This window comes from Vibrio sp. 1159, from assembly GCF_033340395.1.
Taxonomy (GTDB): Bacteria; Pseudomonadota; Gammaproteobacteria; order Enterobacterales; family Vibrionaceae; genus Vibrio; species Vibrio alginolyticus.
The window spans coordinates 1-57,671 of sequence record NZ_JAWOWL010000030.1; the positions used below are offsets into that span (position 1 = coordinate 1).

52 protein-coding genes and 1 pseudogene (1 of these 53 running past the window's edge) are annotated in these 57,671 nt (G+C 44.4%); 34 read left to right on the top strand and 19 right to left on the bottom strand.

Annotation, left to right across the window (positions count from 1 at the left end):
• Window positions 1-144 precede the first annotated feature (144 nt).
• Window positions 145-804: an NADPH-dependent FMN reductase gene (locus tag R7127_RS19615; RefSeq protein ID WP_132936766.1), complete on the top strand. Its 660-nt coding sequence runs from the start codon at window positions 145-147 to the stop codon at window positions 802-804.
• Window positions 805-914: 110 nt separating this feature from the next.
• Here R7127_RS19615 and grcA read toward each other — a convergent pair whose 3' ends face one another.
• A complete protein-coding gene (gene grcA, locus R7127_RS19620) occupies window positions 915-1,292 on the bottom strand; it encodes an autonomous glycyl radical cofactor GrcA (protein WP_005381814.1) in 378 nt (125 codons plus the stop codon).
• Between the two features lie 326 nt (window positions 1,293-1,618).
• Here grcA and nfo point away from each other — a divergent pair, with 326 nt between their 5' ends.
• The 3 genes from nfo (at window position 1,619) to R7127_RS19635 (ending at window position 4,138) form a co-directional block, all read left to right on the top strand.
• Entirely contained in the window at window positions 1,619-2,503 is an 885-nt protein-coding gene (gene nfo, locus R7127_RS19625; RefSeq protein ID WP_017821508.1) for a deoxyribonuclease IV, read from the top strand.
• A gap of 289 nt (window positions 2,504-2,792) precedes the next feature.
• Window positions 2,793-3,473 carry a uracil-DNA glycosylase gene (gene ung / locus R7127_RS19630; RefSeq protein ID WP_005382846.1) on the top strand — a complete coding sequence of 227 codons (681 nt, stop codon included), beginning with the start codon at window positions 2,793-2,795 and terminating at the stop codon, window positions 3,471-3,473.
• A gap of 113 nt (window positions 3,474-3,586) precedes the next feature.
• Entirely contained in the window at window positions 3,587-4,138 is a 552-nt protein-coding gene (locus R7127_RS19635; protein WP_005381807.1) for a hemerythrin domain-containing protein, read from the top strand.
• Window positions 4,139-4,374: 236 nt separating this feature from the next.
• Here R7127_RS19635 and R7127_RS19640 read toward each other — a convergent pair whose 3' ends face one another.
• Window positions 4,375-4,560, bottom strand: coding sequence for a DUF3545 family protein (locus tag R7127_RS19640; RefSeq protein WP_005381805.1), 186 nt, complete (start codon window positions 4,558-4,560; stop codon window positions 4,375-4,377).
• Window positions 4,561-5,281: 721 nt separating this feature from the next.
• On the opposite strand from R7127_RS19640, the gene R7127_RS19645 reads away from it, so the two are divergent.
• Window positions 5,282-6,715, top strand: a complete 1,434-nt coding sequence (locus R7127_RS19645) for an alanine/glycine:cation symporter family protein (RefSeq protein WP_005381800.1) — start codon at window positions 5,282-5,284, stop codon at window positions 6,713-6,715.
• 110 nt (window positions 6,716-6,825) lie between these two features.
• Window positions 6,826-7,602, top strand: a complete 777-nt coding sequence (yaaA, locus tag R7127_RS19650) for a peroxide stress protein YaaA (protein ID WP_017821506.1) — start codon at window positions 6,826-6,828, stop codon at window positions 7,600-7,602.
• Between the two features lie 109 nt (window positions 7,603-7,711).
• On the opposite strand, the gene srmB is transcribed toward yaaA, so the two are convergent.
• Both srmB and R7127_RS19660 read right to left on the bottom strand, forming a co-directional pair.
• The gene (gene srmB, locus R7127_RS19655) at window positions 7,712-8,935 is read right to left on the bottom strand and encodes an ATP-dependent RNA helicase SrmB (RefSeq protein WP_172563371.1); all 1,224 of its coding nucleotides are present in this window, start codon (window positions 8,933-8,935) and stop codon (window positions 7,712-7,714) included.
• 107 nt (window positions 8,936-9,042) lie between these two features.
• Window positions 9,043-9,762: a tRNA1(Val) (adenine(37)-N6)-methyltransferase gene (locus R7127_RS19660; protein WP_053306891.1), complete on the bottom strand. Its 720-nt coding sequence runs from the start codon at window positions 9,760-9,762 to the stop codon at window positions 9,043-9,045.
• Window positions 9,763-10,092: 330 nt separating this feature from the next.
• Here R7127_RS19660 and brnQ point away from each other — a divergent pair, with 330 nt between their 5' ends.
• Complete coding sequence (gene brnQ / locus R7127_RS19665; RefSeq protein WP_005381792.1) at window positions 10,093-11,403, top strand: branched-chain amino acid transport system II carrier protein; 1,311 nt, start codon at window positions 10,093-10,095, stop codon at window positions 11,401-11,403.
• Window positions 11,404-11,488: 85 nt separating this feature from the next.
• Here brnQ and fldB read toward each other — a convergent pair whose 3' ends face one another.
• On the bottom strand, window positions 11,489-12,007 hold the full coding sequence (fldB, locus tag R7127_RS19670) for a flavodoxin FldB (protein WP_005381790.1): 519 nt from the start codon (window positions 12,005-12,007) through the stop codon (window positions 11,489-11,491).
• 157 nt (window positions 12,008-12,164) lie between these two features.
• On the opposite strand from fldB, the gene xerD reads away from it, so the two are divergent.
• From xerD to R7127_RS19705, 7 genes are all read left to right on the top strand, one after another.
• Complete coding sequence (gene xerD, locus R7127_RS19675; RefSeq protein ID WP_005381788.1) at window positions 12,165-13,082, top strand: site-specific tyrosine recombinase XerD; 918 nt, start codon at window positions 12,165-12,167, stop codon at window positions 13,080-13,082.
• A gap of 59 nt (window positions 13,083-13,141) precedes the next feature.
• Window positions 13,142-13,930 carry a bifunctional protein-disulfide isomerase/oxidoreductase DsbC gene (gene dsbC / locus R7127_RS19680; RefSeq protein ID WP_172563370.1) on the top strand — a complete coding sequence of 263 codons (789 nt, stop codon included), beginning with the start codon at window positions 13,142-13,144 and terminating at the stop codon, window positions 13,928-13,930.
• A gap of 43 nt (window positions 13,931-13,973) precedes the next feature.
• Window positions 13,974-15,713: a single-stranded-DNA-specific exonuclease RecJ gene (recJ, locus tag R7127_RS19685; RefSeq protein WP_017821504.1), complete on the top strand. Its 1,740-nt coding sequence runs from the start codon at window positions 13,974-13,976 to the stop codon at window positions 15,711-15,713.
• A gap of 173 nt (window positions 15,714-15,886) precedes the next feature.
• Window positions 15,887-16,985, top strand: a protein-coding gene (gene prfB, locus R7127_RS19690; RefSeq protein ID WP_100068604.1) for a peptide chain release factor 2 whose coding sequence is annotated in 2 segments (ribosomal slippage) — window positions 15,887-15,961 and window positions 15,963-16,985 — 1,098 coding nt in all. Because the reading frame shifts where the segments join, the coding sequence is not laid out codon by codon here.
• A 34-nt stretch (window positions 16,986-17,019) separates the two neighbouring features.
• Complete coding sequence (lysS, locus tag R7127_RS19695; RefSeq protein ID WP_005382861.1) at window positions 17,020-18,537, top strand: lysine--tRNA ligase; 1,518 nt, start codon at window positions 17,020-17,022, stop codon at window positions 18,535-18,537.
• A gap of 242 nt (window positions 18,538-18,779) precedes the next feature.
• On the top strand, window positions 18,780-20,114 hold the full coding sequence (vpsR, locus tag R7127_RS19700) for a cyclic-di-GMP-binding transcriptional regulator VpsR (protein WP_017635067.1): 1,335 nt from the start codon (window positions 18,780-18,782) through the stop codon (window positions 20,112-20,114).
• A 528-nt stretch (window positions 20,115-20,642) separates the two neighbouring features.
• Entirely contained in the window at window positions 20,643-20,894 is a 252-nt protein-coding gene (locus R7127_RS19705) for a hypothetical protein (protein ID WP_005381776.1), read from the top strand.
• 131 nt (window positions 20,895-21,025) lie between these two features.
• Here the strand turns inward: R7127_RS19705 and R7127_RS19710 are convergent, their stop codons facing one another.
• Window positions 21,026-22,060, bottom strand: coding sequence for an NADP(H)-dependent aldo-keto reductase (locus R7127_RS19710; RefSeq protein WP_005381774.1), 1,035 nt, complete (start codon window positions 22,058-22,060; stop codon window positions 21,026-21,028).
• Between the two features lie 154 nt (window positions 22,061-22,214).
• Between R7127_RS19710 and R7127_RS19715 the strand changes: the two genes are divergently transcribed.
• Window positions 22,215-22,526, top strand: a complete 312-nt coding sequence (locus R7127_RS19715; RefSeq protein ID WP_005381772.1) for a DUF6482 family protein — start codon at window positions 22,215-22,217, stop codon at window positions 22,524-22,526.
• A 15-nt stretch (window positions 22,527-22,541) separates the two neighbouring features.
• Here the strand turns inward: R7127_RS19715 and mutH are convergent, their stop codons facing one another.
• On the bottom strand, window positions 22,542-23,222 hold the full coding sequence (gene mutH / locus R7127_RS19720) for a DNA mismatch repair endonuclease MutH (protein ID WP_017821501.1): 681 nt from the start codon (window positions 23,220-23,222) through the stop codon (window positions 22,542-22,544).
• Between the two features lie 619 nt (window positions 23,223-23,841).
• Here mutH and rppH point away from each other — a divergent pair.
• The 5 genes from rppH (at window position 23,842) to R7127_RS19745 (ending at window position 29,180) form a co-directional block, all read left to right on the top strand.
• Window positions 23,842-24,363 (top strand): RNA pyrophosphohydrolase, encoded by a 522-nt coding sequence (gene rppH, locus R7127_RS19725; RefSeq protein ID WP_005381953.1) that lies wholly within the window; start codon window positions 23,842-23,844, stop codon window positions 24,361-24,363.
• Between the two features lie 2 nt (window positions 24,364-24,365).
• Window positions 24,366-26,612, top strand: coding sequence for a phosphoenolpyruvate--protein phosphotransferase (gene ptsP, locus R7127_RS19730; protein WP_005385966.1), 2,247 nt, complete (start codon window positions 24,366-24,368; stop codon window positions 26,610-26,612).
• Window positions 26,613-26,618: 6 nt separating this feature from the next.
• Entirely contained in the window at window positions 26,619-27,410 is a 792-nt protein-coding gene (locus R7127_RS19735; RefSeq protein ID WP_172563369.1) for a sulfite exporter TauE/SafE family protein, read from the top strand.
• Window positions 27,411-27,497: 87 nt separating this feature from the next.
• Window positions 27,498-28,319 (top strand): prolipoprotein diacylglyceryl transferase, encoded by an 822-nt coding sequence (lgt, locus tag R7127_RS19740; RefSeq protein ID WP_005381948.1) that lies wholly within the window; start codon window positions 27,498-27,500, stop codon window positions 28,317-28,319.
• 9 nt (window positions 28,320-28,328) lie between these two features.
• Complete coding sequence (locus tag R7127_RS19745; protein ID WP_017636170.1) at window positions 28,329-29,180, top strand: thymidylate synthase; 852 nt, start codon at window positions 28,329-28,331, stop codon at window positions 29,178-29,180.
• Window positions 29,181-29,250: 70 nt separating this feature from the next.
• Here R7127_RS19745 and R7127_RS19750 read toward each other — a convergent pair whose 3' ends face one another.
• Both R7127_RS19750 and R7127_RS19755 read right to left on the bottom strand, forming a co-directional pair.
• The gene (locus tag R7127_RS19750; RefSeq protein ID WP_017636169.1) at window positions 29,251-30,393 is read right to left on the bottom strand and encodes a flavohemoglobin expression-modulating QEGLA motif protein; all 1,143 of its coding nucleotides are present in this window, start codon (window positions 30,391-30,393) and stop codon (window positions 29,251-29,253) included.
• Between the two features lie 147 nt (window positions 30,394-30,540).
• Window positions 30,541-31,686, bottom strand: a complete 1,146-nt coding sequence (locus tag R7127_RS19755; protein WP_025768431.1) for a Na/Pi symporter — start codon at window positions 31,684-31,686, stop codon at window positions 30,541-30,543.
• A gap of 386 nt (window positions 31,687-32,072) precedes the next feature.
• On the opposite strand from R7127_RS19755, the gene nhaR reads away from it, so the two are divergent.
• Window positions 32,073-32,963: a transcriptional activator NhaR gene (gene nhaR, locus R7127_RS19760; RefSeq protein ID WP_005381942.1), complete on the top strand. Its 891-nt coding sequence runs from the start codon at window positions 32,073-32,075 to the stop codon at window positions 32,961-32,963.
• A 288-nt stretch (window positions 32,964-33,251) separates the two neighbouring features.
• Window positions 33,252-33,560: an ArsR/SmtB family transcription factor gene (locus tag R7127_RS19765; RefSeq protein ID WP_005381940.1), complete on the top strand. Its 309-nt coding sequence runs from the start codon at window positions 33,252-33,254 to the stop codon at window positions 33,558-33,560.
• A 304-nt stretch (window positions 33,561-33,864) separates the two neighbouring features.
• On the opposite strand, the gene rpsT is transcribed toward R7127_RS19765, so the two are convergent.
• Window positions 33,865-34,125 (bottom strand): 30S ribosomal protein S20, encoded by a 261-nt coding sequence (gene rpsT, locus R7127_RS19770; RefSeq protein ID WP_005381938.1) that lies wholly within the window; start codon window positions 34,123-34,125, stop codon window positions 33,865-33,867.
• A 305-nt stretch (window positions 34,126-34,430) separates the two neighbouring features.
• Here rpsT and murJ point away from each other — a divergent pair, with 305 nt between their 5' ends.
• The 6 genes from murJ (at window position 34,431) to ispH (ending at window position 42,037) form a co-directional block, all read left to right on the top strand.
• On the top strand, window positions 34,431-35,993 hold the full coding sequence (gene murJ, locus R7127_RS19775) for a murein biosynthesis integral membrane protein MurJ (protein ID WP_206971425.1): 1,563 nt from the start codon (window positions 34,431-34,433) through the stop codon (window positions 35,991-35,993).
• 69 nt (window positions 35,994-36,062) lie between these two features.
• Window positions 36,063-36,998 carry a bifunctional riboflavin kinase/FAD synthetase gene (gene ribF / locus R7127_RS19780; protein WP_005381933.1) on the top strand — a complete coding sequence of 312 codons (936 nt, stop codon included), beginning with the start codon at window positions 36,063-36,065 and terminating at the stop codon, window positions 36,996-36,998.
• Window positions 36,999-37,062: 64 nt separating this feature from the next.
• Window positions 37,063-39,891 (top strand): isoleucine--tRNA ligase, encoded by a 2,829-nt coding sequence (ileS, locus tag R7127_RS19785; RefSeq protein WP_017821497.1) that lies wholly within the window; start codon window positions 37,063-37,065, stop codon window positions 39,889-39,891.
• Between the two features lie 73 nt (window positions 39,892-39,964).
• On the top strand, window positions 39,965-40,471 hold the full coding sequence (gene lspA / locus R7127_RS19790; RefSeq protein ID WP_005385948.1) for a signal peptidase II: 507 nt from the start codon (window positions 39,965-39,967) through the stop codon (window positions 40,469-40,471).
• A gap of 144 nt (window positions 40,472-40,615) precedes the next feature.
• The gene (fkpB, locus tag R7127_RS19795; protein ID WP_005381922.1) at window positions 40,616-41,047 is read left to right on the top strand and encodes an FKBP-type peptidyl-prolyl cis-trans isomerase; all 432 of its coding nucleotides are present in this window, start codon (window positions 40,616-40,618) and stop codon (window positions 41,045-41,047) included.
• Window positions 41,048-41,071: 24 nt separating this feature from the next.
• Window positions 41,072-42,037, top strand: coding sequence for a 4-hydroxy-3-methylbut-2-enyl diphosphate reductase (ispH, locus tag R7127_RS19800; protein WP_017636164.1), 966 nt, complete (start codon window positions 41,072-41,074; stop codon window positions 42,035-42,037).
• 46 nt (window positions 42,038-42,083) lie between these two features.
• Here the strand turns inward: ispH and R7127_RS19805 are convergent, their stop codons facing one another.
• From R7127_RS19805 to R7127_RS19820, 4 genes are all read right to left on the bottom strand, one after another.
• Window positions 42,084-42,554: a low molecular weight phosphatase family protein gene (locus tag R7127_RS19805; RefSeq protein ID WP_017821496.1), complete on the bottom strand. Its 471-nt coding sequence runs from the start codon at window positions 42,552-42,554 to the stop codon at window positions 42,084-42,086.
• Window positions 42,555-42,628: 74 nt separating this feature from the next.
• Window positions 42,629-43,357, bottom strand: coding sequence for a two-component system response regulator BtsR (gene btsR, locus R7127_RS19810; RefSeq protein WP_005381917.1), 729 nt, complete (start codon window positions 43,355-43,357; stop codon window positions 42,629-42,631).
• Window positions 43,358-43,388: 31 nt separating this feature from the next.
• The gene (locus tag R7127_RS19815) at window positions 43,389-45,059 is read right to left on the bottom strand and encodes a sensor histidine kinase (protein WP_104975869.1); all 1,671 of its coding nucleotides are present in this window, start codon (window positions 45,057-45,059) and stop codon (window positions 43,389-43,391) included.
• A 188-nt stretch (window positions 45,060-45,247) separates the two neighbouring features.
• On the bottom strand, window positions 45,248-46,732 hold the full coding sequence (locus R7127_RS19820) for a carbon starvation protein A (protein ID WP_005381914.1): 1,485 nt from the start codon (window positions 46,730-46,732) through the stop codon (window positions 45,248-45,250).
• A 280-nt stretch (window positions 46,733-47,012) separates the two neighbouring features.
• Here R7127_RS19820 and R7127_RS19825 point away from each other — a divergent pair, with 280 nt between their 5' ends.
• Together R7127_RS19825 and R7127_RS19830 are read left to right on the top strand one after the other, a co-directional pair.
• On the top strand, window positions 47,013-47,354 hold the full coding sequence (locus tag R7127_RS19825; RefSeq protein ID WP_005381912.1) for a DUF2799 domain-containing protein: 342 nt from the start codon (window positions 47,013-47,015) through the stop codon (window positions 47,352-47,354).
• Window positions 47,355-47,468: 114 nt separating this feature from the next.
• A complete protein-coding gene (locus R7127_RS19830; RefSeq protein WP_005381911.1) occupies window positions 47,469-47,741 on the top strand; it encodes a hypothetical protein in 273 nt (90 codons plus the stop codon).
• 51 nt (window positions 47,742-47,792) lie between these two features.
• On the opposite strand, the gene murQ is transcribed toward R7127_RS19830, so the two are convergent.
• Window positions 47,793-48,722 (bottom strand): N-acetylmuramic acid 6-phosphate etherase, encoded by a 930-nt coding sequence (gene murQ, locus R7127_RS19835; RefSeq protein ID WP_318148480.1) that lies wholly within the window; start codon window positions 48,720-48,722, stop codon window positions 47,793-47,795.
• 36 nt (window positions 48,723-48,758) lie between these two features.
• Window positions 48,759-49,871: an anhydro-N-acetylmuramic acid kinase gene (locus R7127_RS19840; protein WP_104975870.1), complete on the bottom strand. Its 1,113-nt coding sequence runs from the start codon at window positions 49,869-49,871 to the stop codon at window positions 48,759-48,761.
• Window positions 49,872-49,970: 99 nt separating this feature from the next.
• On the opposite strand from R7127_RS19840, the gene nagZ reads away from it, so the two are divergent.
• The 3 genes from nagZ (at window position 49,971) to tyrA (ending at window position 53,387) form a co-directional block, all read left to right on the top strand.
• Window positions 49,971-50,954, top strand: a complete 984-nt coding sequence (gene nagZ / locus R7127_RS19845) for a beta-N-acetylhexosaminidase (RefSeq protein ID WP_104975871.1) — start codon at window positions 49,971-49,973, stop codon at window positions 50,952-50,954.
• Window positions 50,955-51,161: 207 nt separating this feature from the next.
• Complete coding sequence (locus R7127_RS19850; RefSeq protein WP_005381904.1) at window positions 51,162-52,238, top strand: 3-deoxy-7-phosphoheptulonate synthase; 1,077 nt, start codon at window positions 51,162-51,164, stop codon at window positions 52,236-52,238.
• A gap of 21 nt (window positions 52,239-52,259) precedes the next feature.
• On the top strand, window positions 52,260-53,387 hold the full coding sequence (gene tyrA, locus R7127_RS19855) for a bifunctional chorismate mutase/prephenate dehydrogenase (RefSeq protein WP_086046539.1): 1,128 nt from the start codon (window positions 52,260-52,262) through the stop codon (window positions 53,385-53,387).
• Between the two features lie 77 nt (window positions 53,388-53,464).
• Here the strand turns inward: tyrA and R7127_RS19860 are convergent, their stop codons facing one another.
• From R7127_RS19860 to ettA, 3 genes and pseudogenes are all read right to left on the bottom strand, one after another.
• Window positions 53,465-54,466 carry a M23 family metallopeptidase gene (locus tag R7127_RS19860; protein WP_005381900.1) on the bottom strand — a complete coding sequence of 334 codons (1,002 nt, stop codon included), beginning with the start codon at window positions 54,464-54,466 and terminating at the stop codon, window positions 53,465-53,467.
• Window positions 54,467-54,494: 28 nt separating this feature from the next.
• Window positions 54,495-54,793: pseudogene (locus R7127_RS19865) on the bottom strand (PilZ domain-containing protein).
• A 203-nt stretch (window positions 54,794-54,996) separates the two neighbouring features.
• On the bottom strand, window positions 54,997-56,664 hold the full coding sequence (ettA, locus tag R7127_RS19870; RefSeq protein ID WP_005381894.1) for an energy-dependent translational throttle protein EttA: 1,668 nt from the start codon (window positions 56,662-56,664) through the stop codon (window positions 54,997-54,999).
• 364 nt (window positions 56,665-57,028) lie between these two features.
• On the opposite strand from ettA, the gene R7127_RS19875 reads away from it, so the two are divergent.
• Window positions 57,029-57,671, top strand: partial view of a transglycosylase SLT domain-containing protein gene (locus tag R7127_RS19875; protein ID WP_411913360.1) — the beginning only. It continues 1,304 nt past the right edge of the window; 643 of the gene's 1,947 nt are visible here — the first part of the coding sequence; the start codon lies at window positions 57,029-57,031; its stop codon lies beyond the right edge, outside the window.

Below are 57,671 nucleotides of genomic sequence, written 5' to 3' on the forward strand. Positions count from 1 at the left end.
TTGGCGCTGGACTAAACAAAGGCCCCCTTTTAGGGGGCTCACACAAAGCCACCTTCTTTAGAAGGTGGTAATTTACTGTCGGTAAGTTTTGACTCTCTTTATGATTGAGAAACGAACTTAACTAAATGAGATGGAAAGAGAAGCATGCATTTTTTGATTTTTCTTGGCTCAGTGAGAAACAGCACGCCACCACGACCAGCCCGTTTAGGAATGCGAGTCAGTAAAGCGTGTGAAAAACTCATCGCGAGTCAACATTCGCAACATACGGTCGAAATCATCGACCCTTTGAATTACGACTTTGGCGATGTGTTTAAGCCCGAGTTTGCTTATCACCGCTCTAAAGTTCCGCAGCACCTAAGTGAGCTGGCAGACAAAATCAAACAGGCCGATGGGTATGTGATGGTTAGCCCGGAATATAACCATTCGATGAGTCCTGCTTTGGCGAACATACTTAACCATTTCGGCAGTTCGCTGTTTTCTTACAAGCCGAGTGCTATCGTGACCTATTCTGCCGGACAATGGGGTGGTGTTAGAGCTGCCGTTTCTATGCGTACCTTCTTATCTGAACTTGGATGTCTACCTGTCTCTGCGATGATCCACATTCCGAAAGCGCAAGAAGTGTTTGATGAACAGGGCGTTGCTGAGGATGAGTCGGAGCAGACGCAGTGGGACAACTATATGAATCGCACTATGCATCAATTGATTTGGTGGGCAGAAGGGGCGTCACTGCAAAGAGATAGGCTTGATCCAACCTCTTTAGCGCAAGCGTTTCAGAAAGATCCTTCGCAAAGAAATGCACCTTAGAGGCGAGTTGCTTTCCATTATAGAAAGGGTTTAGAAGGATTCTGAAACAAAAAAGCTTGGTCATTGCTGACCAAGCTTTTTAAATTCTAGCGAGCTAGTTTACTGAGAGATTATAGAGTCTCAGTAAAAGTACGAGCGATTACATCACGTTGTTGCTCTGGAGTTAGCGAGTTAAAACGTACTGCGTAACCAGAAACACGAATAGTTAGTTGTGGGTATTTCTCTGGGTGTGCAACTGCATCTTCTAGTGTTTCGCGTTTAAGCACGTTCACGTTTAGGTGTTGGCCGCCTTCGATACGAGGAGCAGTTTCGATTGCAACTTCACGGCTTTCGTATTCACCTAGGTCGCTGATTGCGATAACTTGGTCTGCTTCGTAGCCAGCAGTTGCAGCAACACAACGAGCTTCATTTTTTTCGCTATCTAATAGCCAGATAGAGTTTAGTAGGTCGTCGTTTGCCGCTTTTGTAATTTGGATACCTTGGATCATCACTATCTCCTAGACCACTTACGTGGTGATTATTGGTGTTAATTTTCGAATTTTCGTTGAGCTGAGTATTATATAGCTAATATCCACTATTTTAATATTGATTTAAGTCAAAAAACAACCAAAAACATTATTTTTATTAAGGTGATTTTATTGAGTTAAATCAATAAAACCTTTGAAAACAAACTAATTACAATTTATTTGAGAATATAAAAAATATTTAATAACTGGTTTTGTTGTAAATTTACTACAAATTGAGATTAAAGTTTAAACTGGTTAACGCAACTATCTGTATTTAGGTAGCAATACTGAAAGTCTAAAGTGATTAAATGACAAACATGAAAAACAAGCTTGGGAATAAACTCATTGGTGCACATGTCTCTGCTGCTGGTGGGGTCGATCAAGCTCCGTTGAGAGCTCGTGAAATTGGCGCGAATGCCTTCGCACTATTTACAAAAAACCAACGCCAGTGGGTGGCGAAGCCTTTAGAAGCAAAAACCATCAGTGCGTTTAAAGCGAACTGTAAAATGCTGGGTTTCGGAGCAGAGCATATTCTTCCCCATGATTCTTATCTGATTAACTTGGGTGCGCCGGAAGAAGAAAAGCTGAATAAATCCCGCGCGGCATTTATTGATGAAATGGAGCGTTGTAATCAGTTGGGGCTGACTTTGCTTAACTTCCATCCGGGCAGTCACCTAAAGAAAGTCTCTGAACAGGAGTGTCTCGCGACGATCGCCGAGTCGATCAATCTTGCGCATAAAGCGGTGCCGAATGTGATCGCTGTTATCGAGAATACGGCAGGTCAAGGAACTAACTTAGGCTGGAAGTTTGAGCACCTAGCTGAAATCATCGAGCAAGTGGAAGATAAAGATCGTGTCGGCGTTTGTATTGATACCTGCCATACCTTTACGGCTGGTTATGACTTACGTACAAAAGAAGATTGCGAGCGCACCTTTGCAGAGTTCGACCGTATCGTAGGTATGCACTATTTAAGAGCAATGCATCTAAATGATTCAAAAGTAGAGTTTGCCAGCAAAGTAGATCGCCACCATTCTCTAGGTAAAGGAGAGATCGGGTGGGATTGCTTTGAGTACATCGCGAAAGACCCTCGTTTTGATGGTATCCCTCTGATTTTGGAAACAATTGATCCAGATATTTGGCAGCAAGAGATCAACACGTTGCGTCAATTCCATTTAGCGGCCATTGACAGTTAATGGCGTAACCACAAAGTTGGCACCTTTCTTTCTTAGTCATTGAACATCAATCTCTGAATTAGCAAAGAAGGATGCCAACATGTCTCGACCATTCTCTTTTACTCCTTATACTTACACTCGTCGTGTGCTTCGCTTACCGATGCCTAATCGTCACATTACCGGACAGGGGCATTTTCGAACGCCACAGAAGCATTAGTCTTTTATTACTTGTCTCAAGTTCGTGGTAAGTTTTTGTTTGTTTGAGTTTCGCTCGTTAGAATAGAAGCAAAATTTAGGACAGGAACTTTCCATGAATCAGTCACCCACTTGGCACGATGTGATCGGCGAAGAGAAAAAGCAGAGCTACTTTGTAGACACCTTGAATTTTGTTGAAGCCGAACGCGCCGCAGGCAAAGCTATTTTTCCTCCCGCAAAAGATGTCTTTAACGCGTTTCGTTTTACCGAGTTCAAAGACGTTAAGGTCGTGATTCTAGGACAAGACCCATACCACGGCCCAAATCAGGCGCATGGCCTGTGTTTCTCTGTACTTCCTGGCATTAAAACGCCACCGTCACTGGTTAATATGTATAAAGAGCTGGCGCAAGATATTGAAGGTTTCCAAATCCCTCAGCATGGTTTTTTGCAAAGCTGGGCTGAACAAGGCGTATTGTTACTCAATACGGTATTAACGGTGGAGCAAGGTAAAGCGCATTCACATTCAAAGACAGGTTGGGAAACGTTTACTGACCGAGTGATTGAAGCCATTAATCAGCATCAAGAAGGTGTAGTGTTCTTGCTGTGGGGGTCACACGCGCAGAAGAAAGGGCGCTTTATCGATCGCAACAAGCACCATGTGTTAGCTGCCCCACACCCATCGCCACTCTCAGCACATCGAGGCTTTTTCGGTTGTAAGCATTTCTCTCAAGCAAACCAGTTGCTTACATCACAAGAAAAAGCACCAATTAACTGGCATTTGCCATTAACGGTATAAATGAAGAGACAGCGATCATGGATGCTATGATCGCTGTTTTTTTGAGCATGCTCGAGGCTGATAGTAAATTTCTCATGTACACTTACTAAAAGTAGGTGTTAAGGAGAGACGCTATGATGATCGAAAGAATTCGACGCGAACATGGTTATATGGTTCGTCTGTTGGCGATACTGCGCCATAAGCTTAATGAGATAAAAAAAGAACGTGTAATCAACTATGCGTTAGTAAGCGAGATTGTTGATTACCTCTCTAATCATTCGGAGAAAGTACACCACCCGAAAGAAGATATCCTCTATCACCACTTTCTTGAACACTATGGCAAGCAACAAACCATGGAAAATTTAGAGAAAGAACATCTAGAGTTAGCGAGTAAAACCAGAGAGTTTTCATCCGTGATAGAGATGATCCTTCAGGATGCTGTTGTGCCACAAGACATGTTTGTCGCTCACCTAGAAGATTTCATAGAATCGCAAAGGCACCACTTGGAGCTAGAAGAGCGAAAAATTTTGCCTCTCATTGAAGAGTTATTTACCACAGAAGATTGGCAGCATGTCGAGAGCTTATGGAGCGTCAGTGAGGATGATCCTGTGTTTGGTGACACGATTGCTGATCGTTATAAGCAGTTGGCCGAACGTGTTCGTCAAAGTGATACTGAGTATGTTTAAGACTGAATGATGAAATCTGAGCGAGCGAAAGCCGTCTCTCGGGTTTGTGAGATACATTTCTTATTTATTGGGAATCAACCGAAAATTTAGTGTGCATATTTCTCGGCAAAAAGTACGGAAGATTCTCATTGAGTAATAATGGTATTCATACTTAAACCTTGGTACATAAACTCACGGTGTTTACGGTGACCGTAAACAAAAAACAAAAGGCACCTGTAAGGTGCCTTTTGTTTGAATTAGAGTTTAATGTCTTCCAAGTTATAATCGGTACAGACATCAAGTTCGCGCAGCTCTTTAAGCAAATTGCGTCTGTCGTTCATCTCTTCTATTTCACGCCACTTTCGCTTTACTGGTTTGGCACGAGATTTGGTTGTTGAGGTAGTATCCAGATTAAAAATGTCATCTAGTTGAAAGCCTTCCATAAGCCACCTTTACCTTTCTTAAGCTAAACTGTTGTAACCAGTCCTTGTGGAGTTTTTTAAGTACCACAATAGCCGTGAGAATAACCATGATATATTTCGCATTTGTGTCGGTAGCATGACATTTTCGTGCAAAAATATTCTCAAAATCACACTTTTTATTGCAACGATGTGGATAAAAAATGCACAAACGATCTCAAGAAAACGATTAAATAGAGAGATTTTCTATGTTAATTCGATTTGATGAATGGGTGCACTGCGCAAAGGTTAAAGTTGCATAAAATCAGTTTGATGAAATAGTGTTCAATTAGATGGTAAGTCACTAGCGTAAATTTATGTAACACCTTGTGAATACTAGCTTGTTCTTATTTATACGGTTTACCATTCCATTTAATGAAGAATAATTATTTATGTTGGTGTTTGGTAATTGAAATGTTGCGCAGTTTGAGTGTTAAGTCTTCTATTTATGTTATTTTTTGGTGACTTTATAGTGAAAAATAACAATGTTATTCTTATTGTTGCATATTGATTTTTGCGCTCCTAGGTTGCATTATCCGCCCGTCAAAAAATACGCTGGTACGTAAAATGGATGCATGAAGCGACGTTTACGATTCTAGATTGCCCATAAACATTACTTAAAAAGCTAAGCACACTTTGACACTTAGCAGGCAATTTGGTGGATGGCTAGGACGCATAGACTGGCGCAACTCACTTTGAGGTACACATGACAGACTTAATCAATTTGATGAACGATCTCCTCTGGGGCTCGATTCTGGTTTATCTTCTTGTTGGTGTTGGTATTTACTTCACCGTTCGATTAGGGTTCATTCAGTTCCGCCATTTCGGCCACATGTTCTCTGTTCTTAAGAACAGCCGTAAAGCAGACAAAGCTGGTATTTCCTCTTTCCAAGCGCTTTGTACTAGTCTTGCTGCACGTGTTGGTACAGGTAACATGGCGGGCGTTGCAGTTGCATTGACTGCGGGTGGTCCTGGTGCGATCTTCTGGATGTGGCTGATTGCAATGCTTGGTATGGCAACATCGTTTGCTGAGAGCACACTGGCGCAGCTATACAAAACCAAAGATGATGATGGCAACTACCGTGGTGGCCCTGCCTACTACATGGAAAAAGGCCTGGGCATGCGTTGGATGGGCGTGTTGTTCTCAGTTTTCCTAATCATCGCTTTTGGTTTGGTATTCAACGCCGTACAAGCTAACTCAATTGCCAATGCAATGAGCAACGCATTTGGTTGGAATAACCTGTATGTCGGTATTGCCGTTGTTTTACTGTCTGCAATTGTTATTTTTGGTGGCATCAAGCGTATCGCAAGAGTTGCTGAGATGATCGTTCCGATCATGGCACTACTTTATCTAGCTCTAGCGCTGTTCATCATGTTCTCTAACCTAGAGAAATTACCTGATGTATTGATGCTTATCTTTAAGAGTGCATTTGGTCTGCAAGAAGCAGCAGCAGGTGGTCTTGGCTACGCAATTGCACAGGCAATGATTAACGGTATCAAGCGCGGTCTATTCTCGAATGAAGCAGGTATGGGTTCTGCACCTAACGCGGCAGCTTCAGCAACACCTTACCCACCACACCCAGCGTCTCAAGGTTACGTACAGATGCTAGGCGTGTTCATGGATACGATCGTTATCTGTTCTGCAACAGTGGCTATCATCCTGATGTCTGGTGAGTATGTCGGTCAAGCAACAGAAGTGACGGGTATCGAGCTAACTCAGCGTGCATTGAGCTCACAAGTTGGCGATTGGGGCGGCATCTTTGTTGCTGTGGCAATCTTCTTCTTTGCGTTTACTTCAATCATTGCAAACTACTCGTACGCTGAAACGAACTTAATCTTCCTAGAGCACAATCATAAAGCGGGCTTAAGCATTTTCCGCGTTATTGTTCTTGGTATGGTGATGTTTGGTGCACTAGCTTCGTTACCAGTCGTATGGTCGCTTGCTGACGTCTCTATGGGTCTGATGGCGATAGTCAACTTGGTGGCGATCATCTTGCTATCTGGCATCGTGATTAAACTGGCCAAAGATTACAATCGCCAGCTTGGTGAAGGCAAAGTGCCAACATTTGATGCGAATGATTTCCCAGAGCTGAAATCTCAGCTTGAAGAAGGCATTTGGTACAACGATAAAAAAGACTAAGTGAGCTATCACTCATAGTTGAAAGCTATTAGTACGATGTAAAAAGCCATGCAGACAATGCATGGCTTTTTTTGTACCCTATTAAAAACAAAATTAGAGAAGGGAAAGTCATGCTTATCGTAGTTTCTCCAGCGAAGACTCTTGATTACGAGTCTCCGTTAGCGACAGAAAAATTTACTCAACCTGAGTTGGTCGAATACTCAAAAGAGCTTATCGATGTTTGCCGCAAACTGACTCCTGCTGATGTTGCCTCTTTAATGAAAGTGAGCGACAAGATTGCCGATTTAAATGTAGGTCGATTCCAAGAGTGGAGTGAAACGTTTACCACTGAAAACTCACGACAAGCCATTCTTGCATTTAAAGGTGACGTTTACACAGGGCTAGACGCCGAAAGTTTATCTGAAGCGGACTTCGAATATGCTCAAGATCATCTGCGTATGCTATCGGGTCTTTATGGTTTACTAAAACCACTTGATTTGATGCAGCCATACCGTCTTGAAATGGGTACCAAGCTTGCAAACGACAAGGGTACGAACTTGTACCAGTTTTGGGGCAATGTTATTACGGACAAGCTTAACGAAGCGATTTCTGCTCAAGGTGATAATGTCCTTATCAACCTTGCATCAAATGAATACTTTAAAGCGGTTAAGCCAAAGAATTTAGATGCGCAAGTGATCACGCCAGTATTCAAAGATTGTAAGAATGGTCAATACAAGGTCATCAGTTTTTACGCGAAGAAAGCGCGCGGTATGATGGCGCGTTACATCATTGAAAACCGTGTTGAGAGCGTTGCAGACCTGACTAAGTTTGATACGGTGGGTTACTACTTTGTGGAAGATGAATCGACGCCAACAGAGTTAGTATTTAAACGCGAAGAGCAAAAATAAAGCTGATTGAGACGTAGTCTACGTTAATCTCTATCAGCACAAACGAAAAAGGGTTGGCATTGCCAACCCTTTGTTATTTTCTAGCTTGAGCTACTTGGCCCCAACAAGATTACTTCTTCTTAGCGGTTTTCTTTTTCGCTACTTTTTTCTTGTCGTCTTTTTTCTTTTTCTTCTTAAACACAGGCTTTTTGTGTTTAGGACGCATCTCTTTCACGAAACGCTCTTTGATGTCTTCTTTCACATAACGTGCAACGCGATCCATCATTGGTTGGTCGTGTGCTTCTACGATTGAGATAGCGTTACCTTTCTTACCTGCGCGAGCCGTACGGCCGATACGGTGAAGGTAAACATCAGCCGTGCGCGGCATATCGTAGTTGATAACGTGTGATACATCCGGAAGATCGATACCACGCGCAGCAACGTCCGTCGCGAGCAGCACGTTCACAGTTCCATCGCGGAAGCGAGAAATCGCATTGTTACGACGATCTTGCGGCATTTCACCTTGAATCCAAGAACATGGAATCTGTGCACTTTCAAGCTGCGCTCGTAGCTCAGCCAAACGCTCACGAGTCTTTAAAAAGACGATAGTGCGCTCAGCTTGCTGAGTAATAATGTGTTTTAGTAATTCCAGTTTGTGTTCAGCATCATCAGCTCGGTGGTACCACTGAGCAATTTTCTTACGCTCACGCAGCGGCGATTTTGCATCAATCTCTGCTGGGTCATTCAACAGATCAGCGGTAAAGCCTTCTACGCCTTTCCCTTCTAACGTTGCTGAGAACAGAAGGGTTTGCTTACGCCAGCGACATTCGTTAGATAGGCGATCGACAGTAGGAGCAAAACCCATATCTAGCATACGGTCTGCTTCATCAAGGATTAACCATTCGATTGCACGACAATCAAAACGTTCTGCATCAATGTATTCTTTTAAACGGCCAGGTGTCGCAACCACAATGTCTTGTGTTGTTGCAAGGATGTCGGCGTGCTCTTGGTACTGAACACCACCAGTGATGGTGAAAATGTTGAGTTTGGTATTTTTTGCCAAAGCACGTGCTTGATCGGCAATTTGCATCGCCAGTTCGCGAGTAGGCGTTAGGATCAAAATACGCGCAGGCCCAGGCTTACGACGAGGGAAGTCTTGCAAGTATTGCAATGCTGGCAGGACGAAGGCGGCCGTTTTACCAGTTCCTGTTGGCGCTGACGCTAGAATGTCACGACCGTCCAACGCTTGTGGAATCGCTTCTGCCTGAATTTTTGTTGGGCGTTCGTAACCCATCTCTTCAATGGCTTCAAGTAGGTTTTGGTCTAGATCAAGTTCATCAAAGGTTCTGATCACAATGAGTTCTCCACAAGCAAAGCTTGGTTAATGGTTCGCCACAACAGCATAGAATACAAAAAGGTCGCACATTATAAAGTGATTGGTGATAAGGATCACATGTTATTTCACATCTTAAGATAAAACTCGCGAGTTAACTGTATGAAATCATCACTATAGCCGTCATTTGAACGGATAATTAAATGTGACGTCTGCAAATCGCAAGGTCGTTTTGACAGTTCAAATAACAGTCGGTGTACTGGTTTCTTTTCTGATGGTTGCACACGACAGATCCGCGATAGATACCAACCTTGGTTTAATGCTAGCTCAATGAACTGCTCGCCTTCGGTGATTGGCAACACAAAACTAGCTCTCCCTTCGTCATCAAGCAAATGATAGCAACGCTGTAGCAATGCGTTATGGCCTAGCGTATCAGTGTGCCTCGCGGTTGCACGTTGACTGTGTTTCGATTGCTCGCCGCTGTTGAAGTAGGGCGGGTTACAAATGATGCGTTGGAATGGATGTGTCGGCGTAAAGTGCAGTATGTCGGTGTGATGCACACTTACACGATCTGACCAAGGAGACTGGGCCATATTTTTTTGCGCGGCAGCAACGGCTGTTAATTCGATATCGACCGCGGTTATTTGAGCTTCTGTAAAGCGTTGAGCACACATCAGGGCAAGCAGGCCAGTGCCAGTGCCAATATCGAGAATTTTAGCGTCGTTAGGGCTTTGAATCCAAGCACCAAGCATTACCCCATCTGTGCTGACTGGCATACCACTCTCGCCGCCCTCAATACAAAATTGCTTAAAATTGAAGCCTTTAGTTTTCAGTTTTTTGTTCTTCATGATTGTTTTATATTTGCTCAATAATTAAGTGGATTGCTCTATTGTTTATTAATTGTATAGATTGTTGTTTTGTTGGTTATTAAATTGTATTGTTAATTGATCGAGATAAAGAACTGGTCTGTTATTTGGATCTGGTTATATCCACTGCTTTTAAGTTTGAAAACTAAATTAATATGGTGTTTTTTTCTTAAAGGTTGCCAAATGATGAGTCTTTCGTCATTATGCGGCGAAAATTTTATAGATTGAACCACGTGTACTTATTGACTTTAGGTATACAAAAAGTGGTCTAAGCATACACAACATTCATTAATTAAAAGACAAGGGTTATCTGTGAAGCAGACGTTAAAACTAACAGATATTATCGCAGTAGGCTTTATGCTATTTGCGTTCTTTTTAGGTGCGGGCAATATTATCTTTCCACCTCTAGCGGGTCAGTTAGCGGGTGAAAACTTAATGCCAGCTATGTTTGGTTTCTTGCTAACAGCGGTAGGTCTACCTCTTATTACTATCGTTGCTATTGCTGTTGCTGGTGGTTCTTGGGATCACTTGACGCAAGATCTTCCGAAAAAAGCGGCAGTTCTTATGGCTGCACTGATTTTCATCATCATTGGTCCTGCGTTTGCAGCGCCTCGTACTGGCCTAGTGGCTTACGAGATGGCGGTGAAACCTTTCTTCCTTGAGGCGTCACAAACGCATCTGACAGCGTTCTCAGTGATCTTCTTTATCGCAGCAATGATGTTCTCATGGTTCCAAGGCCGTTTGATCGATCTCATCGGTAAAGTACTGACACCAGCATTGTTCGTTGGTTTGATCATTCTTGCTGTCGCTGTCTTCCTTGATCCTCAGGGCGATATGATTGGCGCGCACGGTGAATACCTAACGCAGCCTCTGACCAAAGGCTTCTTAGAAGGCTACAACACAATGGATACGTTCGCGTCATTGATGTTTGGCATGCTGATGGTTGATGCACTGCGCGGTAAAGGCATTACTGAGCGCTCTGCAACTACTAAATATCTGATCTATGCAGGTTGTATTGCTGCTGCTGGTCTTGCGTTTGTTTACATCTCACTATTTTACTTAGGTGCGACGAGTGCAACGGTTGCTGCTGGTGCTGATAATGGTGGCCTAGTGCTTAGCCAATACGTTCAAGCGTTGTTTGGTCCATACGGTCAAATCGTTCTGTCTGTCATCGTATTGCTAGCGTGTCTGACAACCGCGATTGGCTTGATTTCTGCGTGTTCAGATTTCTTCAGCTCGAAAACACCACTGTCATACAAGCAATGGGTACTGATTAATGGTTCTGTTTGTGCATTGGTTGCAAACGTTGGTCTTGCGCAGCTGATTTCTCTGTCAGTGCCAGTATTGTTTGCGCTGTACCCTGTGGCGATTGCGTTGGTTGCACTAACATTTGTGCGCAGCAAACTGCCGAATCCACGCTTTGCTTACCGTGCAGTACTGCTTGTATCTCTGCTGTTTGCGTTGGTTGATGCGGCAAAAGTATCGGGTATTGATGTTTCTGCGTTTAACATGTTGCCATTATTCGAAGTCGGCATGGGTTGGGTGCTTCCAACATTTGCGGCTATCGTGTGCATGTTCTTCATCGCGAAACCTCGCCCAGAGCTAGCACAAGAAACCGCGTAATCACTTCGCGTTATCAAGATAATAAAAAGCCCGATGAATTACTTCATCGGGCTTTTTACTTTTTAATGATGACGTGTTTGCGCTATTAAAGCGTGTCGTGGAATTCCACAAGAACTTGTTCACACCATTTTTCGATGCGTTCATCACTCAGTTCGTACTGTGAGTCTTCATCTAACGCAAGTCCAACAAACTTGCTGCCATCTTCGATCAGTGCTTTCGATGCTTCAAATTCGTAGCCTTCATTTGGCCAGTAACCGATAAAGGTTGCGCCTGTGGCTTGCAATTCATCGTGAAGTAAGCCCATCGCATCTAAATACCACTCTCCGTAACCTTCTTGGTCACCCAGACCAAACAGCGCTACAACTTTGCCTTTCAGTGGTGTGGTCGCGATGTCTTGCCAAATCGCGTTCCAATCTTCTTGAATTTCACCAAAATCCCAAGTTGAGATGCCAAGGAGTAATAAGTCGTAGTCCGCCATTAGTGATAACGGTGTCTCTTTCACATTGTGAATGTCGACAAGGTCTTCACCAATAAGGGTACGAATTTTCTCTGCTGCCATTTCGGTGTAGCAGGTCGTTGAGCCGTAAAAGAGTCCGATTTTCATTATATTCGTCGTTATTTGTGTTGCTGTTGTGGAAGATTCTAACCATAAATTGAGGAAGATTGCAGCGAATATCCTATGTGGGATGATTTTTTATGGTATTGGATTGGCAGGTGCTTTAATCTAAATACTGTAAATATAAACAGATAAGGAAGCATTCATGACGGCACAACAGCCTGTCAATCAACAAGATTTTTCGCTTGTTGAGCAATTCTTAGATGCGATGTGGATGGAGCGTGGCCTATCAGAGAACACGTTGGCTTCCTACCGAAACGATTTAATGAAGCTGCTCGTGTGGATGGAAAAACATCGATACCGTCTTGATTTTATCAGTTTGTCTGGCTTGCAAGAATATCAAAGCCACCTTGTAGATTTAGATTACAAACAGACGTCTCGTGCGCGTATGTTGTCGGCGATTCGCCGTTTATTTCAATACCTGCATCGTGAGAAGGTGCGTGCTGATGACCCGAGTGCGCTTTTGGTTAGTCCTAAACTGCCACAACGTTTACCCAAAGATATTAGTGAAGAGCAAGTGGACGCGTTGCTCGAAGCGCCAGACCCGAATGACCCTATAGAATTGCGCGATAAAGCGATGCTAGAGCTACTCTACGCGACAGGGTTGCGTGTGACAGAGCTCGTCAGTTTGACCATGGAAAATGTTAGCTTGCGCCAAGGGGTGGTGCGCGTGACTGGTAAAGGTGGTAAAGAACGCCTGGTTCCTATGGGGGAAAACGCGGTTGATTGGATCGAGACGTTCATTCAACAAGGGCGCCCTGCGTTACTTGGTGATACATCATCTGATATTGTTTTTCCTAGTAAACGCGCAAGACAAATGACTCGTCAGACGTTTTGGCACCGTATTAAGTACTATGCTTTGATAGCAGGGATTGATACTGATCAGCTGTCGCCGCACGTACTGCGTCATGCCTTTGCCACGCATTTATTGAACTATGGCGCAGATCTCAGGGTCGTACAGATGCTTTTAGGACATAGTGACTTATCGACCACGCAAATTTATACTCACGTGGCGACTGAACGATTGAAGCAGATCCACAGTCAACACCACCCAAGAGCATAACAATGGTTAGATTCATCCATGTCTTCTTGGAAAAACGATTTTACATTAAGGTGAATTTCATGAGCGTATTACGCCGACTAACTCTGCTGACTTTACCATTTTTTGTTACCGCTTGTGGTGCAGAAGAAAGTCAGGCTCAAACGGAGACTCCTGCGCAACAAGTGGCGCCAGCTGCACAAAGCGGCTTTGATGAAGCAGCATTAAAAACTAAGTTCTCAAAGCTTGGTTTATCTATCGTTGATATTCAACCATCAGAAGTCGCTGGCTTATTGGAAATTCAAACCAATGGCGGGATCCTGTTTGCTTCAAATGATGGTAGCCATTTTATCGCCGGTACGCTTTATGCCATTAATGATGATGGCAGTTACAAAGATGTCATAGCAGAGCGTCAAGCGCCGCTTAACGCCGAGAAAATTGCTCAGTTCTCCGATAGCATGATCGAATACAAAGCCGACGATGAAAAGTACGTTGTGACCGTATTCACTGATATCACCTGTGGTTACTGTGTGCGTCTGCATAGCCAAATGCAAGGCTATAATGATCTAGGTATTACAGTGCGTTACATGGCTTACCCTCGCCAAGGTGCAACTGGCCCTGTGGCAGAGCAAATGGCAACGATTTGGTGTGCTGAAGATCCGGCGTCGGCAATGCACAACGCGAAAGTGAATCGTACATTTGATAACCCTGCGAAAGACTTGAAACAGTGTAAAGAAACCATCCAGGCGCATTACAATCTAGGTCGCCAATTGGGTATTTCTGGTACGCCAGCAATCTTCTTACCGAATGGCGAAATGGTTGGTGGCTACCTACCACCTGCAGAGCTATTGAAACGTTTAAAGCAACTATAATCCTTTAGGAGCAGAGCCGGCAAAGTTGTCGGCTCTTTCAAGCATGATAGAAATTCAACGACGTCCTGAACCAGATCTTTCCCTTCTTCCTGATTCCATACCTCCGATTCTTAAACGTATCTACATCAACCGTGGGATAACGGATCTTTCACAATTAGAAACGTCGGCCCGTGGGTTGCATTCATATCAAAAACTCGGGGGGATTGAGCAAGCTGTCGATCTTTTGTTTCAGGCGATAAAAGAACAAAAACGCATCATCGTTGTCGGTGATTTTGACGCTGATGGTGCGACAAGCTCAGCATTATCAGTACTCGCGCTGCGTATGCTTGGTAGTCACAATGTGGATTACCTAGTGCCAAATCGTTTTGAAGACGGTTATGGGTTAAGCCCAGAAGTCGTTGACCAAGCGTTAGAGCTTGGCGCTGAGATGATCATGACGGTGGATAACGGCGTCTCATCAATCGAAGGTGTGCGTTACGCAAAAGAAAATGGCATTACCGTGCTCGTTACCGATCACCACTTACCAGGACAAGTGTTGCCTGATGTGGATGCAATGGTGAACCCAAACCTTGAGAGCTGTAGCTTTCCATCTAAAGCGCTTGCGGGTGTGGGGGTCGCGTTTTATCTCATGATGGCACTATGCGTTCATATGCGAAAACACAATTGGTTTGCAGAACAGGGGATGCAAGAGCCCAAGTTGATGGAACTGATTGACCTTGTTGCACTGGGTACCGTCGCCGACGTCGTTCCATTGGATGAAAACAACCGCATTCTTGTACACCAAGGTTTGCAACGTATTCGTGCGGGCAAAGCGCGTCCCGGCATCCAAGCGTTAATTGAGGTCGCGAAGCGCGATGCGCGTCGTTTAGTTGCGTCCGATTTTGGCTTTGCTTTAGGTCCACGTATTAATGCTGCAGGTCGTCTTGATGACATGTCTTTCGGTGTTGAACTGCTGATGTGTAACAACATCCACGCAGCTCGTCGCATGGCAAGTGAATTGGATGGCTTGAACCAGACTCGTAAAGAGATTGAAGAAGGCATGAAGCAAGAAGCGATGGCTTTCTGTGAGCGCCTTCAGTTTGGTGAAGGCAATGAGCTTCCTTATGGCCTAGCCTTATTCCAACGTGATTGGCATCAAGGTGTGATTGGTATTTTGGCTTCGCGCATTAAAGAGAAGTTTCACCGTCCAGTCATTGCATTTGCTGATGGCGGAGAAGGGACGATTAAAGGCTCGTGTCGTTCTATTCCGGGGCTACACATGCGCGATGCGTTGGATTTCATCGACACGCAAAACCCGGGTTTGATCATCAAGTTTGGTGGACACGCCATGGCAGCAGGCTTAACGATTAAAGAGCAGGATTTTGAGCGTTTCAGTCGTTTGTTTGATGAAGTGGTAAAAAAGGAACTCGATGAAGCGGCGCTAAAAGGCGTGATCATGTCAGATGGTGAACTTAAGCCGGAAGAGTTCTCTATGCATGTTGCTGAACAGCTGCGATCGGGTGGCCCTTTTGGACAAGCTTTCCCAGAGCCAATCTTTGATGGTGAGTTTAAAGTACTGCATCAAAAGCTGGTGGGTGAGAAGCATCTTAAATTGATGTTAGAGCCGCTTTATAAAGGTCACCCTACCAATGTGATGATCGACGGCATTGCATTCAATGTTGATCTACGCCGATGGCCAGATGCATCGGTTAAAACAGTACGTCTCGCGTATAAGTTGGATGTGAATGAATTTCGTGGTAATCAATCATTGCAATTGATGATCGATCATATCGAAGCTAAGTAATACCTAGATTAACCTTTCTTATAGAGTACGGTTGCCCCGAAGTGGGTGTAAAATTTTATGACCGTGCTCTCTCTCACCGCAATCTGATTTCTCATCCGAAATTTTCCTGTATCTCGGTCACATTTTTCAGTAGAATTTCTCGGTTAAATTCTATTCTAAAATGTTGAGTAAACATGTTTGAAATCAATCCAATTAAAAACCGTCTGCAGGACGTGTCTCAGCGCACAAATGTCCTGAGGGGGTATCTTTGACTATGACGCGAAGAAAGAGCGTCTAGAAGAAGTCAACGCAGAACTTGAACAACCAGATGTATGGAACGAACCTGAGCGTGCGCAAGCACTGGGTAAAGAGCGTGCATCACTAGAAGCGGTTGTTGAAACCATTGATCAACTAGAGCAAGGTGTGGAAGATGTAGAAGGTCTTCTTGAGCTGGCTGTAGAAGAAGAAGATCAAGAAACATTTGACGAAATTGAACCAGAACTTGCTGAGTTGGAAGAGAAGCTAGAAAAGCTTGAATTCCGTCGTATGTTCTCTGGCGACCACGATAGCTCTGATTGTTACATCGATTTGCAAGCTGGCTCTGGTGGTACAGAAGCACAAGACTGGACTAACATGCTGCTGCGTATGTACCTACGTTGGGCAGAAGCGAAGGGCTTCAAAGCTGAAGTGATTGAAGTCTCTGAAGGTGAAGTCGCGGGTCTTAAGTCGGCAACAGTTCGCATCTCTGGTGAGTATGCGTACGGTTGGTTACGCACTGAAACGGGCGTTCATCGTCTTGTTCGTAAATCTCCGTTCGATTCAGGCGGTCGTCGCCATACGTCATTTGCTTCTGCGTTCATCTATCCAGAGATTGATGAAAACATCGACATCGACATTAATCCTTCCGACCTACGCATTGACGTTTACCGTGCGTCAGGCGCAGGTGGTCAGCACGTAAACACCACAGAATCTGCGGTACGTATTACGCACGTACCTACGAACACAGTGGTTCAGTGTCAGAATGACCGTTCTCAACATAAGAACAAAGATCAGGCAATGAAACAGCTTCGAGCGAAGCTATTTGAGCTTGAATTGCAAAAGCAAAATGCGGAAAAACAAGCTAATGAAGACGCTAAGTCTGACATTGGCTGGGGTAGCCAGATCCGTTCTTACGTATTGGATGACTCACGTATTAAGGACCTCCGTACGGGCATTGAAAACCGTAATACTCAAGCGGTTCTTGATGGCGATCTGGACAAATTTATTGAAGCTAGCCTGAAATCAGGTCTATAAAGCTTTTCACCGACAAAAACAGGATACATCGAAAATGACTGATGCTGTTCAAAACGAAACTGTACTAGAAGAAAATAAGCTGATTGCTGAACGCCGCGCTAAACTGGATGCAATCCGAAAGAGCTGCAAAGCGAACGGCCATCCAAACGACTTCCGTCGTGACGCACTAGCGGGCGACCTTCAGAAAGAGTTCGGTGAAAAGACGAAGGAAGAGCTAGAAGAGCTTAACCACGTAGTAGCAATCGCAGGCCGTATCATGGCTAAACGTGGTCCATTCTTGGTAATTCAAGAAACTTCTGGCCGTATCCAAGCTTATGCTGACAAAGCGGTTCAAAAAGTACTTAAAGAAAAATACCAAGGTCTAGATATCGGTGACATCATCGGTGTTAAAGGTGCACTTCATAAGTCTGGTAAAGGTGACCTATACGTGAACATGGAAGAGTACGAGTTGCTAACCAAAGCACTACGTCCACTTCCAGAGAAGTTCCACGGTCTAACTGACCAAGAGATGCGTTATCGCCAACGTTACGTTGACCTGATCGTTAACGAAGACTCTCGTCAAGCGTTTGTAGTACGTTCTAAAGTAATGTCTGCAATCCGCAACTTCATGATCTCTAAGCAGTTCATGGAAGTTGAAACGCCAATGATGCACGTTATCCCTGGCGGTGCGAGTGCGCGTCCATTTATCACGCACCACAACGCACTAGACATGCCAATGTACCTACGTATCGCGCCAGAGCTATACCTGAAGCGTCTAGTTGTTGGTGGTTTTGATCGCGTATTCGAAATCAACCGTAACTTCCGTAACGAAGGCCTTTCTCCACGCCACAACCCAGAATTCACAATGATGGAATTCTACATGGCGTACGCAGACTACAAAGATCTGATGGACCTAACTGAAGAACTACTAAGCTCAGTGGCGCAAGAAGTTCTAGGTTCAACGTCAATGCCTTACGGTGATGAAACGGTTGAGTTTGGTGGTACTTACACTCGTATGAGCATGTTCGAAGCAATCAAGCACTACAACCCAGACCACGCGCAAATCCAAGCGCTAACAGAAGAAGACCTACAAAACCGTGATCTAATGGTTTCTATCGCGAAATCTGTTCACGTTGAAGTAGAACCTTTCTGGACATGTGGTCAGCTTCTTGAAGAGATCTTTGGTGAAACAGCAGAACCTAAGCTAATGCAGCCTACGTTCATCACTGGTTACCCAGCAGATATTTCTCCACTAGCTCGTCGTAGCGACGATAACCCGTTCTTTACAGACCGCTTTGAGTTCTTTATCGGTGGCCGTGAAGTAGCGAACGGTTTCTCAGAGCTTAACGATGCTGAAGACCAAGATGCACGCTTTAAAGCACAGGTTGAAGCGAAAGAGTCTGGTGACGACGAAGCAATGTTCTACGATGCAGACTACATCACTGCTCTAGAGCACGGCCTACCGCCAACAGCAGGCCAAGGTATCGGTATCGACCGTTTGGTTATGCTACTGACTAACACGCACACTATCCGTGACGTGATCCTATTCCCTGCAATGCGTCCGCAAGCGTAATTCGATAGGATGAGTAAAAAACCACCTTCGGGTGGTTTTTTTTGCCTTTTAGTTAAGTTAATTCAAGTTGTTGCATTTGCTTTTTAATGGGATATGCAAATAAACATTCGCCAAATCTCAATCTATTGCATAGTCTTAATACTGAGACAGACGTGAGGGGGCGGAGTCTCGATAATGTTACCCGCTCGCAAAGATAAGTTTGTGGCACAAAATTTCTATTAACAATGAAAAAGGGTTAGAGAATGGCTGGGCAGTTTAAGATGGATTCCATCCCGGGATCGCTTGTGGTAGTTGGCGGTACTTATGAGCCTTGGTTATCGGTACTGGAGCAAGTGGGCTGGAAGTGTCACCAAGTAGGTGACTTACGCAAAGCTAATACGCTGTTAGAAGATATTGGTCCATGTATCGGTATTGTTGATCTCAGCCATGACGAGTTCAGCTTGAATGGTTTGGCGAACTTAGTCAGCTCTCACAAACACGTACGTTGGTTAGCGTTTATTCGTGAATCTCAGCTTGGCACTGACACCATATGCCAGTTCATTGTTAACTTTTGTATCGATTTTTTCACAGCGCCGATCCCAGATGCACAGTTATTAAGCACAATAGGTCACCAGCTTGGCATGCTTAAGTTGGAGAAAAAAGTTTGGCCTAGTTTTGGTAGCAGTTTAGATATGGGTTTGATCGGTGAATCTATCCCGATGAAACGTTTACGCGATCAAGTGAAGCGCATTGGTCCAACGGACGTCAGTATTCTGATTTCTGGGGAAAGTGGGACTGGTAAAGAGGCGGTTGCTAGGGCCATCCATAAAGTCTCTTCACGCTCTCATAAACCGTTTATGGCAATTAACTGTCGCGCACTCAATGAACAACGTTTCCAAGCTGAAGTATTTGGTATTAACGCCGATGAAGATATGGAAGCATGCCTGCTTGAACAAGCAGATGGCGGCACCGTGTTGTTTAACGACATTCTTACCATTTCAAAAGAGCAGCAAATGAATCTGCTGAGATTCTTGCAAGAAGGCACCATTGATACCAAAGATGGCGTAAAAGCGGTTAACGTGCGTATTCTTGCTGCTAACTCGTCAGATGTTGAAAAAGCTTTGATTGACGGTGACTTCAATGAAGAGCTTTACCATTACATCAACGTTTTGCGCATCAATGTCCCTAGCTTGAAAGAACGTGCGAGTGACATCGCATTGCTGGCTCGTTTCTACTTACAAGAGTTCTCAAAAGAGTACAACTCGCAAGCAAAAAGCTTTTCTGAGGATGCATTCAAGGCACTGACACGTTATTTCTGGCCTGGAAATGTGCGTGAGCTGATGAACCAAGTGAAGCGAGCGGTATTAATGTCCGACAGCGTAATGATTGAAGAGCATCACTTAGATTTACCTCAACGTAATGACTCAAAGCGCAGCTTGAAATCAATCCGAGAGAAGAGTGAACGTGATGCGTTGCTGGTTGTTTTGGAATCTCATTCTGGTCAAGTTTCAAATGCGGCGAAAGAGCTCGGAGTTTCGCGTGCAACCATGTATCGACTACTTAATAAACATAACTTGATTTCCGAACAAGCCATGTAGTTGGCCTTTCCCTGTGTTAAATAGGCGAATAAATACAATAAAAGAGAGTGGCCACAGAGCCGCTCTTTTTATTTTTGTTTGGTTTGATTTATAAAATCCGCAAATTTATATATTCCTCAGGTGAATATGTTATACGTAAAAGTATATGAAACTAAATTGCGGTGTATTGATTTGTTTTTAATCAAAAAGGCAAAAAATGTTTGATATATATCCATCAAAGCTTACAATTTAACCGTAACTCAATGAGTTATACCTTTCATAAACGGATTAATTTTTAGCTAGGAGGCGCAAGATGAAACATTACGTTGTTAACACCACTGCTTGCGCTGATCGTATGCCTATCGCTCCGATAACCCTTAAATCGGATGATACCAATACCACTGGCTCACAAGATAAAAATTAATCCGTAACCTATCATATTTATTACTAGGCTGCGGAAAAGTAGCGGCTTAGTATCAACAGAATATTTCTGTTCATTTTACGCACTATTTTTCCCAGTCGAATACATCGATAATCGGAGAAAATATTATGCGTCACTCTATTTACCTACAATTGGCCACTTTGCTATTGAAAGCAGACCTTAAACGCGAAGAAAAGCAATGGCAGCGCACCATACGCCGAACTGCTCATGATATTCCATGGACGAATGTTCATCTATTGAGAGATATTGGTTTAGATCGCGATGGTCGTTCTACACGTGCCAATGTTCCGGATGCAGTAAAAGTTGAACGTCGAGTTCGTCACCTTCGTCGAGTCTTAACGTCGCGAATAATGACGTAATCGTTAGCGTGTTGGGCTGACTGAGTTGCTAACGAGTCATTCAACACGCTTAACTTTTTATATGAAGTATGACTTCATTGGATAAACAGCTGATCTTGAAGATCAGCTGTTTTCGTTTGAAGGTGGTACTGTTAAGGGCAAGGATTCGAGTAAGTTGTACCTATTGCTTGAATTTCAGTAAGTAGTTCGTCGCTAAGTTGCAAATCAATACTGTCGATATTGGCTTTTAATTGGTCTAGGTTTGTTGCTCCGATAATGTTAGAAGCAACAAATGGACGCTGATTGACAAACGCGAGCGCCATTTGTGCAGGGTTTAGACCATGCTCTTGAGCTAAATTGACGTAAGCTTCGGTCGCTTTAACACCTTGCGGAGTGAAGTAGCGCGCAAAACGCTCCCACTTAGTGCATCGAGCGCCTTCAGGTTTTGCCCCGTTTAGGTATTTACCACTCAGGCAGCCAAATGCCAAAGGAGAGTAGGCAAGTAACTGAACGCCTTCGTAATGGCTGATTTCAGACAAGCCAACTTCGAAGCTGCGGTTCAATAAGTTATATGGGTTTTGAATGGAGACAATTCTTGGCAAATCGTGTTTTTCTGCCAAACGCAATAGCGACATCACACCCCACGGCGTCTCGTTGGATACGCCGATATAGCGCACTTTACCTGCATTCACTAATTCAGTAAGCGCTTCCAACGTTTCAATTAACGTGACTTCTTCTTGTTTGTCAGGGTATGGGTAGTTGAGTTGACCAAAGCAGTTGGTTTGACGCTGCGGCCAATGTAGTTGGTACAAATCGACATAATCGGTTTGTAGACGATTAAGGCTGTCATCAATTGCTGTATGGATGTGGCGACGATTAAGGCTCATGTTGTCTCTAATGTGAGGAACATTGCGAGGGCCTGCCACTTTTGTTGCCAGTACTACTTTCTCTCTTTTGCCGCTTTTTGCTAACCAATTACCGATGTATTGCTCGGTGAGCCCTTGTGTTTCCGAGTTTGGCGGTACAGGGTACATCTCTGCGGTATCGATGAAGTTCACCCCATGATCGAGGGCAAAGTCGAGCTGTTCAAAGGCGTCCTTTTCTGTGTTTTGCTCGCCAAACGTCATAGTGCCGAGGCAGATTTTACTGATCTCAAGTGATGAGTGCGGTAGTTTTGTGTATTGCATATCACGTCCTTGAAGAGTTACCGACTAAATAAGTGACTCCAATATAGGGGATTTTTAGCCGCAATCGCAAATGATTTACGTATAAAGGGAGAGCAAACTCGAAAGCTACAGTTAGCCTAACTACACTTAAATAATCGTGTGAAGGAGGTATGTTATGCAGAAGCATCAATTGGACATGTGGCTACATGGTCCACATAAAGATACTTATAAAACTCCCAAAGTATTTGTGATTGGGTGTTCTGATGTCTCTGACTATCTTTTAGCTGTGGAGTACAAGCATCAACTTGAGCCGATTAAAGACGGTGAAGACCCGATACATTTTGGCTCTCTAGACTTAGTAAAAGAAGAATTATTGAGGCTAGGGGTCGATAAAGCGTATTTAAGGCTGCGTAATGCGTATGACGAATGTGGCACTGAAGAGGCAGCCTCGTACTGCGATATTGAGTTATCGCTCGTGACGCACTAAATAGCTGATATAGTTTTATTCTGGTTGAGTGTTAATGTAGTGCTTGAGTAAGATCTGTTCAGTAAACTGTGTTCTAAGGTAAAAGCCTCGGGGCAGAGTTTTCATCGGCTTACCATTTGAGTTATATGCTTCGGTGAGCGCTTTTGCATTTGCGGCTTTAGGGCGAAGATGCAGCGCTTCTCCGTGTCTGGCGGAAATTTGATCAAATCTTCCCAAGACGATCATCTCCATTAACTCTTCCCAGTCATTTCGCAAAATCCGTTCTTCTTCTTCATCTGGTGACCAAATGAGTGGACTGCCCACACGTCTTTCAGCGAGTGGGATTTCTCGTTCTCCTTCTACGGGTACCCAAAGCACACGAGATAGCTTGTTTCGAACATGACTTGTTTCCCATGTAAGACCATGAACACCAGTGAGGGGGGCCACAGAAACAAAGGTTGTTTCTAAAGGTTTGCCAGAGTAACTGATCGGAATACTTTTCAACTCGATCCCTAGTTTTGCGAAATCTTGTTGAGGTTTACTGCCAGCTGGAGCGCCCAAGTGCCATTCGAGTAATTGACCCACCCAACCTTTATCACGTTTTAAGTTTTCAGGAACAATCATATTCGCCTCGGCGGCCAACTCAGCAAAACTGAGTCCTGCCATATCATGCGCTCGTTCCAATAGCTCTGCTTCTGTTTGTGGTTCTGGTTTCATAGTTACAAGGTGGTATTACAAAAAATATAGTTTATCAAACTCCGACCAAATCTACTGTTTAAGATTTCACCGAGGCGGTGTAAGAACGATCAATTCATAACTTATCCACAGGTGGAGGAGGTATTGATAAGATCCTGACGAGGTCTGTATGAATAAACAGGGGTTAAAATGCATTTTTGGGGTTGATTTTGTTGTAATCATCTAAACGAATAGCAGGTAAGTGTGGATAAATAGCCTGTTGGTGGATCTTTGACCGATCTGAGTTTGGTGAAAAGATCATCAAGAAATTGAAGATCGAATTATCGTTATTTTTAAAAATAAATACTTTTTTATCAATGTTTTATGTTTGTTTTTTTGTTTATTCATTTGTTTTTCATTTGATGGGATTGAACTGAATTACTCATTTGAATTGAATTCTTCACAAAGTTATTCACAGAAAAGGTGAATAAATGTGGGCAATGTCTCACTCTTGTGTTGATAAGGTATGGTTTGATTAAAAGATATCCAAAAATGCTGAAAAGGTAATAAATCTTGCTCATATCACATCAGTAAGTTTGCTAGTAATGGGGATATGTGGAAAAATCACGGTAATAAAAAATTTATTCATAGAGGTTAGCCAGTGATAGATGGCGATGGTTACCGACTTAATGTTGGTATTGTGATATGTAATAACCATGGTCAGGTCTTCTGGGCTAAACGATACGGGCAACACTCATGGCAATTTCCACAAGGTGGGATTGACGAAGGTGAAACCCCTGAACAAGCCATGTTCAGGGAGTTATACGAAGAAGTCGGTTTAACGAAAAAAGACGTTAAGATCATTGCAACAAGTCGTCATTGGTTAAGATATAAGCTACCAAAGCGATTGGTGCGTTGGGACTCCAAGCCTGTTTGTATCGGCCAAAAACAGAAATGGTTTCTGCTGAGATTAGAATGCGATGAGTCTCGCATTAATATGCAACGCGGAAAATCCCCTGAATTTGATGGTTGGCGCTGGGTAAGTTACTGGTATCCAGTTAGGCAAGTTGTTTCTTTCAAGCGAGATGTTTATCGACGAGCGATGAAAGAATTTGCATCCTTAGCCATGCCTTTTCGAGAGAGAAAAGCGAAAGGGAAAAGAAAAAAGCAACGTAGAGGATAATCATGCTCAGTCAGCTAAGGGAAATAGTTGAGAAAGTCTCTAGGGTCGATGATGTGCATCTGGCACTCGATATATTGGTGAAAGAGACTTGTGCTGCCCTTAGTACTGAGTGCTGTACTATCTATCTTGCTAATGAAGAAATGCAGCGCCTTGAGTTAATGGCAACTCAAGGCCTTATTTTTGAAGGTGATAGTATTCATATCAACTTCAATGAAGGCTTGGTTGGGTTGGTAAAACGAAGCGCTGAACCCCTTAACCTTGCCGAAGCCTCAAAACACCCCGAGTTCAAATTCTTTCCTCAACTCGGCGAACAGATTTACCACTCTTTTTTAGCTACTCCAATCATTCATCGTAAACAAGTTTTAGGTGTGTTGGTGATCCAACAAAAAACGCCGCGCTTGTTTAGTGAAATGGAAGAATCGTTTCTTGTTACCTTATCCGCTCAGTTAGCGGTGCTCATTGCACATGCGCAGAATCTTGGGCATTGGCAGTTAGCATCTAAACCCACGGTATTAAAAGGTTTGCCTGCGTCTACTGGTGTCGCGATTGGAGAGTTTTGGTTCGACAATACCCAGCCGAGTTTATCGGATGTTTTCCCTTCGTCCACGTTAGATAAGGAACGCGAGCACGAGACACTACTGGTGGCCATAGAGCGAGCGTTAAATGACTTTCGCCGTATGCGGAAAAAGCTGGACAGTGAAATCAACAAAGATGCGCTGGCGATCTTCGATCTGTTTACTCACTTACTGAATGATCCGATGCTTCGCGGTGATTTGAAGAAGCAGATTGAAAAAGGAGATAGGGCAGACTGGGCGTTACGCCAAGTTGTAGAGTCATACTCGAATCGATTTGCCAGAATGTCGGATGTATACATGCGTGAAAGAGCGCAAGATATCCGAGAGTTAGGGCAAAGGCTGCTCTATTTTCTGCACAACAGTGAGCAAGAAAATTCTGCAATTGATCGTCCCATTATTTTGGTGGCGAATGAACTCACTGCCACCTTGCTCGCTTCTGTACCTAAAGAGTTCTTGTTAGCTGTCGTATCATTAGAGGGAGGCGCAAACTCTCACGCTGCCATTTTATCTCGAGCTCTTGGGGTCCCTGCAGTCATGGGCGCCAACATTAATCCGGATGTGGTGAATGGCAAACTCGGGATAGTCGACGGCTATACGGGTGAGATCTTCTTAGAGCCAAACCGTCAGTTGTTGCGAGAGTATCGCAGCTTAGTAAGCGAAGAGTCTGAATTGTTTGCCATGGTAAACAAGGACCTCGCACTCCCTGCGGTTACGCAAGATAATCACCATATCGAAATTATGCTGAATGCGGGACTCAGTGCAGACAGTAATATTGCCATCAACACAGGTGTTGATGGTGTTGGGTTGTACCGAACTGAGATTGCATTTTTACTTCAGCATCACTTTCCGTCGGAAGATGAGCAGTATCATCAATACCAAGCAATACTTAACAGCTATCCGAATCAACGAGTAGTGATGCGTACTTTGGATATTGGTGGTGACAAACCTTTGCCGTATTTGCCCATCGAAGAAGATAATCCGTTTCTAGGCTGGCGTGGCATTCGTTTTACATTGGATCATCCAGACATTTTCTTGATCCAGCTGCGTGCAATGTTAAGAGCGAGTGCAGAAAGCGGAAACTTAAGTATCTTATTGCCAATGGTGTCAGGGGTAAAAGAGCTAGACGATGCCATTAGCTTGATTAATCAAGCTCACAGCGAAGCCGTTTTGCTTGATGATAGAATTCAATTCCCACAAATTGGGGTCATGATTGAAGTACCTTCGATGGTGTATCTGTTGCCAACGATTGCTCACCGTGTTGATTTTGTTTCTGTCGGGACAAACGATTTAACTCAGTATTTATTAGCGGTAGATAGGAACAATTCGCGCGTAGCGGATGTCTATGAATCTATGCATCCTGCGGTACTGTTAGCGCTTAAGCAAATCCATGAGGTGTGTGATAAATATCAGGTGCCCGTGTGTATTTGTGGTGAGCTAGCGGGTGATCCATTTGGCGCTCTTCTCTTACTTGGGTTAGGGTATACCAGTTTGAGTATGAACACCTCCAATGTGGCTAAGGTGAAATATTTGATTCGTCATAGCCAACAAGAAGAATTAGAAAAATTAGCGGAGCAAGCAATGACAAAATCCTATGGGGAGGACATTCATCAAATGATGCATGACTTCTTCATTCAACAGGGCTTTGCGGGCTTTATCCGTGCAGGTAAAAAGTAGGAAATCGTGACCGTCTCTTTATTTTTGTTATTGTTGGCGCTAGGCGCTTTTGTGGGTGTGATGGCGGGGTTACTCGGTATCGGTGGTGGTTTGATTGTTGTTCCTGCCTTGTTGTATTTGCTTCCTCTTGCTGGGATCTCTCCAGAAATGAGTATGCACATGGCCTTAGCCACTTCGTTAGCGAGTATTATTGTCACGTCTGGCTCATCGGCGATGAATCACCTTAAGCTCGGCAATGTCGATATGTTTGTCGTAAAATGGTTGATGCCTGGTGTGGTCATTGGTGGCTTTGTTGGTGCCAATATTGCTGAGTGGATCCCTACACACTATTTGCCGAAAGTGTTTGGTGTCATTGTTCTTTGCCTGTCAGTACAAATGTTTCGTTCCATTAAAGTTACGAGCAGTAAACCTATGCCGAGCTGCCCTGTGACTGTAGTTTACGGCACGGGAATTGGTGTCGTATCAAGCCTTGCTGGTATTGGTGGTGGCTCACTGTCGGTACCATTTTTAAATAAACATGGGATAGAGATGCGTAAAGCGGTGGGTTCATCCTCCGTTTGTGGTTGCGTGATTGCTATTTCTGGTATGATCGGCTTCATCTTACATGGCTATAAAGTGGAAGGCTTACCTTCATACAGTATTGGTTATGTTTATCTTCCCGCTTTATTAGCGATTGCTATGGCCTCGATGCTCACAACAAAAGTGGGTGCGAAGCTGGCAACTAACCTTCCAACTGCGGTATTAAAAAAGATATTCGCGGTGTTCTTAATGTTTGTTGCAGCGACCATGCTGCTCTAAGTTTGTACCCAAGTCATTCTCGCTGAACCAAGCATCTAGAGGTTACTTGGGTATATTTATTTTGTTGTGATAAGAAGAGAATGATTTATGTCTCAGGGATATATTGAATTTCCCAATATTGATCCGGTTTTAATCTCTATTGGTCCTGTTTCGGTTCGTTGGTACGGTTTGATGTACCTTGTGGGCTTTATGTTTGCTCTATGGTTAGCGAACCGACGTGCGGATAAGCCTGGAAGTGGTTGGACACGAGAGCAGGTTTCTGATTTGTTGTTCGCAGGCTTCCTTGGCGTGGTGATTGGTGGCCGTGTAGGCTACGTGCTTTTCTACAATTTTGAGCTCTTCCTGGCTGACCCTTTGTATCTATTTAAAGTGTGGACCGGTGGTATGTCTTTCCACGGGGGCTTACTGGGTGTGATTACTGCGATGTTCTGGTATGCACACAAAAACGGGCGAACTTTCTTCGGTGTTGCTGACTTTATCGCGCCGCTTGTGCCATTTGGTTTGGGTATGGGGCGTTTAGGTAACTTCATGAACAGCGAGTTGTGGGGCCGAGTAACGGATGTGCCTTGGGCGATCGTTTTCCCAAATGGCGGTCCACTGCCACGTCATCCATCGCAGCTTTATGAAATGGCGCTTGAAGGTATCGTACTTTTCTTCATCTTGAATTGGTTTATCAAGAAACCTCGTCCTCTAGGTTCTGTTTCAGGGCTATTTTTAGCTGGATATGGTACATTCCGCTTCTTAGTTGAGTACGTGCGCGAACCAGACGCTCATTTGGGTTTATTCGGTGGCTTTATTTCCATGGGACAGATTTTATCCCTGCCAATGGTGGTTATCGGTGTCCTCATGATGGTTTGGGCATACAAACGTGGTCATTACAAAGACGAATTACCACAAAAGACGAAGTAAGGTATTGGTGTGAAACAGTATTTAGATTTGTGTCAACGCATCGTTGACCAAGGTGTTTGGGTTGAAAATGAGCGTACAGGCAAGCGCTGCCTGACCGTAATCAACGCGGATTTAACCTACGATGTTGCGAACAATCAATTTCCGTTGGTCACCACACGTAAAAGTTTTTGGAAAGCAGCCGTTGCAGAGCTACTAGGGTACATTCGTGGTTACGATAATGCGGAAGATTTTCGTAAGCTGGGCACGAAAACCTGGGATGCCAATGCCAACCTAAATGATGCCTGGTTGAATAACCCATACCGTAAAGGCGAAGACGACATGGGCCGTGTCTATGGGGTTCAAGGGCGCGCCTGGGCGAAACCTGATGGTGGTCATGTTGACCAGCTACGTAAGATAGTGGATGACTTAACGCGTGGCGTTGATGACCGCGGTGAAATCTTGAACTTCTACAACCCGGGTGAGTTCCACATGGGGTGCTTGCGTCCTTGTATGTACAGTCACCATTTTTCATTGCTGGATGATACGCTTTACCTGAATAGTACTCAGCGTTCGTGTGATGTACCGCTTGGCTTAAACTTCAATATGGTTCAAGTTTACGTGTTCTTGGCGATTATTGCGCAAATTACGGGCAAGAAACCTGGTCAGGCATTTCATAAGATTGTGAATGCTCACATTTATGAAGACCAGCTTGAACTGATGCGCGATGTTCAGTTGAAACGTGAGCCATTAAAAGCGCCGACGTTCCATATCAACCCAGAGATTAAATCTCTAGAAGATTTGGAAACATGGGTCACACTGGATGACTTTTGGGTTGAAGGGTACGAGCATCACGATCCTATTCGTTACCCATTCTCAGTGTAACGAGTATCGTTCTTCAAGATATAGAAAAAGCTCCGAATGGAGCTTTTTTCTTTTTTGTACTTAGAAGGTATTATTTTAGTGCACTGACAATATAACGGTGAATTGGGTTGGTCTGCATCGGTTTGGACAGTGCCGGGCTAATAAACTTAGGTTGAGTGAATATTTCTTTACTCACTAATGAACGGATAAGCTCAAAGTACTTCAGCTCCGTTTTCCCGCACAACAATAGTGAAAAGTCATCGCCCAATTTATCATAGGCATTGAGCACCTCTCGGAATCCTCTAAGATACAAGTAATCCTTCGTTAAACCTCCACCTCGATACACTCGGGCAGTCGTTGTAAATGCTTGAAGATCAGAAGCTTTATACTGTTCTTTTAATAGCATGAACGTATGGCGGAAATCGCGATCCTTGATCATCGACTCTACTGCCAGAACTCGTAAGGCTAAGGTTCTTAGGCGCTTGATACTGAAATGTCCTGACAGATACTCACATAATATAGCCAGCCCTTCTTGAGTGTTGGTATTGGCAGGACAACCTAAGCTCAGGACTTTTAGCGGTTGTTGACGACCGTTAAGCGTAGTCAGGAGATGTACTCCCATTTCATGATGTGCAAGAGCCTCCAGCTCATCAGTGGTGATGTACGCCGCGTGGTTAATTTTGACTCGAGACCCTGAAACTAGTGCGTTTGCTAACATCCCGTCCAACACCTGTATTTCACATTCATACCCATTGCGTTGAGCAAAATTTTGCATGAAACGTGCTATTGCACGGCTATCGTGCTGAGGTTCTTTTTCTTCTTCTGTAGGAAGGTGCAATATGAAATGGGCGTTGGCAATATCTTTGGCGCTCGGTTCCCCATAATAGCGTAAGGAGTTATAAAGAAACTCTTGCGTGCCGATGGTATTCACTTGATCCAGTTTATCTGCATAAGACTGAATTACATCCGCGTATAGCCTCTGCAGTTGGGTGTCTTGAATGTTTTCTAGAGGTAGCTCATATAGGCGTCGCTTTGCGCTGTGGGTATCTACGTTAGTAATTGAATATTGAAAATTAGGCTCTTGAGAATATTTGTTTTTAATGAAACGTTCTCTTTCTTGAGCATAATTAAGAGGATTCACGCTACTGAGGATATCAATATCAGCAACCAGTTGGGTTAGGTTTTCGTCTATTGCGAGTAGCTGATCAGAAATAGCGTCATTAAGCTGCGTCATGTTGTCGACTCCAAATGAGATAGCTCAGCATAAGCATGCTGATGTGGCTCAAATTATCACCGGACAATCGATTTGAACAGTTTAATTATCATAAAAAAGGCTCCACGATGTGGAGCCTAAACAATAAGCGATGGTATGTCGTTGTTGTTACGTTGTTAGGGCTAGAATTGCACCTGGTAGAATAACGAATACTGACATTAGGTAACCACCAACAACAGCTTTATTCTTAATAGCCATTTCAGAAATCATCTCAGCGCCTTTAACCGGAATCTCACGTAGGAATGGAATTCCAAAGATAAACAGCGTCGCCATGATGTTAAACACTAAGTGGACTAGAGCGATTTGTAGTGCGAATACTGCGAACTCTCCAGATACCGCTGTCGCTGCTAGTAGTGCCGTAATACAAGTACCAATGTTAGCACCCAGAGTGAAAGGGTAGATATCTCGTACTTTCAACACGCCAGTACCAACCAACGGAACCATTAAACTTGTCGTGGTTGAGGAAGATTGTACTAGAACGGTCACGATTGAGCCTGATACGATGCCGTGAATAGGACCACGACCGATGGCGTTTTTCAAAATTTCACGTGCGCGACCAACCATTAGGCTCTTCATCAATTTACCCATCACTGTGATTGCAACGAAGATAGTCGCAATACCCAAAGCAATAAGCATGACGCCGCCAACAGTATCACCGAAGGTAGAAAGTGGCTCTTTAATTGCGCCTACGACTGGCTTTGTAATTGGTTTAATAAAGTTGAAGCCTTTAATGCTCATATCACCAGTAGCAAGCAGTGGAGAAACAAGCCAGTGAGAAACTTTCTCTAAAATGCCGAACATCATTTCCAACGGAAGGAAAATAGCGACAGCAAGCAAGTTGAAGAAGTCATGAATGGTTGCACTTGCAAATGCACGTTTGAACTCTTCTTTACAGCGCACGTGGCCAAGAGACACAAGCGTATTGGTCACTGTGGTACCAATGTTAGCACCCATCACCATAGGGATAGCGGTTTCTACAGGTAAGCCACCTGCAACCAAGCCTACAATAATAGACGTTACAGTACTTGAAGACTGAATTAAGGCTGTTGCCACCAAGCCGATCATTAGACCTGCAACTGGGTGTGCGGCAAATTCAAATAGCACCTTAGCTTGATCGCCAGTTGCCCATTTAAAGCCACTACCAACCATAGATACTGCTAGAAGAAGCAGATATAACATGAATGCCAAGTTAGCCCAGCGTAACCAACGAGCTGTGCTCGAAATTGGTGCCACTGTTGAAGTAGCTTGGTTCATCATAATTTTCTCCGTTGACCTTTCAGTTCATTTTTCGGTCTGTAGTTGAATCTGCGGGCGATGTTAGAGAATAAATATTTCAGTAATATTACAGATTTCTTGCTGTGAGAGATTTTTATTGTTCTTTTTGATAATGGCGTAAAAGAGGAAGAAAGTTAATTTTTAACTTGTTGATTTTAATGGTTAAATTTTGATTTCGTTTTGTTTGGTTTTTGCGTTTTTTTTGTAGAGAAAATGCGCCTCAGTTCAACTTTTATGACAGTGTTGACTTTATACTTTCGGTAAAACTTATGCTTTTGTAAGGTATTGTATGGTTTTGTCGAGTTTATTGTTTGTCTCTGTCACATTTGGTATAAAAAGTATCACTTTCTTTTCGGGACTCGATCATGTCACATCTAAACTACAACCATCTCTATTATTTCTGGATGGTGTGCAAACAGGGCTCTGTAACTAAGGCGGCTGACGCGCTCTTCCTGACACCGCAAACCGTGACAGGACAGATTAAAGCGCTTGAAGAGCGCATGAAAGGAAAGTTAACCAAGCGCAATGGTCGTACAGTTGAGCCCACTGAGTTAGGTCAGCTTGTGTTTAAGTACGCCGACCGGATGTTCGGTTTGAGTTATGAGATGTTAGATATCGTCAATTACAGCCAGCACTCGAACATTCTATTTGAAGTTGGTGTAGCCGATGCATTATCTAAACGCTTGGTCAGTAAAGTACTGATGACGACCGTCCCGGAAGATAACAGTATTCATTTACGCTGTTATGAATCGACCCACGAACTGCTACTTGAACGCCTTTCTCAGCACAAGCTAGATATGATCCTTTCGGATTGTCCCGTTGATTCTACTCAAAGTCCTGGCCTTTATAGCAAAAAGTTAGGTGAAAGTAGCATGAGCTTTTTTGCTTCTTCTGAAATTGAAAATGTGCGATTCCCTGAGATCTTGGAACAAAAAAAACTTCTGATTCCCGCGAGCCGAACGGCTATGGGGCGTAAAGTTATTCAATGGTTTGATCGTCAAGGCCTTCAACCTAATGTGCTGGGGGAGTTTGATGATGTTGCGTTGATGAAAGCTTTTGCTCGGTACCACGATGATGTGATTTTCTTGGCACCGACCGTATACATGTCGGAGATTGAAGACGACCGAAATTTACAGCTAATTGGCCATGTCGATGGGCTAAAAGAAGAGTACTACGTGATTTTTGCGGAACGAATGATCCAACACCCCGCGGTAAAAAATGTTTGTGATGCTGATTTCAGTCAAATGTTTGAGTAAACCCGTATCGTTGCGTAAATAAATAGATTACTATCAATAAAAATATAATTCTAAATAATATCTAAGTAAGCAAGATACTTGTTTTAGTGAGCAAAACTATTAATTATTGATGGCGCACCAATTAAAATCCTTGGTGGATAATATTGGTGTATCACTAACAACTAAATTAGAGGTTCTAATAATGAAGACTCTGGGAGTGTATCTTGATTTTCTTAGATATATAAATCAGTGCAACACAACAAGCTGGCCAGGGTTGGAATAAGTAAGTTGTAGCTAGAGGTCCAACACATGAATCTACAAGAAATGGAGCAGAACTCCGCAAAAGCCGTCGTGTTGCTCAAAGCGATGGCAAACGAGAGACGCCTACAAATCCTTTGTATGCTGCATAACCAAGAGCTGTCCGTGGGAGAGCTGTGTGCAAAGTTAGAGCTAAGCCAGTCGGCATTATCTCAGCATCTTGCTTGGCTTCGCCGTGATGAGTTAGTCACGACAAGGAAAGAAGCACAAACGGTGTACTACACATTAAAGAGTGATGAAGTGAAAGCGTTAATAAAAACACTGCATAGTCTTTATTGTGCTGAGAGTGCTCAACATTAATTAAATAGTCCTAATATACTGCTCATCTTAGAGTGTGAATCTAACTTGTTGGAATATTTGAGAGTGGCGTTAAACTTTTGATGATAGGGTACTACTCATCGACCAATTTGCTTTGTTCTCAAGTGTTTTATTAGTGCTTTCTAGTTTGAGCGTTATATGGGTAATGAATAAGCTGATGTCTTTAAATGGGACATTCAGAAAAAGAAAAGCTGGCATTGCCAGCTTTTTTTATTAAGAAAATTTTGTAGATATAAAAAAACCGACACAAGGTCGGTTTTTTCTTCACTGTAAAATCAGGACTCTATTAAAGAGCTTTGATTTGTGCAGCGAAACGAGACTTATGGCGAGCTGCTTTATTCTTGTGAATAAGGCCTTTAGTTGCCATGCGGTCTAGGATAGGTGTAACTACAGCGAATGCAGCAGTTGCAGCTTCTTTGTCGCCTGCTTCGATAGCAGCAACAGTTTTCTTCATGTAAGTACGCATCATTGAGCGACGGCTAGCATTGTGCTGACGACGTTTCTCAGCTTGGATAGCGCGCTTCTTAGCAGATTTACTATTTGCCAAGGGTCTAACTCCCAAAAACTTAGTTCTGTGACAATTTAAGGGCGAGGAATATCCCTCATTTGCGCTTAAATGTCAAATGATTTGTGCAAAAACCGATCTAAGCCAAAACAAATTTTGGTAAGAGAGGTTATCGCGGTTAAGATGGCGGGGATTCTAACAGCATTTTTATACCAATGCTAATAATTATCCGCGAAAGGCACACTTATTCCTTACAACCCGCGGATAGATTTTTGACGTCTATTTACAGCACCTGTCAGAGAAACAGTATAGGGTTAGCTGTCTTATGGTGATATTCCGAGGTTACAGTGAGTAAACGACTACTCAAGTCTGGCATGATCGTCAGTGCTATGACATTTATTTCCCGCGTTCTTGGCCTAGTTCGTGATGTTGTAGTGGCAAATTTAATGGGGGCAGGAGCAAGCGCAGACGTCTTTTTCTTCGCCAATAAAATTCCTAATTTTTTACGACGTTTGTTTGCTGAAGGTGCTTTTTCCCAAGCGTTTGTACCTGTTTTAACGGAAAGCCATGCTCAAGGCGACATGGATAAAACTCGGGAGCTCATTGCTCGTGCAGCGGGCACGTTGGGGGTGATAGTCTCAATTGTTACCATCTTAGGTGTTCTAGGTTCCGGTGTGGTGACTGCACTGTTTGGTTTTGGTTGGTTCCTAGACTGGATGCATGGTGGTCCCGCGGCTGAGAAGTTCGATCTTGCTAGCGTGATGCTCAAGATTACCTTTCCTTATTTATGGTTCATCACTTTTGTTGCCCTATCGGGAGCCATTCTCAATACACTAGGTAAGTTTGCGGTTTCTTCGTTTACTCCCGTCTTCCTCAACGTAATGATCATTTTGGCAGCATGGTTTATCTCGCCGCAGATGTCACAGCCAGAGATTGGTCTTGCCATCGGTGTTTTCCTTGGTGGTTTGGTTCAGTTCTTATTTCAAATCCCTTTCCTTATTAAAGCGGGGGTTATGGTTAAGCCAAAATGGGGCTGGCGCGATCCGGGCGTGGTGAAGATCCGAACCTTAATGATTCCTGCTTTGTTCGGTGTGTCGGTAAGCCAAATCAACTTGTTGTTTGATACTTTTATTGCCAGCTTTCTGCAAACCGGTTCGATCAGTTGGTTGTACTATTCAGATCGCTTGTTGGAATTCCCGTTAGGTCTGTTTGGTATTGCTATTGCAACGGTGATTTTACCAGCATTATCACGCAAACATGTTGACGCACAAAATGAAGGATTCGCACAAACCATGGACTGGGGGGTGCGCATGGTGATCTTACTTGGCCTTCCTGCAATGCTTGGTTTGATGGTACTGGCAAAACCTATGTTGATGGTGTTATTCATGCGAGGTGAGTTTTCGCCACAAGACGTACATCAAGCATCATTGTCACTCTTTGCTTACGCTTCAGGCTTGTTGAACTTTATGCTGATTAAAGTGCTTGCTCCGGGTTATTACTCGCGTCAAGACACCAAAACGCCAGTGAAATACGGCATCATTGCGATGGTGACCAACATGGTATTTAATGCAATTTTTGCGTACTTCTATGGCTACGTTGGCTTGGCTATCGCGACAGCACTATCGGCATTTGTGAATATGGCACTGCTGTATCGTGGCCTGCACATCGCAGAGGTATACCAAATCACTAAGCGAACCGTCTTCTTTATTATACGTTTAGCTATTGCTGGCGCGGCGATGGTTGCGGCAATCTTATGGCAACTGGAAGATATGTCAGTATGGCTGGGCTGGAGCTTTGCTCACCGAAGCGCGGTGCTAGGGATGTTGATCGGTTTAGGAGCAGTGGTTTACCTAGTGGTTCTATTTTTAACTGGTGCGCGTTTAAAAGACCTAAAAGCTGGGACAGACTGAGGGTGATTAGTATATAATCCGTCAGTTTCACACAGTGTAAAGTAAAACAGAGGCAGAAAGCAGTATCCAATGGAACTGATTAGAGGCATTCACAATATCAACCCGCGACATCATGGTTGTGTGCTGACTATTGGCAATTTCGATGGTGTCCATAAAGGCCATCAACAAGTATTGCAGCAAGTGTCTGAGCAAGCGGACAGGCTATCCTTGCCTTCTGTTGTGATGACCTTTGAACCTCAGCCGATGGAGCTGTTTGCCAAAGACAAGGCACCTGCAAGGTTGACGCGATTACGCGATAAGTTCGTGCAATTGAGTAAGCTCGATATTGACCGCTTACTGTGTGTCAATTTCAATCGCCATTTTGCAAGTTTAACCGCGGAAGAGTTTATCCGTGACTTGTTGGTCGAGCGTTTGGGTGTTAAGTTTCTTGTCGTTGGTGATGATTTCTGCTTTGGCAAAGGCCGTACAGGTAACTTTGCAATGCTGCAGGAAGCAGGGGAAAAATACGGCTTTGATGTCGTAAGTACCCAGAGCTTTTGTTTACAACAATTACGTGTCAGCAGTACGGCTATCCGGCAAGCGCTGGCGCGTGACGATTTGCATTCCGCGCAACAGATGCTGGGAAGAAACTACAGCATCAGCGGTCGTGTTTCTCACGGAAGAAAGCTAGGTCGAACCATTGGGTTCCCTACTGCAAATATTCCTTTGAAACGCTGTGTTTCTCCGGTTTCCGGAGTCTATGTTGTTCAAGCGCTTGGCTTAGGAAATAAGCCAGTTGGTGGTGTTGCTAATATTGGTCAAAGACCAACCGTCAATGGTGTTCGCCAACAGTTAGAAGTGCACTTATTCGACTTTCATGCCAATTTATATGGCAAGCAACTAGAAGTGGAACTTTTGCATAAACTTCGAGATGAGCAAAAGTTTGAGTCGTTTGAAGCACTTAAACAACAAATCGAATTGGATGCTGAAGCAGCAAGGGTGTGGCTGCGTCAGCTTAAGCGTTGAGCGGTTTATTCCACCGTTCAACATAATGTCTAATTTTCGCCCAATATAACGGAATTAAGAATCGATGAGTGAGTATAAAGATACCCTGAACTTACCTGAAACAGGGTTTCCAATGCGCGGCAACCTGGCCAATCGTGAGCCAGAAATGCTTAAGCGTTGGTACAAAGAAGATCTTTACGGTGAAATCCGTAAAGCTAAGAAAGGCAAAAAGTCATTCGTATTGCACGATGGCCCTCCTTACGCAAATGGTGACATTCATATTGGTCACGCACTAAACAAGATTCTTAAAGACATTATTATTAAATCCAAAACACTTTCAGGTTTTGACGCACCTTACATCCCAGGCTGGGACTGCCACGGTCTACCAATCGAATTAATGGTAGAGAAGAAAGTAGGTAAGCCAGGCCAAAAAGTGACAGCAGCGGAATTCCGCGAGAAATGTCGTGAATACGCAGCAGGTCAGGTTGAAGGTCAGAAAGAGAGCTTCAAACGCCTTGGTATCATGGGTGAGTGGGACAAGCCATACCGCACTATGGATTTCGCAACTGAAGCGAACATTATTCGTGCTCTTGGTAAGATCGCAAGCAATGGTCACCTGCTAAAAGGTTTCAAACCTGTTCACTGGTGTACAGACTGTGGTTCTGCTCTTGCTGAAGCGGAAGTAGAATACAAAGATAAAGTATCGCCATCTATCGACGTTCGTTTTAAAGCGGCTGACGAAGCGGCACTGCTATCTAAATTTGAACTGACAGAAGGTCATGAAGGTCACGGTGACGTATCTATCGTTATCTGGACAACAACACCTTGGACACTGCCTGCAAACCGCGCAGTATGTCTACGTGATGATCTAGAGTACGTGCTTATCCAAACAGAAGGCGACAACGCTGAGCGTATCATCGTTGCTGCTGAGCTAGCGAAAGACGTAATGGACCGTGCGGGTATCGAGCACTTCCACAACCTTGGCTTTGCTAAAGGTGCGGACCTAGAGCTTTCTCAATTCCAACACCCATTCTACGATTTCACTGTACCGGCGATCCTTGGTGATCACGTTACGACTGATTCAGGTACTGGTGTTGTTCACACTGCTCCTGGTCACGGTCAAGAAGACTTCGCGGTTGGTAACAAGTACAACCTAGAAGTAGCAAACCCAGTTGGCTCAAACGGTGTTTACCTACCAGATACAGAGCTATTTGCTGGTCAGCACGTATTTAAAGCGAACGATGCAGTAGTAGAAGTACTAAAAGAAAAAGGTGCACTACTACACCACCACGCTTACGAGCACAGCTACCCACACTGTTGGCGTCATAAGACCCCAATCATCTTCCGTGCTACACCTCAATGGTTCGTTTCTATGGACCAAGCTGGCCTACGTGCTAAAGCATTAGAGTCAATCAAGAATGTAGAGTGGATGCCTGAGTGGGGTCAAAGCCGCATCGAAGGTATGATCGAAGGTCGCCCTGAGTGGTGTATCTCTCGTCAACGTACTTGGGGTGTGCCAATTGCTCTGTTTGTTCATAAAGAAACAGCAGAACTTCATCCAAACACGCTAGAGCTGATCGAGAAAGTCGCTAAGCTGGTTGAAGAGAAAGGCATCCAAGCATGGTGGGATGTCGATGCCGCTGAACTACTAGGTGCTGACGCTGACCAATACGAAAAAGTGCTAGATACGCTAGACGTATGGTTCGATTCAGGTGTCACTCACTTCTCTGTTGTTGATGCTCGTGAAGAGTACAACGGCAATAGTGCAGACCTATACCTAGAAGGTTCTGACCAACACCGCGGTTGGTTCCAATCTTCTTTAATTTCATCTATTGCGATGAAAGACGAAGCACCTTACAAACAAGTACTGACACACGGTTTCGTGGTTGACGGTCAGGGTCGTAAGATGTCTAAATCTATCGGTAACGTGGTTGCGCCAAAAGACGTAACCAACAAGCTAGGTGCTGACATTCTTCGTCTATGGGTTGCTTCTACAGACTACACTGGTGAAGTTGCGGTTTCTGATGAAATCCTAAAACGCAGCGCAGATGCGTACCGTCGTATCCGTAACACAGCGCGTTTCTTCCTAGCTAACTTGAGCGGCTTCAACCCTGAAACAGACATCGTTCCTGTTGAAGAGATGGTTGCGCTAGATCGCTGGGCGGTTGGTCGTGCACTAGCAGCACAAGAAGAGATTGTTAAAGCATACGAAGAGTACAACACACACGGTGTAACTCAGCGTCTAATGCAATTCTGTTCAATCGAAATGGGCTCTTTCTACTTAGACGTAATTAAAGACCGTCAGTACACAGCAAAACGTGGCGGCAACGCTCAACGTAGCTGTCAGACTGCACTTTACTACATCGTAGAAGCGCTAGTTCGTTGGATGGCGCCAATCATGTCGTTCACTGCAGATGAAATCTGGAACGAAATGCCAGGTCAACGCGACAAGTTCGTATTCACTGGTGAGTGGTTCGACGGTCTATTCGGTCTTGCTGAAGGTGAAGAGCTGAACAACGAATTCTGGTCTGAGATCCAAGCGGTTCGTGGTGCGGTAAACAAACTTCTAGAAGATGCGCGTAAAGAGAAAACCATTGGTGGTGCACTACAAGCTGAAGTGACTCTATTTGCTGATGACGCACTAGCGGCGAAGATCAACAAACTTGAAGATGAACTGCGCTTTGTTCTACTAACCTCTGCGGCGAAAGTTAAGCCTCTAGGTGAGAAGACGGATGCAGCACAAGCCACAGATATCGAAGGCTTATTTGTTGAAGTAGCAGCAGCTGAAGGCGAGAAGTGTGATCGTTGTTGGCACCACACGCCAGACGTAGGCACAATTGAAGGTCACGAGAAAATCTGTGGTCGTTGTGTGTCTAACGTAGACGGCGAAGGTGAAGTACGTAAATTCGCGTAATTGCCTAGAACGACTGAACTTTTTTTTAAATTAACAGCCCCAGTATTTACTGGGGCTGTTTGTAGGTAAAGTAATGAGTGAAAAAGCACTGACGTTAAAGCAATCTGGAGTTCGCTGGCTGTGGTTAGCAATTCTGGTATTTATTGCAGATATTGGCATCAAATTGGTGGTGATGGACAACATGGGCTACGGATGGGCAAACCGAATTGAGGTGTTGCCATTCTTCAACCTACTTTACGTTCATAACTACGGTGCCGCTTTCAGCTTCTTGAGCGATCAAGCTGGTTGGCAGCGCTGGTTATTTACAGGTATCGCGTTTGTTGTTACGGGTCTTTTGACCTACTGGATGAGTAAGCTTCCAGCAAAAGAAAAATGGAACAACATTGCTTATGCACTGATTATTGGTGGTGCAGTGGGCAACGTGTTTGACCGCGTCGTTCATGGCTTTGTTGTTGATTACCTAGACTTCTTCTGGGGTAACTACCACTGGCCAGCATTCAACCTTGCTGACATGGCGATCTGTATTGGTGCGGCAATGATTATTCTGGATGGCTTCCGTAAAAAAGACGCTGACAAGTAATCTTTTGCGGTATATCGAATAACCCTAAGCGTCGTCCGTTGATTCGAGCGACGCTTTTTATTATGTTGGAGCGCCAATCAGCATATCAATGTATAAAAAGACCAAGCTGACAGCGTAATAACCCAAGAACAAGGAAGCATTAACGTGACAACAATAACCAATGAATCGGTAGTAACCCTTCACTTTACGATTAAAATGAAAGACGGATCGGTTGCAGATAGTACTCATAACATGGGTAAACCAGCGAAATTTGTTATGGGTGATGGCAGCTTGAGTGAAAACTTTGAGCAGTGCTTGATAGGCCTCGAAACAGGCGCACAAAAAGCGATTGAGCTAAAGGCAGAAGACGCGTTTGGTATGCCAAACCCTGATCATATTCACTATATGGATCGCACTAAATTTGTAGGTGATGCAGAAGTGGAAGTTGGTACAATCATGGCCTTCAGTGGCCCTGATGGCATGGAAATCCCGGGCATTATTACAGAGATTGCAGGCGATTCAGTCACTGTGGACTTCAACCATCCTCTAGCGGGACAAGACGTGACTTTCGAAGTTGAAATTTTGTCAGTAGAATAGCGAACCAAATAAAAGATAACTTCCATGAGCAATGAAATGAAAATCCTGTTAGCTAACCCACGTGGTTTCTGTGCTGGTGTTGACCGCGCGATTAGCATCGTAGAGCGTGCGCTAGAGATGTATCAGCCACCGATTTATGTGCGTCATGAAGTGGTGCATAACCGTTTTGTGGTTGAAGGTCTAAAACAGCGTGGTGCTATCTTCGTTGAAGAGCTGCATGAAGTGCCAGACAACAACATTGTGATTTTTTCTGCTCATGGTGTATCGCAGGCGGTTCGTCAGGAAGCCAAGCTGCGTGATTTGACCGTATTTGACGCAACGTGTCCTTTAGTAACCAAAGTGCATATGGAAGTGGCGCGTGCGAGCCGTCGTAATATGGAAGTGGTTCTGATTGGTCACGCAGGTCACCCTGAAGTCGAAGGTACGATGGGGCAATACGCCAGTGAAACCGGTGGTATGTACTTGGTTGAAACTCCAGCCGATGTCGAGAAACTGAAGGCGATTGTGAAAGATCCATCCGATCTTCATTACGTAAGCCAAACGACGCTTTCTGTCGATGAAACTGCCGATGTTATCGAAGAGCTACGCCGCGTGTTCCCAGATATCCAAGGTCCACGTAAAGACGATATCTGTTACGCGACACAAAACCGCCAAGATGCCGTACGTGAATTAGCTGGTGACGTAGATGTGATGGTTGTGGTGGGTTCTAAAAACTCATCAAACTCTACACGTCTTAAAGAGCTAGCTGAAAAGCTAGGGACACCTGGCTACTTAACCGACTGTCCGGAAGATATCAAACCTGAGTGGTTCGAAGGCAAAACAAAGGTCGGCGTGACTGCGGGAGCATCTGCTCCGGAAGAGCTCGTTAATCAGATTCTAGAGCGAATCAAAGAACTCGTCGGTGCCGAAGCGGTTGATGAAGTACTTGGCCGTGAAGAGAATATGTTCTTTGAAGTACCTAAAGAACTGCAAATCAAGCAAGTGGATTAGTCTCCATTTATCGAATATTCAAAAGGCGACCTGTGGGTCGCCTTTTTTACATCTCTCTTAACTCATTTAGGTAATCACGAATTTGGTCTTTTCCTAAACCATCGATAATCATATCAGACATCTTCGTGATTCTTCGCTCAAGCGACTGAGCAACCTTTTCGCAATGTGCGTACATGTCTTCATCAGAACCATCGGTCGGAAAAGCATCAACTTGCCAGTTTACTCGAACACCACCTGCAAGCCACTGAGGAGCGGTTTCTTGATGTAAAGAATCACAGAGAATAATAACGATGTCGGGAAGAAACTGAGTTCGCTCCTCCCATGAATGCGTGTGGATATGCGGAATGGGGAGTTGGTGGTCATCTAAGTATTTTTGCACCAATGGGTGCACCTTGCCTGTGGGATGTGAGCCTCCACTGGTGACACTAAAATCTGCTGGCAGGATATTGGTTGCGATTGACTCCGCGAGGACGCTTCGTCCAGCGTTGTGCTTACATATGAATAATACTTTATACATCGTCGCCTCGTCTTTTCAGAGTGTCCTATTTATACGCTAGCGGAAACTCAGCGATGATGTGTGAAGTTTTTGTGTTAGTGGCTAATGCCGAGCATCTCTTTGAGCACCTTTAAGTAGCGGCGGCTTACTGGTATCTCAAAGCCTGTTTTGGTGATGATTTCCGCTAACCCATTTTCCAGTAACTTGATTTCGCTAATTGCTTTAATACTGACTAAGTATTGACGATGGCAGCGGACTAGAGGGGTTTTCTCTTCCAACGTTTTTAATGTCAGTTGGGTGCTCGCGGTTTGGCTGGTGGAGCGTACATGCACGCCGCTGATATCACTGTAAGCACATTCCACCGTGTCGGTGGCCATGATAACGATGCGGTTGTGTCCGATGCACGGTATCTGATCCAACGTGTCAGGTGTAATAGCAGACAGTTGTTGCGTTAGGGCGGATTGGCTAATGACTTTGTTTAGTCGTTTGACCGTTTTAGTTAACCGGCATGGGTCGACAGGTTTGAGCAAGTAATCAAAGGCATTGTCTTCAAATGCTTGAATCGCATACTGATCATAAGCCGTGACAAAAACCACATAAGGCATGGTTTCTGGATCAAGCATCCCTAGTAATTCAATCCCCGTGACTTGAGGCATTTGGATATCGAGAAACACCACATCAGGCTTGAGTTCATTGATTTTTTTTAGGCCAAGGATTGCGTTTGAGGCATCGCCCACGACCTCAACTTGGCCTGTTTCATCCAGTAACTCTGCTAGCTCTTCACGAGCAAACTGTTCATCATCAATGACGAGTGCGGTTAACATCCAACATTACCTTTATTGCTTCAGCGTGCTTTTATGATTTTGGGGGAATGATAAAGCTCATTTTAGTAAATTGATGTGGCTCGCACGTGATTTTTAGCGCTGCATCACGTCCAAATTGATTAGTGAGACGTTTGTCGACAATTTCTAAACCTAGCCCTGAGTGGTTTTCTTTTGGCGGTTCAAAACTGCCTGCGTTGTCTTCGACGATAATCAAGTGACCTTGTGGGTGTGCTTCGCTGTAGATATGAACTTTACCACCTTCAAGCATGTTTGAAATGCCATGCTTAATGGCATTCTCAACCAAAGGCTGGAGTGTAAAGCTTGGTAATTTGATGTCCAGCAATTCAGGTTGAATATCGATTTCAACCTCTAAGCGGTCCGTAAAACGCGCTTTTTCGATGCTCAAGTACGAGTTCACATGTGCAAGCTCTTCCTTTAACGTCACGGTATTAATGTTCTGCTTTAAATTGCTGCGGAAGAAGTGCGATAGATTTTGGATTAGCTCGCGCGCTTTGTCAGGGTCACGACGAGTAATCGCACTAATAGTATTGAGTGCATTAAACAAAAAGTGTGGATTCACCTGAGCGTGAAGCAATTTTATTTCTGCTTGGGCGAGTAAGGCTTGTTGTTGTTGGTAATCGCCATAAAGGATTTGGCTAGATAGAAGCTGGGCTATTCCTTCCGCCATCGACATGTTGGCCGTCGAGAACAATTTACGCTTCGGTTCATACAGCTTTATGGTACCAATGACCTCTTTCCCTGCACGCAGTGGGATGATCAGCGCAGATCCGAGCTTGCAATCTTTTGCAATGGAGCATTGGTATGGACGCTCCGCGCCATCAAGATAAATGATGTCGTTTTTCTCCATGGAGTCTAATGTGCTTTGCGATGAAATCGGCGTGTTTGGTTTATGGTGATCATCGCCAATGCCCACAAACGCTAAGATTTTTTCTTGGTCAGTAATCGCGACAGCGCCCACTTTGGTTTCTTCGTAAATAATACGCGCGATTTTCTCTGCGTTTTCGGTGTTGAAGCCGTTGCTTAGAATTCCCACTGAGCGATCAGCAATGGTGAGCGCTCGACGCGAAAACGTCGCAGAAAACTTTTCAAAGATTGCTTTTCTGTCTTGCAGGATACTCATGAACAACGCTGCACCAAATGAGTTCGCGATGATCATAGGCGCTGCAATAGCGGACACCAGTTCATAGGCTTGATCAAAAGGTTTCGCGACGGCGAGCAGCAAAATCATTTGCACCACTTCTGCAACAAACGTGACGCTGAATACAACGCTTGGATTAAACAGCAATGCGCCTTTATTTCGCTTGATAAGGTAAACGTGGAGCAAGCCACCAATTACGCCCTCGGCGGTGGTTGAAATTGCACAGGCGAGGTCAGTAAAGCCACCAAGAGAGTATCGATGAATGCCACCAGTAAATCCGACGGCGAAACCTACAACAGGTCCACCAAACAGCCCGCCCATAACTGCGCCGATCGCACGAGTATTGGCAATAGCATCGTTGATGTGCAGACCGAAATAGGTGCCGAGAATACAAAAGCCAGAGAAGAGTACGTAACAAATTAGGCGGTGGCTTAAGCGCGAAGAAATACTCAGCAAAGGTAAGATGATTGGCGTTTTACTTAGCATGTAAGCCAAAACTAAGTACACACACATCTGTTGTAAAAGGGAGATGACCAGTTCCATAATGAACCTAACCTAGAATCAATGTTGTTATTGTATACCTAAGTAACCTCAAGATGCTTGGCTCAGATAGATAAGAACAGCTAAGTAAATGATGCTGTGCTTTCTGAGTCTTAAAGTGACTTGGGTATAAAACAAAAAGAGCCTGCAATTGGCAGGCTCCTATCTTAGTCACTCAGATGTGACGAGTATTACGCTGTTTCTGATACGGCTTGTGGTTTCTCTTCGTCAGCCAGTTCAGTTTCACCTTTACCCTTAGAGGTTTTGATAACGTAACCTGTCACAGCTAGGGCAAACACAATACCTACGATAGTTGATAGTTGCATTGGCAGACCAAAACCTAGCGAGCTGTTGTTTAAGATGAACGTGACACATACCGTGGTCATGAAGATAGCTGGGATAGTGGTAATCCAGTGCAGCTTGTTGTGACGCAGTAGGTAAGCGGACGCAGTCCAAAGCATCATTACCGCTGTTGTTTGGTTTGCAAAACCGAAGTAGCGCCAGATAATGCCGAAGTCTACTTGAGTTAAGATACCGCCGATAACGAACAGTGGAAGTGCCATCAGTAGACGGTTACGTAGCGTTTTTTGTTCCATGTTGAAGTATTCAGCAAGGATCAAGCGGCTTGAACGGAACGCTGTATCGCCAGACGTAATTGGTAGGATAACCACACCCAGGAACGCAAGGATACCACCGAACACACCTAGCAGACCAAATGATGCGCTGTATACCACGTTACCAGGGCCACCGTTTTTCACAGCTTCTGATAGAGCGTCTAGAGAGCCGAAGAAAGACAGAGCGATAGCACACCAAATTAGCGCGATAACACCTTCACCAATCATTGCACCGTAGAATACGAAGCGACCGTTTTTCTCATTTTCCATACAACGCGCCATCAGTGGAGACTGAGTTGCGTGGAAGCCAGAGATAGCGCCACATGCGATAGTGATGAACAATGCAGGCCATAACGGCATGTCATTTGGGTTGAGGTTAGAGAACATGTCCGAAACTTGGAAGTCACCCATTACTGTGTGTTCGCTAGAGAAAGCAACGGCTGTCATTAGACCAACAGACATAAAGATAAGTAGGGCGCCAAACAGTGGGTAGAAACGACCAATGATTTTATCGACAGGAACAATCGTCGCAATGATGTAGTAAGCAAAAATAGCAATAACCATTGTAGTCATGCTTACGCTCAAGCTTGTTTGATCATTGATGAGGTTAGTAATCATGCCAGCAGGGGCTGAAACGAACACTACGCCAACTAGAAGCAATAGGACAATGGCAAAAATATTCATAAAGTGTTTTGCGCCATTACCTAGGTAGCGACCTGTAATGGTAGGTACAGATGCACCGCCGTTACGCACTGAAAGCATGCCTGAGAAGTAATCGTGTACTGCACCAGCAAAAATACAACCGACTACAATCCAAAGCATCGCCGCAGGACCGTATAGTGCCCCCATGATCGGGCCAAAAATTGGACCAACACCTGCGATGTTAAGTAGTTGAACTAGGTAAACTTTCTTTGTTGACATTGGAACGAAGTCAACACCGTCCGATTTGGTGTGAGCTGGCGTTTGGCGTTTTTCATTGATGCCGAAAATCTTCTCGACGAAAGCGCCGTAGATGAAGTATCCGCCGATTAGGGCTGCGACACAGGTTAGAAACCACATCATAGCAATTGTCCTTGGTCTTAGTTGGGTAGGGTAATTTTTTAATCTCAGGATGCATGTTATGCGTCACTTGTGTTAAATGCATTCGGTTAGTAGATGAGTGGTCGAATAGAGCACTGAGTGGTCGATATGCTGCTTGAGCGGTTTTTAAAAATGGCGAAAGGTTGATGACAGTCTTGAGCGGCTGATTTGAGTCATCAGTGGTTAAATCTGCAAGCTCAGCGGCAAGCGCCAATAATTAGTGGTAAGCTTATTTTTGAAAACAATTACTTAAGGAAGAACCATGAAAAAGGTAACGGTAGGTCTGGCACTGGCTTTACTTGCAGGATGCACAGCAACGACAGCAGATCTTGCCAAGTCGGGAGATTGGCATCAGATCGGATATCAAGATGGCATAACCGGACACACATCGCGCACGATGAGCGAGCTTCGTGAGTTGGGTAGTGTTAAGCAAAGTGACTACGACCAAGGTTATTTAGAAGGTTTACGTGAGTACTGTAATCCTGCTTTTGCGTATCAAATGGGGTTATCTGGTCAGTATTACGAAGGGGTTTGTGAAGGTACTGAGCAAGCGCAAAAATTCCGCATGGAATGGCAACGTGGTTGGAATGAATACTCAAATTAATAGTCAATAAAGCCGTTGTTACACTGTCTGCATCACATAAATGTGGCAAAATCTTCCTTATTAAACTATGTTCATATTGCTTGATAGTGAGCACAGAAAAAAAGGAATCACATTATGTCAACGCAAATGGCTGGTGGCTGGAGTCCATTTCATGAACTCACAGCAGAGAATAAAGAAGTATTTGCTAAAGGTATCGAGGGGTTTGTCGGTGTCAAATACTCCCCTTTGGTTGTGGCTACTCAAGTCGTAGCCGGACAAAACTATGCGTTTTTCTGTAATGCAGAAGTTGTCTACCCTGGAGCACAACCATACCCAGCAATGGTTCATATGTTCAGTGACCTTGAAGGTAAAGTCGGTATTACTCACATTGAACGATTGAACTACTAAATTGAGCCATAAAAGGCGCCTGACTTTTAAATAAGTGAGGCGCTTTATTGATTAAGATTGATTAGTTTGCGCGATCACGACTTTTCTTAAATATCCTTGCTTGGCGTTCAGTTGCTCAGTCGCGCTTTCTCTATCCAGCCCGGTTAAAATCATCAAAATCGCTAACTTGGCGTCGTAGTCCGTTTCTTTGAGCGCCGTTTTAGCCTCTTGGTTAGTACAATCTGTTGCTTGCATAACAATACGAGCCGCTCTTGCAACTAGCTTTGCATTCGTCGCTTTCACATCTACCATTAAGTTCTGATAACTTTTGCCTAGGCGAATCATGCTTGCGGTAGTGAGCATGTTCAGTGCGAGTTTTTGTGCCGTCCCTGATTTTAAGCGAGTGGATCCCGTTAACGCTTCAGGTCCAACAACGGGGCTAATCGCAATATCAGCAATATCTGCAATCGGAGAGTCAGGGTTACAAGATAGTGCTACAGTGGTGGCACCAAGCTCGTTCGCATACTCTAAGCCACCAATCACGTAAGGTGTTCGTCCACTTGCCGCAATACCAACGACGACATCGCGTTGTGTTAGTGTATTCTCTTTAAGATCTTGCTCACCCAATGCTGGATCGTCCTCCGCCCCTTCTTTTGCACGGAACATTGCCTCTTTTCCACCGGCAATAATACCAACGACCATCTCTGGATCTGTGCCAAAAGTTGGTGGGCATTCTGAAGCGTCCAAAACGCCAAGTCGACCACTGGTACCCGCACCGATGTAAAACAACCGACCTCCGACCTTAAATGCTTCCGTGATCTTATCAACGGCTTCAGCGATCTCAGGCAACACTTTTTCAACGGCAAGAGGAACGAGTTTGTCCTGTTGGTTGATGCGTTGAACAATATCGAGAGAAGGCAGCAAGTCGATGTCCATGGTGTCTGGGTTTCGCCCTTCAGATACCAGATGGGATAAAGCTGCGATAAGTGCATCGTTCGTCATAATGAATTAAGCCTTTTTGTTTAGGATCTATTGCCCTTAATTTTTTGAATAGAGTACACCCAGTGAAGCGAGACGACTTGCCCCCGTAACTTCCGGTAAGTTGCTAGGGAGGTCGTGAATATGGCGCTGCGCAAGCCAAGCAAACGCCATTGCTTCCATGTAGTCGCCATCAACGCCTTTTTCTGCCGTTGTCGCAACGCTCCATTGTGGCAATAACTTAGCTAGTCGCTGCATCAAAAGTGGGTTTCTTGCTCCACCGCCACAGACCAATAGTTGAGGTGTGATGCCATGAGAAAACTTGTCGACTTCGTTGGCAATGGTAATTGCAGAATACTCGCAAAGTGTACGTTGTACGTCTTCGATTGGTAAATTGTGATGGGCCAGTTGTTGATGCAGCCAGTCAATATTGAACAGTTCTCGTCCGGTACTTTTAGGGGCTGGCATGGCGAGGTAAGCTTCTTTGAGTAATTGAGTCAACAAAGTAGCGTTTACCGTTCCTTTAAGTGCAAATTGTGCATCTTCGTCGAAGCTTTGCCCTTTATGCAGCGCACACCATGCGTCCATCAACATATTGCCCGGGCCTGTGTCATAGCCAATGACTGGTTGTTCTGGATGCAGTACAGAGATATTGGCAATGCCTCCAATGTTAAGCACCACAGTTGTGGAATCCTGCATCGCAAAAATGCTTTTATGGAAAGCAGGGACGAGTGGGGCACCTTGTCCACCTAGCGCCATGTCTTTACGACGAAAATCCGCTACCGTATCAATGCCTGTCTTGACCGCGATAATGTTAGCATCGCCCAATTGAGTGGTAAACGGCAAGTTTCCGGTAGGCTGATGGAACACTGTTTGACCGTGATTACCAATCGCACGAATTTGCTCTGCGACGTAACCAGACTTATTGAGCAGCTGTAACACGGCATCTGCAAATAGGTGGCCGAGCTGGTGGTCAAGTTCACCTATGGTTTTTAAATTTGTTGCTTGACCGGTACAAACAGATAACAGCATGTCTTTTAGCGCTGCGGGCATTGGGTAGTCGTCGTGCGCAATCAGGCGAACATGCTCATCGCTTATTTCAACTAGAGCGGTATCAACGCCATCCATACTCGTTCCAGACATCACACCAATGTACAGTTCGTTAAATTTCATAGCCGATCTCGTCAATTCTTCATTCACTTATTGTAAAGCAAATCTGAAGCGAATAACCTCATCGAATACGAGATATTCAGCCGATTTTGAGGAGAAAACATGGGACCGTTATGGGTTGACGTTGCGGGGTATGAACTGACCGCTGAAGACAAAGAAATCTTGGAGCATCCTACGGTTGGTGGCTTAATTCTATTTGCTCGCAACTATCATGATAGCGAACAGCTTCAAGCACTTACTCAATCCATCCGAAAGGCGGCTAAGCGCCCGTTTTTGATCGGTGTGGATCAAGAAGGCGGCCGAGTGCAGCGCTTTCGTGAAGGTTTCTCATTAATTCCTGCTGCTGATGAGTACGCTAAACATCAAAATGGTGAAGAGCTTGCTCGTATGGGCGGTTGGTTAATGGCAGCAGAGCTGATTGCCCATGATATTGATTTAAGCTTTGCCCCGGTACTTGACCAAGGCCATCAATGTAAAGCGATCGGTAACCGCGCATTCGGTGAAGATGCCGATACCATTCTTCGCTATAGCACTGCATATATGCAGGGAATGAAGAGTGTTGGCATGGCAACGACAGGCAAGCACTTCCCTGGACATGGTGGCGTGATTGCAGACTCACATCTAGAAACACCATACGATGAGCGCAGTGATATTTTTGAACAAGATATGGCGATCTTCAAAGCGCAAATTGATGCCGGTATTTTAGATGCCATGATGCCTGCTCACGTGATTTTCCCACATTATGATGCTCAACCAGCCAGCGGTTCTGAATACTGGTTAAAACAGGTCCTGCGTCAGCAATTGGGTTTTAAAGGTTTGGTTTTTTCGGATGACTTGACCATGGAAGGCGCTGCGATTATGGGCAGCTCAGCCGAGCGAGGTGCTCAAGCATTGAGAGCTGGTTGCGATATGTTGTTAATGTGTAATAAACGAGAAGCGCACGTTGAGGTATTAGACAACTTACCGGTTTCAACCGTGCCACTCGCGGATGGATTACTGAAAAAACAGTCATTTTCTCCAAGCGAACTTAAGCTATCTCAAGAGTGGAAAGCGGCGAGTGAAGCGATGAAACGCTTGACTAGCTAAACCTCTTGTAAAAGATTCAAAACAGCGATGAGAAGCCAAAGTTAATTATACTTTGGCTTTTCATTTGACTGTAAGATTAAGTTTACACTAAATGTTTTTTATTCTGTACGCTTGTTTTTCTTTTTTAGCCTGTTATCTTGTCGTTAAAGCTTAGTTGTCTCACCAAAGGTTTGGTCGGGTGTAAAAATAAATATACAGGTTAGAGTTATGCAGAAAAGTGAGTTGAGCAATATTAATATTATCGAAGAACAGGTTCTTATTACTCCGGAGGAACTAAAAACCAAGCTTCCTTTGAGTGAAAAAGCACGTCGCTTTATTCAAGAGTCTCGTCAAACTATCGCTAATATTATTCACAAGAAGGATCACCGCCTGCTTGTTGTATGCGGTCCATGTTCTATCCACGACGTAGAAGCGGCGAAGGATTACGCAAAGCGACTTAAAGCACTCTCTGAACAACTAAGTGACCAACTGTATATTGTTATGCGTGTTTACTTTGAGAAGCCGCGCACCACGGTCGGCTGGAAAGGCCTGATCAATGACCCACACCTAGACGGCAGTTTCGATATTGAACACGGTCTGCATGTTGGACGCGAACTTCTGGTGGAGTTGGCAGAGATGGAAATCCCGCTCGCGACTGAGGCTCTAGACCCAATTAGCCCACAATACTTGGCGGATACTTTTAGCTGGGCAGCCATCGGTGCTCGTACGACGGAGTCACAAACTCACCGTGAAATGGCAAGCGGCCTGTCTATGCCAATCGGTTTTAAGAATGGCACCGATGGCAGTTTGGCAACCGCAATTAACGCGATGCAAGCTGCGTCCTCTAGCCACCGTTTTATGGGAATTAACCGTGAGGGACAAGTCGCACTGTTGACCACCCAGGGCAATGCTAATGGACATGTGATCTTACGTGGCGGCAAGCAAACTAACTACGATTCGGTATCAGTCACTGAGTGTGAGCAAGAGATGGCGAAATCTGGTCTTGATGCTTCATTAATGGTGGATTGCAGTCACGCCAACTCACGTAAAGATTACCGTCGCCAGCCATTAGTCGCGGAGGATGTGATTCATCAAATCCGTGAAGGCAATAAATCTATTATCGGTCTTATGATTGAAAGCCATATCAATGAAGGAAATCAATCTTCTGACTTAGCTCTTGAAGAGATGAAATACGGTGTATCTATCACTGACGCATGTATCAATTGGGATTCAACTGAGGCACTATTACGTCATGCACATGAAGAGCTAGTGCCTTTCTTAGAAAATCGTCTAAAGGCTAATTAATACAGGATTTAAGGAACATCAATGGCAGTTGAACTTAACGCATTACGCGATCAGATTGATGCAGTCGACAAGCAAATGTTGGAGCTATTGGCTCAGCGTTTAGCGCTCGTAGAGAAAGTTGGGGAAGTAAAAAGCGAACATGGTTTGCCAATTTATGCTCCAGACCGCGAAGCGGCGATGTTAGCTTCTCGTCGCGCTGAAGCTGAAAAAATGGGAATTCCTCCACAGCTTATTGAAGATATTCTGCGTCGAACAATGCGTGAGTCTTATGCCAGCGAGAAAGATTCCGGTTTTAAGTGTTTGAACCCTGATTTACGCTCAGTTGTTATTATTGGTGGTAATGGTCAATTGGGTGGTCTGTTTGGGCGTATGTTCAAATTGTCGGGCTACCAGGTCAAAGTTCTCGGTAGTAAAGACTGGGATCATGCAGATGAGATTCTAGACAACGCGGGTTTAGTCGTGGTCACGGTGCCGATCCATCTAACGGAAGGGGTGATCGAAAAACTGGGGAACTTGCCGCCAGACTGCATTCTGTGTGACCTGACTTCTATCAAGTCGAAGCCTCTGCAAGCAATGTTGAATGTGCACCAAGGTCCTGTAGTTGGTTTACACCCAATGTTTGGCCCAGATGTTCCGAGCCTTGCCAAGCAGGTTATTGTGTACTGTGATGGTCGTGGTCACGAGCATTACCAATGGCTATTGCAACAGTTTGGAATTTGGGGCGCAAGCTTGTGCCAAATCGATGCACAAGAGCACGATCATGGCATGACGTTGATTCAGGCGTTGCGCCACTTCACGTCGTTTGCTTACGGTATGCACCTAAGCAAAGAGAACCCGAACATCGATCAGTTGTTGAAGTTAAGCTCGCCAATCTACCGCCTTGAATTGGCGATGGTGGGACGACTGTTTGGTCAGGATCCGAACTTGTACGGTGATATCATTTTCTCTTCTCAAGAGAATATCGATATGATCAAGCGATTCCATCAGCGTTTAGGTGATGCGGTAGCGATTCTGGATAGCAGAGACAAAGCGCGATTCATCGAAAGCTTTAAGCAGGTGAGTGATTGGTTTGGTACTTATTCTCAACAATTTATGAATGAGAGCCAAAACTTACTCAAACAGGCGAATGATAATATTCATCGCGGCTAATCACGGGTCATTTAGCCGTGCAGAGTCCGAAACAAAAAGAGCAGCGTAAGCTGCTCTTTTTCGTGTTGATGGACAAATCAGTTCGTCGCAGTATTACTCGTATCTTCACTTGATACTGTGTTGATACTGGTATCGCGATAGGGTGAATTGGTTAAATTGACTTGCAGGCGTACAACGTTATCAATCAATTGAACCAAAGGTCCCCATTTCACTTTTTTCTCTTTTTCAAAGACGTCATTGAAGTTTTCTGGCGTCCACTCCATTAAGTATTGAGGGTTGAGTGCTCGTCCGAGGAAGCGTACTTCATAGTGCAAGTGTGGCCCTGTGGAGTTGCCAGAGTTACCGCATTGAGCAATGATGTCGCCTTTACTAACAAACTGACCGCTTTTCACTTTGAAGCGTTGTAGATGAGCAAAGGAGCTCATAAAGCCAAATGAGTGACGAATGGTGACATAGTTACCATAACCACGATTGCTCGGGCGAACGGTTTCCACCACACCGTCAGCCGGTGCCAGGATCTCTTCTCCTCTTTTACAAGTCAGATCGATACCAGTATGAACATGCCTCTTACCTGAAATCGGATTAATACGACTGCCGTAAGAAGAAGAAATACGTTGGTATGTGACTGGGCTGTCATTTGGTATCAAACGGAACATCGTCGCTCGAACAGCAGAATCGATAGCGGCTGCGTCAATTCGCTCCTCTAACCCCATGCTGTTCTCATCGATCATCAACTCTTCGTCTGCGAGACCTAAAACCGATTCAACGTCGAATACCCGTTTGCCCAATAGCTGAATTTGATTGTTTTTGTCCGTCAAAGACTGGGAAAGCGAATGATTGGTATCAAGCTGTTCTTCGTAAAGAGCCGTCACTTCGGCCTTTTCACTTTCCAGTTTGGCGATGATTTGTGTTAGTTCGTCTTTATTGTGCATCTGCTGCTGATTAAGGTACCACGCGCCACCAACGACGGCGGGTAATGCCAATACTGAAGCAAATACTGCTAGGACCGAACTGCGGCCCAAATAGAACTGCTGATCGCCGTCTTTCGTCGGGATCTGCATGATGATTTTTTTAGACATAGTTATTGTTACTTAAATAGGCGTTCATTTATTTTTCTCCTAAAAACCAGAGAGGTGCTCTAACTCTCGATTCAGAAGGTCGTTATTGCCTACATTCAATTCTATAAATCGTTTTAGTTGGCTAATGCTTTCGATGTCTACCTTAGCGATCTTCAACCTAATCTCACACTTAGAGACATTCACAATTTGCGCTTTTAACGTAATCACTTGTTCGGATTGATCAAATGAAAAAGTCACATGGACTGGAAGGGTTGGATCCAAAGCCTCAGTCTCTTCCACTTTCATGAGTAAACCATGCAAGGAAAGATCTTGAATCCTAGCTTCAATTGCCAAGTCACGTTGTTCTATCTTAGCTGGAGCTTGATGGAGAATACGTGAAAAGCGTCGAGGTCGCTACAGAGTGACGTAAGTGCAATGTCATGTTCTTAACGAACGAGACGGGCTAATGAGCTCTTTTTATAACAAAGAAAACAAAGGCCGCTATGATAGCGGCCTTTGTACAAATTACAATCAAACTTTGTGGGTTGCGATTACTTCGCAATACGCTTGTATTTGATACGGTGTGGTTCTGCGGCTTCAGGACCCAATGTTTTCTTCAACCAATCCATGTACTCTGTGTAGTTACCTTCGTAGAAGTTAACTTGGCCTTCGTCACGGTAGTCAATGATGTGGGTCGCGATACGGTCAAGGAACCAACGGTCGTGCGAGATAACCATTGCACAACCAGGGAACTCTAGTAATGCTTCTTCTAGAGCACGCAGTGTTTCAACGTCAAGGTCGTTGGTTGGTTCGTCGAGTAGCAACACGTTGCCGCCCGCTTTAAGAAGCTTCGCAAGGTGGACACGGTTACGCTCACCACCCGATAGTTCACCAATAATCTTTTGTTGGTCACTGCCTTTAAAGTTAAAGCGTGAACAGTATGCACGAGCTGGGATTTCGAAGTTGTTGATCTTAATGATATCAGCACCTTCAGAGATCTCTTGGAATACGGTTTTAGAATCGTCCATGCTGTCACGGAACTGATCGACAGATGCTAGTTTTACTGTATCGCCCATCTCAATTGTGCCCGAGTCTGGTTGTTCAGTACCACTTAACATCTTGAATAGCGTCGATTTACCTGCGCCGTTAGCACCGATGATACCAACAATTGCACCTTTAGGGATGCTGAATGACAGGTCATCAATTAGAACTCGACCGTCAAATGACTTGGTCAGGTTCTTCACTTCAATAACCTTATCACCTAGACGCTCACCTGGTGGGATAAATAGTTCATTGGTTTCATTACGTTTTTGATGATCAGAGCTTTGCAGTTCTTCAAAGCGAGCCATACGTGCTTTTGACTTCGCTTGACGACCTTTAGGGTTTTTACGTACCCACTCAAGCTCTTTCTCGATAGTCTTTTGGCGAGCACTCTCTTGGGAGGCTTCTTGTTGTAGACGAGCGTCTTTTTGCTCCAGCCATGAGGTGTAGTTGCCTTCCCATGGGATACCTTCACCACGGTCCAGTTCTAAGATCCAGCCCGCAGCGTTATCTAGGAAGTAACGGTCGTGGGTGATGGCTACTACGGTACCTGTGTAATCCACTAAGAAGCGCTCTAGCCAAGCCACTGATTCTGCATCTAGGTGGTTGGTAGGTTCATCAAGCAGTAGCATGTCTGGCTTAGAAAGTAGCAAGCGACAAATAGCCACACGGCGGCGTTCACCACCTGATAGGTGCGCAATTTTTTGGTCCCATTCAGGTAAACGAAGTGCGTTTGCCGCACGCTCAAGCGCATTTTCTAGGTTGTGGCCATCTTTCGCTTGGATAAGGGCTTCTAGCTCGCCTTGCTCTTTTGCAAGTGCGTCGAAGTCTGCATCTGGTTCAGCGTATGCTGCGTAGACTGCGTCCAAACGTTTCAGAGCGTCAGCAACGTCAGCAACCGCTTCTTCAACAACTTCACGAACGGTTTTTGATTCGTCTAATACTGGTTCCTGAGGTAGGTAACCTACGTTTAGACCAGGTTGTGGACGCGCTTCACCGTCGATATCCGTGTCGATACCTGCCATGATACGTAGCAGTGTGGATTTACCTGCACCGTTCAGACCTAAAACACCGATTTTCGCACCAGGGAAGAAGCTCAGAGAGATGTCTTTAAGAATTTGACGCTTAGGTGGCACAATTTTGCTCACCCGCGACATGGTATATACGTATTCAGCCATTGCCGATCGTTCCTAAATTAACTGTCATTCAAACCCATCATTTTATACCAAGTGCTTTGTTTTTGTTACCGCATTGCAAGAATTTCCCTAACGAATGGATTTCTTATTTTGAGCTGACCGGAAACTTACACGGTTAGGGTATACACTTTTGTTATTCGTTAAGAATGACGAAGTGTTTTCTATGCGAGTTAGAAACGCTTTGTCTCCATCGTCTTAAAAGTTTGACGAGTACAATTTTTAATACACTAAGTTGCTTTACATGGACATCTGCATTCTGTGTAAATAGATGCATGTGTGAAAATTGCCTTAACATCACATGAACTCTAACAAAACTAGGCTTTAGGGCAGTATATGTCTGGGGAAAATGACACAAATGAGATTCAACGTATCTGAATTGGCTAAAAACGTATGCTGCGCCGCCGCGTTGTGTGCTATGAGTTTGAGTGCTAATGCCGCGCTGAGTTTGGAAAAGCAGCGCGAAGTATATGAGCAAGCTCAAGATTTATTAGATAAAAATGACATCGACGGATACCTTTCGATTCGTCCTAAAATTTCTGACTATCCACTAACGCCTTATGTGGATTACCGCACTTTTATTAGACAGTTACCGGAAAAGTCACCACAACAGGTGAACGAGTTTATTTCTGAGCACGAGTCTTTTCCATTTTCTCGTCGAGTTCGCGCTCCATACCTCAATCATCTTTATAAGCAAAAAGATTGGAAAACCATTACTGAGTTTCAAAAAGTCATTCCTAGTGGTGAGCGTTACCAATGTATTTTCTACGTCGCTCAATTAAAGCAAGGCAAGAAAGTCGCGGCGTTTAAAGGGGCTGAACATATGTGGTTACGTGGCATCAGCATTGCTGATGAGTGTGACCCATTATTTGAAGCATGGGACAAGGCGGGTGAGCGTACCGATGAACTGATTCTACAGCGTATGTTACTGGCGTTTGATGCTCGTAATGGCGGTTTGATGAGTTACTTGCTCAAACTGCCTAAATCAGCGC

Bases quoted from the DNA above. Each gene is read 5' to 3' on its own strand.
- R7127_RS19615 (WP_132936766.1), top strand. From the start codon at position 145: ATGCATTTTTTGATTTTTCTTGGCTCAGTGAGAAACAGCACGCCACCA.
- grcA (WP_005381814.1), bottom strand. From the start codon at position 1,292: ATGATCCAAGGTATCCAAATTACAAAAGCGGCAAACGACGACCTACTA.
- nfo (WP_017821508.1), top strand. From the start codon at position 1,619: ATGACAAACATGAAAAACAAGCTTGGGAATAAACTCATTGGTGCACAT.
- ung (WP_005382846.1), top strand. From the start codon at position 2,793: ATGAATCAGTCACCCACTTGGCACGATGTGATCGGCGAAGAGAAAAAG.
- R7127_RS19635 (WP_005381807.1), top strand. From the start codon at position 3,587: ATGATGATCGAAAGAATTCGACGCGAACATGGTTATATGGTTCGTCTG.
- R7127_RS19640 (WP_005381805.1), bottom strand. From the start codon at position 4,560: ATGGAAGGCTTTCAACTAGATGACATTTTTAATCTGGATACTACCTCA.
- R7127_RS19645 (WP_005381800.1), top strand. From the start codon at position 5,282: ATGACAGACTTAATCAATTTGATGAACGATCTCCTCTGGGGCTCGATT.
- yaaA (WP_017821506.1), top strand. From the start codon at position 6,826: ATGCTTATCGTAGTTTCTCCAGCGAAGACTCTTGATTACGAGTCTCCG.
- R7127_RS19660 (WP_053306891.1), bottom strand. From the start codon at position 9,762: ATGAAGAACAAAAAACTGAAAACTAAAGGCTTCAATTTTAAGCAATTT.
- fldB (WP_005381790.1), bottom strand. From the start codon at position 12,007: ATGAAAATCGGACTCTTTTACGGCTCAACGACCTGCTACACCGAAATG.
- xerD (WP_005381788.1), top strand. From the start codon at position 12,165: ATGACGGCACAACAGCCTGTCAATCAACAAGATTTTTCGCTTGTTGAG.
- dsbC (WP_172563370.1), top strand. From the start codon at position 13,142: ATGAGCGTATTACGCCGACTAACTCTGCTGACTTTACCATTTTTTGTT.
- recJ (WP_017821504.1), top strand. From the start codon at position 13,974: ATGATAGAAATTCAACGACGTCCTGAACCAGATCTTTCCCTTCTTCCT.
- lysS (WP_005382861.1), top strand. From the start codon at position 17,020: ATGACTGATGCTGTTCAAAACGAAACTGTACTAGAAGAAAATAAGCTG.
- vpsR (WP_017635067.1), top strand. From the start codon at position 18,780: ATGGCTGGGCAGTTTAAGATGGATTCCATCCCGGGATCGCTTGTGGTA.
- R7127_RS19705 (WP_005381776.1), top strand. From the start codon at position 20,643: ATGCGTCACTCTATTTACCTACAATTGGCCACTTTGCTATTGAAAGCA.
- R7127_RS19710 (WP_005381774.1), bottom strand. From the start codon at position 22,060: ATGCAATACACAAAACTACCGCACTCATCACTTGAGATCAGTAAAATC.
- R7127_RS19715 (WP_005381772.1), top strand. From the start codon at position 22,215: ATGCAGAAGCATCAATTGGACATGTGGCTACATGGTCCACATAAAGAT.
- mutH (WP_017821501.1), bottom strand. From the start codon at position 23,222: ATGAAACCAGAACCACAAACAGAAGCAGAGCTATTGGAACGAGCGCAT.
- ptsP (WP_005385966.1), top strand. From the start codon at position 24,366: ATGCTCAGTCAGCTAAGGGAAATAGTTGAGAAAGTCTCTAGGGTCGAT.
- lgt (WP_005381948.1), top strand. From the start codon at position 27,498: ATGTCTCAGGGATATATTGAATTTCCCAATATTGATCCGGTTTTAATC.
- R7127_RS19750 (WP_017636169.1), bottom strand. From the start codon at position 30,393: ATGACGCAGCTTAATGACGCTATTTCTGATCAGCTACTCGCAATAGAC.
- R7127_RS19755 (WP_025768431.1), bottom strand. From the start codon at position 31,686: ATGAACCAAGCTACTTCAACAGTGGCACCAATTTCGAGCACAGCTCGT.
- nhaR (WP_005381942.1), top strand. From the start codon at position 32,073: ATGTCACATCTAAACTACAACCATCTCTATTATTTCTGGATGGTGTGC.
- R7127_RS19765 (WP_005381940.1), top strand. From the start codon at position 33,252: ATGAATCTACAAGAAATGGAGCAGAACTCCGCAAAAGCCGTCGTGTTG.
- ribF (WP_005381933.1), top strand. From the start codon at position 36,063: ATGGAACTGATTAGAGGCATTCACAATATCAACCCGCGACATCATGGT.
- ileS (WP_017821497.1), top strand. From the start codon at position 37,063: ATGAGTGAGTATAAAGATACCCTGAACTTACCTGAAACAGGGTTTCCA.
- lspA (WP_005385948.1), top strand. From the start codon at position 39,965: ATGAGTGAAAAAGCACTGACGTTAAAGCAATCTGGAGTTCGCTGGCTG.
- ispH (WP_017636164.1), top strand. From the start codon at position 41,072: ATGAGCAATGAAATGAAAATCCTGTTAGCTAACCCACGTGGTTTCTGT.
- R7127_RS19805 (WP_017821496.1), bottom strand. From the start codon at position 42,554: ATGTATAAAGTATTATTCATATGTAAGCACAACGCTGGACGAAGCGTC.
- btsR (WP_005381917.1), bottom strand. From the start codon at position 43,357: ATGTTAACCGCACTCGTCATTGATGATGAACAGTTTGCTCGTGAAGAG.
- R7127_RS19815 (WP_104975869.1), bottom strand. From the start codon at position 45,059: ATGGAACTGGTCATCTCCCTTTTACAACAGATGTGTGTGTACTTAGTT.
- R7127_RS19820 (WP_005381914.1), bottom strand. From the start codon at position 46,732: ATGATGTGGTTTCTAACCTGTGTCGCAGCCCTAATCGGCGGATACTTC.
- R7127_RS19825 (WP_005381912.1), top strand. From the start codon at position 47,013: ATGAAAAAGGTAACGGTAGGTCTGGCACTGGCTTTACTTGCAGGATGC.
- R7127_RS19830 (WP_005381911.1), top strand. From the start codon at position 47,469: ATGTCAACGCAAATGGCTGGTGGCTGGAGTCCATTTCATGAACTCACA.
- murQ (WP_318148480.1), bottom strand. From the start codon at position 48,722: ATGACGAACGATGCACTTATCGCAGCTTTATCCCATCTGGTATCTGAA.
- R7127_RS19840 (WP_104975870.1), bottom strand. From the start codon at position 49,871: ATGAAATTTAACGAACTGTACATTGGTGTGATGTCTGGAACGAGTATG.
- nagZ (WP_104975871.1), top strand. From the start codon at position 49,971: ATGGGACCGTTATGGGTTGACGTTGCGGGGTATGAACTGACCGCTGAA.
- R7127_RS19850 (WP_005381904.1), top strand. From the start codon at position 51,162: ATGCAGAAAAGTGAGTTGAGCAATATTAATATTATCGAAGAACAGGTT.
- tyrA (WP_086046539.1), top strand. From the start codon at position 52,260: ATGGCAGTTGAACTTAACGCATTACGCGATCAGATTGATGCAGTCGAC.
- R7127_RS19860 (WP_005381900.1), bottom strand. From the start codon at position 54,466: ATGTCTAAAAAAATCATCATGCAGATCCCGACGAAAGACGGCGATCAG.
- ettA (WP_005381894.1), bottom strand. From the start codon at position 56,664: ATGGCTGAATACGTATATACCATGTCGCGGGTGAGCAAAATTGTGCCA.